Origin of the sequence: Rhodococcus parequi (genome assembly GCF_046042785.1) — a bacterium.
GTDB classification, from domain to species: Bacteria; Actinomycetota; Actinomycetes; order Mycobacteriales; family Mycobacteriaceae; genus Prescottella; species Prescottella parequi.
Genome location: NZ_JBDLNV010000011.1, coordinates 1 through 57,671, shown reverse-complemented (window position 1 = coordinate 57,671; position 57,671 = coordinate 1). Strand labels below are relative to the sequence as shown.

Genomic DNA, 57,671 nt, shown 5'->3' with positions numbered 1-57,671 from the left:
CAGGCTCACCCCCACCTGTGCGTGACCACGCGCCGCCGCGAGCGCGTCCGCGACCACGCGGCCCGCCGCCCGCATCCCCTGGATCTCCGATTCGGTCTTGAGTTCGACCACTGCACACCTCCGGTTTCGAATAACTATACCGGTATTACTATATGCATCATGGTGCGCGTGCCGTTGACGGCGGAGGAACTCGAACGTGGGCAGAGGCTCGGTGAGCTGCTGCGATCCGCGCGAGGCGAGACGAGCATGGTGGAGGTGGCGCAGAGCGCCGGGATCTCCGTGGAGACGCTGCGCAAGATCGAGACCGGACGCATCGCGACGCCGGCGTTCTTCACGATCACCGCCGTCGCGCGCGTCCTCGACATCTCCCTCGACGACATCGCCGCCGCCATCGACCCCGACGCGGTCAGTCTCGATCAGGCGCCTCGGCGCGCATCTTGATCCGCGCGAGGCGACGATCCCAACCGGACGCGATCCGCTCGAGCTGAGCGGCGGCCTCGCTCAGTCGCGCACCGACCGCGACGAACCGCACCTCCCGGCCGTCCCGCTCGGGACTGACCAGACCGACGTCCTGCAGCACCGCGAGATGCTTGGCGATCGCCTGCCTCGACACGGGCAACTCTCGGGCCAGCGCCGACGCCGACGCCGGGGATCGCCCAAGTCGCAGCAGGATGTCCCAGCGGGTGTCGTCGGCGAGCGCCGCGAACACCACGGGAGCGGTGGCGATCTCACCCGACGGCATCGACGGCCTCCAGATGCTCCTTCGCGAGCGCCATCTCGATCGCCCAGCCCGCCACGTTGCCGTCGTACTTCTCGCGGCGCTCCAGTTCGGAACCCGGCAGCGACGCGAACCCCGTCTCGACGACCGTCAGTAACACCCGACCGGGCGAGATCTCCGCAATGGTGAACTCCACCAACGTCGACGGGCCGTCCGCGGCCTCGGGATCCGCGAGCCAGCGGAACGCCGCGTAGCGGGGCTCGTCCAGCTGCACGGTCGCGAAGGCGAACTCCCCGTGCGCCGGGTCGTGCACGACGTCCAGCTCGCCGCGGCGTTCGATCCGGTGCTCCACGATCCTCTCCTCGTTGATGTACCAGCCGGGTTCGCTGATCAGCTTCCACACCCGCGACGCCGGGGCGTCGATCTCCGTCGTCCGTTCGATCCGGTCCAGCGCGTCCATCGGTCTCATCCCTCCGGTTCGGCGAATACCTGCAACTCCAGAGTTGCATCCACGGGGGTTTATTGCAACCCCTAGGTTGCATTTTTGCGATGCGCTCGCGGCCGTGACCTGCGCGTCCGCTATGCCCGGTACGTGCCCGCGCCCCACCGCTTCTCACAGGTAGGACCCAGCTAGCTGCGGTATTCTCGCGTCCGGCCACCCGACGGCTGCGCGGCGCCACGCCCCTCCGTCCAGCAACGCGGAAGGGGCGATGTGAGCGAGATTCTGCAACTGTCAGACGGGACCACGGCGTCCCCGGCAACGACCACGACGACGCAGCCGGTTGCCACCCGCGGCCGGCGACTCCGAGTCACCGCGGCGGACTTCGTCGCCGCAGGATCGTTCCTCGCGCTCGCGGTGTTCGTCCTCGGACGCCAGTGGAAGCACCTCGGCGACGGCTATCTGATCCGCAGCGGCCAGGACCAGACGATGTGGGAGTGGTTCTTCGCGGTCACCGCGCACTCTCTCGCGAACTTCGAGAATCCGCTGTCGAGCACGCTGCAGAACTATCCACTCGGCGTGAATCTGATGGCCAACACCGCGATGTTCGGTGTCAGCATCCCGCTCGCGCCGATCACCCTGATCTTCGGCCCCACCGTGACGTTCACGCTCGCTCTCACACTCGGCCTCGCCGGCACCGCGACCGCCTGGTACTGGGTGCTGTCGCGGCACGTCGTGCAGTCCAGGTTCGCGGCCGCGGTCGGCGGCGTCTTCTGCGGCTTCGCGCCGGCGATGATCTCCCACACCAACGGCCACCCGAACTTCGTCGCACTGTTCCTGCTGCCGTTCATCGCGCTACTGGTCATCCGCCTCGCCACTGGTGAACGCCCGATCCGCAACGGCGTGATGCTCGGCCTCGCGGTCGCGTACCAGATCTTCCTCGGCGAAGAGCCGCTGTTGATCTATTCGATCGCGTTCGTCGTCTTCGGGATCGCCTACGGCGCCGCTCGCCCCGGTGCGGCCCTCGCCGCGGCCAAGCGCGGCGTCAAGGGCATGTGTGTGGCCGGTGCCGTCGCGCTCGCGATCGTCGCGGTCCCGCTGTGGTGGCAGTTCCTGGGACCGCAGAGCTACCACTCGATCGAGCACGGCCCGGTCGGCAACGACGTCAACGCCTTCACCCGCTTCCCCACCCAGTCCCTCGCCGGCGATCCCGGCTCCGCAGCCGGACTGTCGATGAACGCGACCGAGGAGAACGCCTTCTTCGGCTGGCCGTTGCTGCTGCTCGTCGCGATGACGGCGGTGTGGCTGTGGCGGGTTCAGATGGCCCGTGCCGCCGCGGCGACCGTCGCGGTGATGGGCGTCCTGTCGCTCGGCGTGGAACTGACCATCGCGCACACCGACACCGGGATCACGCTGCCGTGGGCCTGGTTCGCGAAACTGCCGCTGCTCGAATCGGTGCTCGAGTCCCGCTTCGCGATGGGCTGCATCCCGGCGATCGCGATCCTCCTCGCGCTCGGCACCGACCGGGCCATCGCCGCGGGACGCGTCGGCCAACGCTCGACGACTCTGCTGTGGCTGGGTTGGCTCGCCGTCTCGCTGCTGCCACTCGCCCCGGCGCCGCTCGAGGTCGCGCACCGCGCGCCGGTGCCGGCGTTCTTCGCCGACGGCACCTGGCGCTCGTACGTGTCCGACGGCTCCGTCGTCACCGTCCCCCTCCCCCGCCCCGAGGACGCCAAGGCCCTGCAGTGGCAGGTCGGGCAGAAGCTCGGCTACCCCATCGCCGGCGGCTACTTCGTCGGCCCCGCCGGGCCCGAGGACAAGGGCAAGTACGGCCCCGACGACCGCCCCACCGCGCTACTCCTCGCCAAGGCGCAGGGCACCGGCGTGGTGCCCCCTATCGACGACACCACCCGCGCCGCCGCGCTCGCCGACCTCCGGTTCTGGAACGCGGACGTCGTGGTGCTGCCGCCGGGAAAGAGCCAGCAGGCTCTGCACACCACCATCGAACGACTCCTCGGCGTCGACGGCCGCTGGGTGGACGGCGTCTGGGTCTGGGACGTGCGGAATCTGACGTGACCGACTCGCTCACCTAGAGTCGAGTCTCGTGCCAGACGACGTGACAGCCCCCGCCCAGGTCGACTCGAGCGCCAAGGCGAGCGGGGTTCGAACCGCCCGTCTCGTCGCGATCGTCACCGGACTGCTCGGCGCGATCCTTGCGATCGCCACCCCGTTCCTGCCCGTCCAGCAGGACGCGGCGTCGATCAGCTGGCCCCAGAACGGCAGCCTCACCAGCGTCGAGGCGCCGCTCGTCTCGTACACCCCCCAGCAACTACACGTGAGCATCCCGTGCACCGCCGTCGGGCAGCTGCCCGCGACCGGCGGTGCGCTCGTCGCGACAGCCCCGACGTCCGCCGGACGCGCCGAGGCCGACGGCCTCGTCGTCAAGGTGGACGCCGCGTCGGGCAGCGAACCCGCCCGCCTGCGGGCGATCCTGCGCGACACCGCGCTGCTGTCGGTGCCCGTCGACGACCTGCAAGGCTGCACCGAGATCGTCGTCACGTCGGACCCGCAGGGCACCACCGCCGCGGTCGCCGGCCTCCCCGACCAGGAGGCGATCGTCGTCGACGGGGACGTCCGTCCGCAGATGGTGGGCATCTTCACCGACCTGCAGGGCACCCCGCCCGCCGGGCTGGACGTCCGCGCCGACCTCGACTCCCGGTTCTCGTCGAGCCCCACCCTGATCAAGCTGGTCGCGATGATCGGCGCGGTGCTCGCCACGATCGTCTCGCTGGGCGCGCTGCACCGCCTCGACAGCGTCGACGGGCGCCGCACCCGCCGCTTCCTGCCGGCCCGCTGGTGGCGGTTCACCGGCATCGACGCGGTCGTGATCGGCGGCCTGCTGGTGTGGCACGTCATCGGTGCCAACACGTCCGACGACGGCTACCTGCTCAACATGGCCCGCGTCTCCGAGCACGCCGGCTACATGGCCAACTACTTCCGCTGGTTCGGCGTCCCCGAGGCGCCGTTCGGCTGGTACTACGACGTGCTCGTGCTGTTCACGAAGGTGAGCACCTCCAGCATGTGGATGCGCCTGCCCGCGCTGATCGCCGGAATCCTCTGCTGGATGATCATCAGCCGCGAGGTGATCCCCCGCCTCGGCCGGGCGGTGCGCCGCAACACGATCGCACTGTGGACCGCCGGCCTGGTGTTCCTGGCGTTCTGGCTGCCGTTCAACAACGGCCTGCGGCCCGAACCGATCATCGCGCTCGGCGCGCTGCTCACCTGGTGCTCGATCGAACGCGCGATCGCGACCGGACGCATGCTGCCCGCCGCCGTTGCGGTGCTCACCGCCGCGTTCTCCCTCGCCGCCGGGCCGTCCGGGCTGATCGCGATCGCCGCGCTGATCGCCGGCGCCCGGTCGATCGTGCAGATCGCGGTCCGGCGGGCCCCGAAGGTCGGGGTGTTCGGCCAGATCGCGCCGATTCTCGCGTCCGGCACCGTCGTGCTGGTCGCCGTGTTCGCCGACCAGACCCTCGCCTCGGTACGCGAGGCGACGCGCGTCCGAACCGCCATCGGCCCCAACGTCGCCTGGTTCGACGAGCGGGTGCGCTGGGACGCCCTGCTCAACATCTCGCCCGACGGCTCGCTGGCCCGCCGCTTCGCGGTCTTCGCGATGCTGCTGTGCCTGATCGTGTGCATCCTGATGCTGCTGCGCCGCGGCGGAAAGATCCCCGGCACCGCGGGCGGACCGTCGCGCCGCATCCTCGGCATCATCTTCGCGTCGCTGCTGCTGATGAGCTTCACCCCGACCAAGTGGACCCACCACTTCGGCGTGTACGCGGGCCTGGCCGGGTCCGTCGCCGCCCTCGCGGCCGTCGCGGTCGCCGGCGCCAGCCTGCGTTCCAAGCGCAACCGCACACTGTTCGCCGCGGCCGTGCTGTTCGTCCTCACGATGTCGTTCGCCGGACCCAACGGCTGGTGGTACGTGTCCAGCTACGGCGTGCCGTGGTGGGACAAGCCGCCGTCCATCGGCGGCAAGGGCTTCTCCACCGCACTCCTCGGGCTGACGGTGCTCGCGCTGCTGCTCGCCGCCTGGTACCACATCCGCGAACCGTACGAGCGCGCCGAGGACGGCAGGGACGACACGGCCGCAGCGCCGAACGGCAACGGCCGGCTCGCTCGCATCCGCCGCTGGTCGCCCGCCCCGCTCACGCTGGCCGCGGCCGCCGTCGTGCTGTTCGAGGTGCTCTCGCTCCTCAAGGGCGCGGTCGCGCAGTACCCGTCGTATTCGATCGCCCACGCCAACCTGCGGTCGGCGGCCGGTAACTCGTGTGCGCTCGCCGACTACGTCCTCGTCGAGGACGACACCAACAACTCGGTGCTCCGACTGCTGGACCAGCCCACCGATCTCGCGGGCGCCGGCGCGTTCGGGGCCACCGAAGCGACCGGCTTCACCGCGGACGGTGTCGCCCGCGACCTGACCGCCGACAAGGAGACCGTCGCGACCGGCGGCGCCAACTCGGTCGACGCCGACTCCGACTCGGGCCAGAGCACCACCGGGACCGGTGCCGGCACGGGCGGCGGCACCGAGGCGTCCACCGGCATCAACGGCAGCACCGTGTCCCTGCCGTTCGGGCTGCAGTCGGCCACCACCCCGGTGCTCGGCAGCTACCAGTCCGGCGCCCAGGAGTCCGCCGAACTGGTCACCGGCTGGTACGGCCTCCCCGAGCGCAGCGACGACGCCCCGATCCTGACGATCGCAGCAGCCGGACGCATCCACTCCGTCGACCCCGACGGCATCGTCACCGACGGCCAGCTGCTGGACGTCGAGTACGGCACCCGGCAGGCCGACGGCAGCATCGAGGCCCTCGGCCGCATCGCGCCCATCGACATCGGGCCCGCACCGTCGTGGCGGAACCTGCGCGTGCCGCTCGACCAGCTGCCCGCCGGCGCGAACGCCGTCCGGCTCGTCGCGTCCGACACCGGCCTCGCCCCCGACCAGTGGCTGGCCGTCACCCCGCCGCGCGTGCCGCACATGAAGACGCTGCAGACCGTCGTCGGCAGCACCGCCCCGGTGCTGATCGACTGGTCGGTGGGCCTGGCCTTCCCGTGCCAGCGGCCCTTCGACCACCAGGACGGCGTCGCCGAGGCCCCCGAGTACCGCATCCTCCCCGACCGTGTCGGCGCCCAGGCGACCAATGCCTGGCAGGACGCGATCGGTGGCGGCCCGCTGGGCTGGACGTCGCTGCTGCTGACGGCCGAGACCATCCCGACCTACCTCGACGGCGACTGGCGCCGGGACTGGGGCTCCCTCGAACGGTTCACCCCGATCGTCGGATCGGCGCAGCCCGCGCAGGTGGACGTCGAGCAGGTCACGCGCTCCGGACTGTGGTCCCCCGGCCCCATCCGGGAGACGCCACCCGCTTGACCAGCCTGTGAAGTAACTGAGAGCCGGTGACCTCGTTCGGATAACGAAAACATCTCGCCTACGATCGACAAACGTGCCCGACGTTGTGACAGTCCCCGCTCCCGGACCCGAAGCCAGTGCTCCGCCACCGGCTCCCCGACCCCGAAAAGCGGACCTCCGCAACGCTCGGCTGATCGCCGTCGTCACCGGCCTGATCGGCCTGCTACTGGCGCTCGCGACACCGTTCCTGCCGGTCAGCCAGACCGCGGCGACCGTGTCGTGGCCCGAAAACGGCGTCGCCGCCAACACCGAGGCGCCGCTGATGTCGCAGGTGCCGGTCTCGCTGTCCGCGACGATCCCCTGCCGGGCCGTCGCCGACCTGCCCGAGGCCGGCGGCATCCTGCTCGCCACCGCGCCCGCCCAGGGTGAGGACGCGCCCGTCAACGCGATGTTCGTGCGCGTGTCCAGCGAGTCCGTCGACGTCCTCAACCGCAACGTCGTCATCGCGACCGCGTCGCGCGACGACGTCGAATCCGGCTGCACCGAGATCTCGATCGCATCCGACGTGAACGGCACCACCGCCGAGTTCGTCGGCCTCACCGACGACGACGGCAAGCCCCTCGTCGGCGAGATGCCGTTCGACTACCGGCCGCAGGTCGTCGGCATCTTCACCGACCTCGCCGGTAAGACCGTGCCCGGTCTGCAGTTCACGATGGACGTCGACTCCCGGTTCTCGTCCAGCCCGACGCCGGTCAAGCTGATCGCGATGATCGGCGCGATCCTCGCGACCCTGGTCTCGCTGGTCGCGCTGCACCGCCTCGACGGCGCGGACGGCCGTCGGGCCCGCCGCTTCCTGCCGGCCCGCTGGTGGAAGGTCACCGCGGTCGACGGCGTCGTCGTCGGCACCCTCGTCGGCTGGCATTTCTTCGGCGCCAACACCGCCGACGACGGTTACCTGCTCACGATGGCCCGCGCATCCGAGCACTCGGGCTACATGGCCAACTACTTCCGCTGGTTCGGTGTCCCCGAGGCCCCGTTCGGCTGGTACTACGACGTCCTCGCCCTCATGGCGAAGATCTCGACCGCGAGCCCGTGGATGCGCCTGCCCGCGCTGCTCGCCGCGATCCTGTGCTGGATGGTCATCAGCCGCGAGGTGCTGCCCCGCCTCGGCCGCGCGGTGCGCCACAACCGGGTGGCCCTGTGGACCGGCGGACTCGTCTTCCTCGCGTTCTGGCTGCCCTACAACAACGGCCTGCGCCCCGAGCCGATCGTCGCCGTCGGCGCGCTGCTGACGTGGTGCTCGATCGAACGCGCCATCGGCACCCGACGCCTGCTACCCGCCGCCGTCGCCGCCCTCATCGGCGCGTTCACGCTGGCCGCGGCACCGACCGGTCTGATGTGTATCGCCGCGCTGCTGGCCGGCCTGCGCCCGATCACCCGGCTCATCGTCCGGCGCCGCCACCAGGTCGGCACCTTCTCGCAGCTGCTGCCGCTCGCCGCGGCGGGAACACTGGTGCTGGTCGCCGTCTTCGCCGACCAGACGTACGCCACCGTCATGGAGGCCACCCGAGTCCGCACGATCATCGGCCCGAACCTCGAGTGGTTCCAGGACTACCAGCGCTACTACTTCCTGTTCGTCCAGACCACCGATGGCTCGCTCGCCCGCCGCTTCGCGTTCCTGACGATGCTGCTGTGCCTGTTCACGGTGCTGTTCGTGTTCCTGCGCCGCAAGCGGATCCCCGGTGTCGCCGCCGGTCCGTCGTGGCGACTGATGGGCATCGTCTTCGGAACGATGTTCTTCATGATGTTCAACCCCACGAAGTGGACCCACCACTTCGGGGCGTACGCGGGCATCGCCGGCTCCCTGGCCGCCCTGACCGCCGTCGTCGTGTCGGCGAGCGCACTCCGGTCGCGCCGCAACCGGAGCATGTTCCTCGCCGGACTGCTGTTCGTGCTGGCGCTGTCGTTCTCCGGCATCAACGGCTACTGGTACGTCTCCAGCTACGGCGTGCCGTGGTTCGACAAGACCGTCCAGCTCAGCGGACGCGAATCCAGCACCCTGTTCCTGGCACTGTTCGGCCTGTCCGTCGCGCTGGTCGCATGGCAGTACCTGCGCGAGGGCTACGCGCCGCCGCCGGAGAAGCCCGGCACCGCCAAGGGCCGACGGATCCGCAAGTTCGCGGCCGCACCGCTCACCGTCATCGCCGGCGCCATGGTGCTGTTCGAGGTGCTGTCGATGCTCAAGGGCGCCGTGTCGCAGTATCCGGCGTACTCGCTGGGCCGCTCCAACGTCGAAGCCCTCGCGGGCAAGACCTGCGGGCTCGCCGAGGACGTGCTGGTCGAATCGGATCCCAACGCCGGCGCCCTCACCCCGGTCGCCGACCCCGCCAAGCCGCTCGCCGACCCCGCCGATCCCCTGGCCGGCAACAAGCCCGTCGGCTTCACCCCCAACGGTGTGCCCGACGACCTGACCGCCGACTACGTCGAGGTCAAGGCCGGCATGGGCAACACCGACAGCCAGAGCATCGGCCCCAGCTTCGAGACCGGCTCCGGCTCCGGCACCACCGGCGGCGTCGGCGCACTCGGCGTCAACGGCAGCACCGTCAAACTGCCGTTCGGGCTCGACCCGGCCCGCACGCCCATCCTCGGCAGCTACCAGGACGGCATCCAGCAGTCGGCCTCGGTCGTCTCCAGCTGGTACCAGCTCCCCGAACGCAGCGACGACTCCCCGCTCGTGGTGCTGTCGGCCGCCGGCCGCATCTGGTCCGTCGACCAGATCAGCGGGCAGACCAACTACGGCCAGTCCCTCGTCGTCGAGTACGGCAAGCGTCGAGCCGACGGCAGCGTCGACGTCCAGGGCACCTACGTCCCCCGCGACATCGGCCCCGCGCCGTCGTGGCGCAACCTGCGGGTCCCGATCGACGAACTGCCCGCCGACACCGACGTCGTGCGGATCAACGCCAGCGACCCGAACCTCACCGGCGACCAGTGGCTCGCGTTCACGCCGCCGCGCGTGCCGAAGCTCGAGTCGCTCGGCACCGTCGTCGGCACCGAGAAGCCCGTCCTGCTGGACTGGGCCGTCGGACTGCAGTTCCCGTGCCAGCGCCCGTTCGACCACCTCTACGGCGTCGCCGAGATGCCCGAGTACCGGATCCTGCCGGACCGGCCCCTCGCGGTCAGCTCCACCGACACCTGGCAGTCCCTCGAGAACGGCGGCCCGCTCGGCTGGACCGAGATGCTCGCCAGCGCCACCACCGTCCCGACCTACCTGAACCACGACTGGGGACGTGACTGGGGATCGCTCGAACGGTACGACCGGCACTTCCCCGACGCCCCACCCGCCACCGTCGAGACCCAGCAGGTCACCCGATCCGGCTTCTGGTCGCCGGGCACCATGCGGGTGTACGAGCCGTAGGCTGGTTGGTTCTCAGCTGAAGGGTCCCTTCATGCGTTCCCAGCGTATGAAGGGACCCTTCAGCTTTATCCACAGCCGCACATTCATCCACAGGCGGGCGCATCCGCGTCGCTCGTCAGCTCTGCCCAACCGGACCGTCCGCCAAGCTGTGCGCATGGGACGACGACATTGGAGCGCGGACGCACTTCGCGAGCTCCGCCGCTTCGCGGTCAGCGGCATCGTGCGGGTGCGAGACCTTCTCGAAGCCGGGATGTCCGGTTCGGCGATCAGCTTTCGATGCAGGCCCGAGGGGCCGTGGCAACGAATTTTGCCCGGCCTCGTGCTCATGCACAACGGCGTACCGAGTCAGCGCGAGCGGCGCACCGCAGCGTTGCTCTACTGCGGAACCGGCTCGATGCTGACCGGGCGCGCGGCGCTGGCCGAACACGGATACCGATCATCCGAATCGTTCTCCGACGTGCATGTGCTCCTTGCCCATTCGCGGCGGATGCAGTCGACCGGCTTCCTCGTCGTGGAGCGGACGACCCGGCTGCCGACACCGGTGGATCGGAGTGGACTCGCCTGCAGCCCGCTACCCCGAGCGCTGCTCGACGCCTCCAGACGATGCACCACAACCTCTGCAGCACGGGCGCTACTTGCGGAGGCAGTGCAGCGGGGCGATGTCTCGCCCGCAACGCTCGCAGACGAACTCGAATCGGGCAGCAATCGTGGATCGGCACTACCCAGGAAGATTCTGCGCGAGGTCAGCGCCGACATCCATTCCGTGGCCGAGGCCGGCGCCCGACAGTTGTGGCTCCGAAGCGGGCTTCCGCCGATGCACTTCAACCGCGAGATCGAGACTACGACGGGCACATTCGTGGCACGACCCGACGGTTGGATCGACGACGTCGCCCTCGCGTGGGAAATCGACTCGCTCGACTGGCATCTGTCACCCGACGAGTACGACGCCACCGTCTCGCGGCGGGCGCGCATGCAGAGTGCGGGCATCATCGTGCTCGCCGTCATCCCACGGCAGTTGCGGGACTCCCCGGAACGCGCGCTGGCAGACCTGCGCGCGCACTACGAACTGGCGCGGTCCAGACCGCGGCCACCGCTCCGCATGCGGCCGAAGACGGCCCACTGAAGAGCTGAAGGGACCATTCATGCGCTGCGAGCGCACAAAGGGTCCCTTCAGCTTGGAGACGCGGGGGTCAGAACGGAAGCAGATGATGCTTGCGCGGGTTCTTGAAGACCTTCTTGTCACGGAGCAGGGTGAGCGCCTTGCGGATCTCGAGGCGGGTGGTCGACGGCTCGATGACGGCGTCGATGTAGCCGCGCTCGGCCGCGATGTACGGCGTCGCGACGTGCTCGTTGTAGAAGTTGATGAGCTGCGCACGGACGGCGGGGGCGTTGTCGCCGGCGGCCTCGATCTGCTTGCGGCCGATGAGGTTCACCGCGCCCTCGGCACCCATGACCGCGATGCGGGCGGTGGGCCAGGCGAGGTTGACGTCGGCGCCGAGCTGCTTGGAGCCCATCACCGCGTACGCGCCGCCGTACGCCTTGCGCACCACGACGGTGACCTTCGGCACGGTCGCCTCGACGTACGCGAACAGGAAACGCCCGCCGCGCTTGATGACGCCGACCTTCTCCTGCTCCACACCGACCAGGAAGCCGGGAGTGTCGACGACGAACACCAGCGGAATGTCGTACGCGTTGCACACCCGCACGAAGTGCGCGCCCTTGTCGGATGCCGCGGCGTCGAGCGCACCCGACAGCTGCATCGGCTGGTTCGCGACCACGCCGACCGGGCGGCCGTCGACACGCGCGAAGCCGGTGATGAGGTTCTGCGCGGACTGGCCCCGAACCTCGAGGAACTCACCGTCGTCGAAGATGTTGATGAGGATGTCGTGCATGTCGTAGCCGGCGTTGTCGGCATCGGGCATGAACGCATCGAGCGACCGGTCGTCCTCGGTGATCTCCGGTTCGAGGCCGGGGTTGATGATCGGAGGCTTCTCGGTGCAGCTCGACGGCATGTAGCTGAGGTACTGGCGCGCGTACTCGAACGCCGCCTTCTCGTCGGCCGCGACGTGGTGGATGTTGCCGTACTCGGCCTGGTGCCGGGCACCACCCAGCTCGTCGAGGCTCACGTCCTCGCCGGTGACGGACTTGATGACGTCCGGGCCGGTGACGAACATGTACGACTCTTCGGTCGCGATCACGATGTCGGTGTTGATCGGCGCGTACACGGCGCCGCCGGCGCACTTGCCGAGGATGATCGAGATCTGCGGGCACATGCCCGACAGCGGCTCCTGGCGTCGGCCCATCTCGGCGTACCACGCGAGCGAGGTCACGGCGTCCTGAATGCGGGCGCCGGCGGACTCGTTGATGCCGACGACCGGGCAGCCGATCTTGATGGCGAAGTCGTTGACGGCGGCGACCTTGCGGCCGAAGATCTCGCCGGCCGCGCCGCCGAAGACCGTCTGGTCGTGCGCGAACACCGCGACCGGACGCCCGTCGACCAGGCCGTGGCCGGTGACGACGCCGTCGCCGTACGGGTTGGAAGCCTCACCGGGCTGCCGCGCCAGCTGCCCCATCTCGACGAACGTGCCCGGGTCGAGCAGCATGTCGATCCGCTCACGCGGCGTCGGCAGGCCCTTGTCCTTGCGCTTCTGAATCGCCTTGGGGTTACCCGGGGCCTTCGACAGCTCGAGCTTTTCGTGCAGTTCCGCAAGCTTTTCTGCGGTGGTGGTGCTCACTCAGTTGCTCCGCTTCTCGATCTCGGCCAGCTTGTTCGACAGGTCCGCGCCGACCTTGGAGATATAGGGCTCGTCGACGATCTGGATGTGGTCGCCACCGATGTAGACGACCTCCAGGTTCTTCGCCACGTCACCCCAGCCGCCGTCGGGCTGACGAGTCCCGAACGAGGGCTCGAGGTTGATCGCGTCCTCGTGGTAGCTGTCCGCCATGTACAGCACGACGTCGCCGTCGTACTGCTGCGGATCCGCCGTCTGGATGGCGCGGTTGTCGAGCCACGACGTCCGCTGGTGCTCGATGATGCCGCCGGGGATCTTCGCGCCGCTGAGCTTGAGCAGGTCCATCAGGATCCCGATCTGCTCCTCGTCGCTGCCCGCCTCGGCGAGCCGATCGAACGGCAGGGGTGCATCGACACCGTACGTCTTCTTCGCGAACTTCGCGTACCGCTGCCAGCGGGCCCGGATCTCGTCCGGGGTGTCCTCGACCTTCTCACCGGCCATGACGGTGTCGATCAGGCCGACGACGCGGACGTCGGCGCCCTGCTCGCGCAACTGGCGGGCCACCGCGTAGGCGAGCACGCCGCCGAGCGACCACCCGGCCAGCACGTACGGGCCGTCGCCCTGGATCTCGCGCAGCAGCGGAACGTACGCGGCGGCACGCTCGTCGATCGGGCCCTCGACCCGCTCGAGACCGAACATCGGCGTGTGCGGCGGCAGACGCTTGAGCAGCGGCTCGTACGCCACCGTCGACCCACCCGCCGGATGGAACACGAACACCGGCACCGCGTTCGAGCCGTCGGTCCGCGGACGCAGCGTCCGGACCAGCCCGTCGATCTTCAGACCGTCCTCGAGATGCTGACGCACCGTCTCGGCGAGCTGCTCGATCGTCTCCGCGTCGAGGACGTCGTCGACGGTGATCTCGCCGCCGGACCGCTCGGTGAGACGCGCCGCCAGTTTCTCCGCGTTCTCGTCGTCGAGGATCGGCAGCGTGCCGAAGATGCCCGGCGCCGACTTGCCGGTCACCACGGCCCACGACGCGAACGTCAGACGCTCGGCCGCGTCACGCGGCGGCACGTCGACCTCGCCGGACCGGGCGGGGTCCTCTTCCACCGACGCGGCGGCCGGAGCCGCGACGGCCTCGACCGTCTCGCCGGCGTCCTTGTCCGCCTGCTGCTGCGCGGCCATGGCCGCGACCTCCTCGCGGTTCTCCACCGCGTAGCGCAGGTACTTCGCGACGTCGTGCAGGCTCGCATCCTTCACCGCGGCCAGCTGCAGCTGCGGGATGTCGAACTCGTACTCCACGCGGTTCTTGATCCGGACCGCCATCAGCGAATCCAGACCCAGCTCGATCAGCGGGATCTCGCCCGGCAGATCCTCCGGCGCGTAGCCCATCGACTCGGCGACGATGATCGTCAGCCGATCGTCGAGCGACTGCGAGCTCTCCGGATCCCACCGGTCCCCGAAGGTCTCCGCGGACTCGGTCGAAACCTCGTCCGACACCGCGGGCTTCGCTGCGACGGCGGCGGCCACCGGCTCGGGCAGCGCCTCACCGGACGACACGACGGCGTCGTACACGAGCGCGAACCCGGTGGCGGACTTGCCGTGCACCTGCACCGACGCACCACCGAGGTGCGGGACGAGCGTCGTGGTCAGCGTCCCGGCGGACGGCACGTCGCCGTGCGCGACGGCGCCGGTCAGCGCGACATCCGTGAACAGCTGCGACGCGGCAGCGGTGACGAGTGCACCGAGGTCGGTGACGGCGGACGCCTGCACCTCCCACGCGTGCCGGCCGTCGGGCAGCGCGACGTGCGCACCCGGAGCCCGGGTGTTGCCCGCCGACGACACCCGCGCGTCGATCCAGTGCCGCTTGCGCAGGAACGCGGTCCGCGGCAGGTCGGCGAAGGCGCCGGACGGCAGCAGCGACGGCAGGTCGACGGCATGCCCGTGGACGTACAGGTGCGCGAGGGCGGTGAGCACGCCGAGCGGCTCGTCCTCCTTGCGCTTGAGCGTCTGGATCAGCTGCGTGTCGGCGATTCCCGCCGCCCATGCGGTCGCGGCGACCGACATCAGCGTCACCGGGTTCGGCGCCAGCTCGACGAACGTGGTGTGTCCGGCGTCGACCGCGGCCTTGACGGCGTTGGTGAAGTAGACGCTGTGGCGCAGACCCTTGGTCCAGTACTCGACCGGGTGGATCGCGGCGTGGCCCGCCGGATAGAACGCGTCCTGATCGACGGACGAGTACTGCCCGACCTTCAGCGTGTACGGCTCGATGCCGGCCAGTTCGGCCGCCAGCTCACCGAGCAGCGGATCGACCTGCGACGTGTGGCTCGCGCCCTTGGTCTGCAGGACGCGGGCCAGCTTCTCCTCGGCCTCGGCGCGCGCGACGATCGCGTTCACCTCGGGCTCGGGCCCACCGATGACGGTGTGGGTGGGGGCCGCGTAGACGCACACCTCGAGGTTCGGGAAGTCCGGCAGGACACTCTCGATCTCCTCGGCGCTGTACTCGACGAGCGCCATGAGGCGGATGTCGTCGCCCTCGAGCATGCCCTCCGCTTCGCCCATCAGGCGCGATCGCGAGCAGATGACGCGGACGGCGTCCTCGAGCGACAGTCCACCCGAGACGTACGCGGCGGCGGCCTCACCCATCGAGTGCCCGACCAGCGCGGCGGGCTCGGCGCCGTGGTGGCGCAGGGTCTTGGCGAGCGCGACCTGGATGGTGAAGATGCCGACCTGCGACGTCTCGACGTCGTAGTCGAGCGAGTCGTCGAGGAACTTCTCCTTCATGGAGTAGCCGACCTCGTCCTCGATCAGCGCGTCGACCTCGTCGACGGCCGCGCGGAACACCGAGTTCTCGATGTACAGCTGCTTCGCCATCTTGCGGTGCTGCGAGCCGTAGCCCGAGAACACCCAGACCGGTCCCTTCGCAGCGGGCGCGTCCGCGGTCAGCACACCCGGGGCGGGCTTGCCGGCGGCGACGGCGCGAAGGCCGGTGACGGCCTCGGCGCGGTTCGTGGCGATCACGACGGCGCGGGAGCGGCCGTGGTTGCGCTTGGCGAGGGTGCGCGCGACGTCGGCGAGCGGCGTCCGGCTGCCCTCCTCGGTCTCGAGCCAGTTGGCGAGGTCCTCGGCCGCGCGACGGCGCCGCGACGGCATCGACGCGGACACGGCCAGCAGAACCGCGGTCTCGGCGACCTCGACGGCGTCCGACGCCGCGTCGAGCCCGACCGACTCCGCGGCCTCGGCGAGCATCCGCTCGGCCTCGGCCTCGATGGTGGTGTTCTCGTTGTCGAGATCGACCGGCTCCGCGACGACCTCGTCGACCTTCGCGGGGCCCGTGTACTCACGGACCACGACGTGCGCGTTGGTGCCACCGAAGCCGAAACCGGACACGCCCGCGACAGCCTGCCCGGTGTAGCGCGGCCACGCCGTCGCCTCCGGGACGACCTGTAGGTGCGCCTTGTCGAACTGGATGTACGGGTTGGGGCCCGCGTAGTTGAGCGACGCCGGGATGACGTCCTCCTGCATCGCCAGCACGACCTTGATCAGGCCCGCGGCGCCCGCGGCGGCCTCGAGGTGACCGAAGTTCGTCTTGGCCGAGCCGAGGAGCGCCGGCTTGTCGTCGTCACGGCCGCGGCCGACGACGCGTCCGAGCGCGTCCGCCTCGATCGGGTCGCCGAGGATCGTGCCGGTGCCGTGCGCCTCGATGTAGTCGACGCCGGACGGTGCTATGCCCGCGTCGCGGTAGGCGTGGCGCAGGCAGTCGGCCTGCGCGTCCGGGTTGGGCGCGAGGAGGCCGTTGGAGCGGCCGTCCTGGTTGACGGCGGATCCGGCGACGACCGCGAGGATCGTGTCGCCGTCACGCTCGGCGTCCTCGAGACGCTTGAGTACGACGAGGCCGCCGCCCTCGGCGCGGACGATGCCGCTCGCGTCGGACGAGAAGGCCTTGATCTTGCCGTCCTCGGTGAGGACACCGCCCTCGTCGAAGCCGAGGGTCGCGGGCGGCGCGAGCAGCATGTTCACACCGCCGGCCAGCGCGATCTCGGACTCGCCCGAGCGGAGGCTGCGCACCGCCTGGTGCACCGCGACCAGCGACGACGAGCACGCCGTGTCGAGCGCGATCGACGGTCCACGGAAGTCGTAGAAGTACGAGACGCGGTTCGCGACGATCGCCGTCGACGTACCGGTCAGCGCGTACGGGTGCGCCGACGCCGGATCGCTCACCGCGAGCAGCTGGTAGTCGTTGGCCGACGAGCCGAGGAACACACCGACCTCGCGGCCCTTGAGCGCGCTCGCCGGAATGTGCGCGTGCTCGAGCGCCTCCCACGTCAGCTCCAGCGCCAGACGCTGCTGCGGGTCCACGTTCTGGACCTCGAGCGGCGACATCGCGAAGAACTCGGCGTCGAAGCCCTGCACGTCGTCGAGGTAACCACCCTTGGTGGCGGCCTTCTCGACGGCGGCCGCGACGTACGGGTCGGCGGTGAACTCCGCCCAGCGGCCCTCGGGAAGCTCGGTGACCGCGTCGCGGCCCTCGATCAGCAGCTTCCACATCTCCTGCGGCGTGTGCCCGGTGCCCGGGAACCGCGACGCCAGGCCGACGATCGCGATGTCGTGCGACTGCCCGGCGGAGAAGCCGCCGCGGTAGTAGGCGGCGTCGTCACCGTCCGCGGGCAGGTCAGGCTCACCCTCGATGATGCGGGTGGCCAACGAGGCGATGGTCGGATGCTGGTACACGACCGTGGCGGAGAGCGTGACGCCCACGAGATCCTCGATCTCCCCCGACAACGCGACCGCGTCGCGGGAGGAGAGTCCGAACTCCTCCAACGGTCGATCGTCGGATATCGCCGCCGCCGGTTGCCCGGTGGCCTCAGCGATCCAGTTGCGCATCCACTCGCGCAGCTGCGCGACCGTCATCTCGTGTTCAGCCATCAACTCACCAAGCTATCCGTCAGAAAAGGATCTAGTCGGAAACGGCGTCCGGGAACGCGGTCTGGATGTGGCCGCCACGCAGCGTCCCCTCGACGTACGCCGCCTTGCACGCGCGGCGGGCCAGCTTGCCGCTGGACGTGCGAGGAATCGATCCGGCCGGAACCAGCAGCACATCACGCGCGGTGACACCGTGCCGCGCCGAGATGGCGCCGCGAACGGCGTCCGCGATCGGCTGCGGATCGGCCTTGCCGGCGCCCGGCGCGCGCTCCGCGACGACGACCAGCTGCTCGGAGGCGTCGTCCTGGTCGAAGACCAGCCCGGAGTGCGAGTTCTCGAACACCTGCTGCGGCAGCTGGTTCGCCGGAACCGCGAACGCGGCGACGAAACCGGGACGGAGTGCCGAGCTGGCCTCCTGCGCCGAGTACTCGAGATCCTGCGGGTAGTGGTTGCGGCCGTCGACGATCACCAGGTCCTTGACGCGGCCGGTGATGTACAGCTCGCCGTCGACGAACACGCCGTAGTCGCCGGTGCGCAGCCAGTTGGCGTCGTCCGGTGCGCCCTCGGCGTGCGAGTTCGCGGGCAGGCGCTGGAGCAGCTTGTTGTGGAACGTCTCGGCGGTCTCCTGCTCGCGACCCCAGTAGCCCTGGCCGATGTTGTCGCCGTGCAGCCAGATCTCGCCGACGTAGCCGTCGGGACGCTCGGCGGCGGACTCGGTATCGACGATCGTGGCCCACTGGCTACGCGAGACGGCGCCACACGCCACCTGCGCGACCGCACCGGGGGCGTCCTGGTCGACCTGGACCATGCGGCCCGCGTTGAGCTCGTTGCGGTCGACGTACATGACCTTGGCCTCGTCCGACGGGTGCGTGGTCGAGACGAACAGCGTGGCCTCCGCCATGCCGTACGACGGCTTGATCGCCGTCTTGGGCAGGCCGTACGGCGCGAACGCGTCATTGAACTTGCGCATCGACGACACCGTGACCGGCTCGCTGCCGTTGATCAGGCCGATGACGTTGCTCAGGTCGAGGTGCTCGCCCTCCTTCGGCAGGCCGCGGATCGCAGCGTGCTCGAAGGCGAAGTTGGGGGCCGCGGCGTACGTTCCGGCGCCGTCGGCGATCGCGGCGAGTTCCTTGATCCAGCGGTACGGGCGCTGGACGAACGCGCGCGGGCTCATGATGGTGATGTACTGGCCGCCCAGCGCGGGCAGGATCACCGTCAGCAGGCCCATGTCGTGGTAGAGCGGCAGCCAGGTGACGCCGCGCGAGTGTTCGCTGAGGCCGAGCGAGTCGACCATCTGGAGCACGTTGGTGGCGACACCGCGGTGCGTGATCTCGACACCGGCCGGCGTGCGGGTGGAGCCCGACGTGTACTGCAGGTACGCGATGTCGTCGAGCTCGATCGCGGGACGGACCCACGTGTCGCCGACGCTGTCCGGGATCGCGTCGACCGCGATGATCCGGGGACGCTTCGCGGCGGGCAGCGAACGGAAGAACTGACGGACACCCGCCGCCGACGACGTCGCGGTGAGGATCGCGGTCGGCTCGCAGTCACCGAGGACCGCGTGCAGACGGTCGGTGTGACCGGGCTCGTCCGGATCGAACAGCGGAACCGCGATCCGACCGGCGTGGATGGCCGCGAAGAAGGAGGTGACGTAGTCGAGGCCCTGCGGTGCGAGGATCGCGACACGGTCGCCGTACTCGGTGACCTGCTGCAGGCGGGCCGCGACGGCACGAAGACGCAGACCGAACTGGCCCCAGGTCAACTCGTGCGCTTCGCCGTCACGCTCGCGCGAGTAGTCGACATAGCGGTACACCAGGTCGCCCGCGTTGTTACGCGTGTGCTCGTCGACGTAGTCGATCAGCGTGTGCCCCGGCGTGAGCCGGATGTGGCCGTGTTCGTCGAGGTAGTCGTCGAACATCGCGTTCATTCCTTCTCCTGTCGAAGCGATCACACAACCATCAACCGACATGGTTGCGCCCCAGACTTCCTTCGCCGCGCGGATTCATCGTTAGTTCTCTGTTTCGTCGGTCGTGGCCTGCTTCATGTCGTCGCTCATGGCTACCCTTTCCCGTTGTAGCCACTCGCAACCTTCGGGACGTAGACGACACGCCTACGAGTCGGTCCATCGACTCGAAACCAGCAACATGTTACAGATGCGCATCGCCTACTCGCCCCGGAGCAATGGGATCACCGGCGCGAATGCTTCCATCTGAGTCGGAAAGACGCCCACATATGACATCGACGTCTTCTCGCGCACGTTACGAATCTGGTCCGCGATCTCCTCGTGCGTACCGATCGCCAGGTACGGCGAGTTCAGGAGCTCCTCGACCGACAACGCGGTGTCGACCTCGATGTTCGGCGGGAATCCCTGGTCGAGAGCGGCCAGCGCCATCTCGGCGGCCTGCTCGCGATCGTCGGTGACCATGATCGTGGTCACGGTCCAGTTCAGTTCGATGTCGTCGAACCGCACACCGGCCGCGTCCCGGATCCGCTCGACCCGCTCGATGGTCTGCTCCATCGTGATGCCCGACAGCAGGAGTCGGCCGTCCTTGCTGGTCGGCGTGGCCACCGAGATGATGTCGGCGTACTTGGCCGCCAGGGCCAGCATCTTGGGGCCGCCGCCGCCGACCGCGATCGGCGGGCGCGGGCCCTGCCGGGGCCGGGGGCTGCCCTTGAGTCCGCTGATCCGGTAGTGCTCGCCCTCGAAGTTGCACTCCTGGCCACGCAGCAGCGTGTCCAGAATCTGCAGGGACTCCTCGAGTTTCGCAATTCGGACAGCCGGGCGCTCGTATTCGATGCCGCCCTTGTCGAACTCTTCCTTCATCCAACCCGCGCCGATGCCGAGTTCCAGACGGCCACCCGAGAGGACGTCGATCGTCGCGGCATCCTTCGCGAGCACCGCGGGGTGCCGGAAGCCGTTCGCGAGAACGGCGGTTCCCAGACGGATCTTGTCGGTCGCGACTGCGAGGGCCCCCAGCGCCGCGATCGGGCCCACCTGGTTGCCCAGGTGATCCGGGATCATGAAGCTGTCGTAGCCCAGCTCCTCGGCCTTCTGCGCGAGCTTGACGAATCGACGAGCACCACCCTCTTCGGCATTACCCTCGCCGCCGGCCGCGAAGCGGAACTTACGCGGTGCGCGGACGTCCGAGACGTCGGTGGAACCCATCAAAGCCTTCTTCCTCGTTCACGCATGCAGCCCCGGCCCGTCCAGGCACAACCAATCAAGCATAGGGATTCACCCCCGTTACCCGTGATCGGGTCGCGAGGACGGACATTACCGCTCGCGAGGTTACTGAGGAGTCGGTTCGGACTACTACGTTCGGCAGATCACTCGTGCGCAGGTGCGGGCGCCTCGTCGATCTTGTCGGCAGCCCAGTTCGCGATCCACTCCGTCGCGGTGGTTCCGTTGCCGTCGACCACGAATGTGTTGTACATCGCATGGATCGGGTTGTTGTAGTACTCGGTCAACCGAGACGCGCTGCTGAGCCAATTCCCGACCTTGAGCGCCTCCGCGGGGGCGTCGCAGATTCCGTCGCTGGGAGCACAGATCTGGACCGCGCGATCCGCCAGCGCGCCGAAGCCACCCGGTCGCACGCCCGTCATGGTGATGCCCGGCAGCTTCAGGCCCGCGAGCGACAGTTCCGCACCGACACCGGCGACCGGCGGACCGATCGTGGGTGCCGCGGCGGGGTCACGCCTGCCGTCGGCGATCACACCGACGCCCAGCACCAGGTCGGGCGACACCGGGCCGTCGCCGGCGCCGATCCGCGCCGCGACGTCTCCCGCGATCACCGCGCCCTGCGAGAAGCCGGTCAACAGATACGTCGTGAGCGGGCACTCCGCGTGCCGGCGCTCGATGAGGTCGATCGTCGCCGCTGTCCCGGCCGCACGCGAATTGTTGTACGACTCCTGGCCGTCCGGCGGCAGCGCGACCGGATTGGAGAACTGCGCGACGTACGGGACCGTGTAGACGTCGGCGCGCTGGGGCGAGAACCGCTCCTGCAGCGGCCTGGTCACGTTGAGCATGAGCGACGCGGGGTTGGCCGTCGGGTTGTGCGGGTCGTCGCCGACGTTGGACTCCCACGTTCCGGGCACCGAGATCACCTGGACGTCGGGACAGTCCGCCGGCTGCGCTGCCGGTGGTGTCGGACCCGGTGGCGTCGGCGGCGCCGGCTCGGGCACTCGCCCGGCCAGCAGGTACCAGCCCGCCACGATGACGAGCACCAGGATCGTCGCGAGTACTGCGACGAGCCCGAAGCGCTTCCGCCCCCGATTCTTCCCGTTCTTCCGCGTTCCGCGGCCGCTCACACTCACGCGCGGCTACCGGCAGTACTCGGCCTGGGCGACCTGGATGTAGATCCCCGCGTTCTTGCCGGCCTGCTCGGGCGTGATTTCCTGGCCCGACGCGATCGCCTCGCTGCCGACCGCGGCGGTCACGAACGTGGAGATCTCCTCGTTGGAGCTGCCCTGCTCCTTCGCGGCACAGATGTAGTCGGCGGTCGAGACAGCGATCTGACCGTCGCCGGCGGGCGTGATGCCCTCCTTCTCCAGACCGTCGAGGAACGCCTGACCGCGGGGATCGATCGGCACCTCGGTGGGACCGGGGAAGCCGCTCGGCACGGACTGCTGCTGCTCGACCGGCTCGCTCGTGGCCTGGCTGCCGCCCCCGGAGGGTGCGGGCGCGGCGGCGTCACCCGTCGTCTTGCTCGAGGTCGACTTGGTGGTGGACGCCGCCGCGGCGGACGTGGTCGACGGGTCCCCGGTAGCCGACGAGTCGTCGCCGCCGCAGGCAACCAGCAGTCCACCGGCGGCGACTACGAGCGCGCTCATCGCAACGGTGCGAGCGAGCGCGGAACGGGTACGGGAGAAGTGCGACATGTCAGTCCTCGAGTTTGCTGTGTCGAAACGATCTCTTGAAACAGGCTACATACGACGCGGGGCGGCGCCCGGATCCGCTGATCCGGTCACCGCCCCGCGCGTGGTCGGACCATCGTCAGGCGATGGTCGTCTTTCCGTCCTTGATGGTGATGACGCCGTGCTGGAACTTCTGCTGCACGCCACCCGGAACGTCGGACTGGTCACCGATCGGGAAACCCAGTCGACCGTTCTCGTAGTTCTCCTTCGCCCAGGCCTCGAAGATCGGGCCGTTCTTGACCGACCAGGCGCCGCTCGCGGGGCTCCAGTAGATGTTGCCGTTCTGGAAACGGTTGAAGGCACCGTTGTCCTTGACGGGCACCTCGCTGGTCAGCGGAAGGCCGAGCCAGCCGCCCTCCCAGCCCAGTTCGCCGTACTTCTTCATGATCAGGCCCCGGACCGCCTGCGCGCCGGTGGGCTGGGTCCAGTACATGGTGCCGATCTCGAAGCCCTGGACCAGGCCGTCCTTGCCCTGCAGCTTGGTCTGGTCGGCGTTCGGGTAGCCGAGCGGACCCGTCTCGTAGCCCTGCTTGACCCACTCGTCCTTGATCGGGCCGCTCACCGCGTGGGCGCCGGTCTGCGGCGTCCAGTAGATCGAGCCCTTCTGGAAGTGGTTGAACCGGCCACGGCCGTCGGGGGTGCCGTACTCCTGCGTGGTCGGGAACCCGAGCGCGCCGGACGGGCCGTTCGCGCCCTGGTAGGCGCCGCCGATACGTCCCGCGACGGGCTGCGCGCCGGTGCCGCCGGAGAAGAAGATGCGTCCGAAGCGGAAGTCCTGCGCGACACCGCCGGAGACCGGGTACTCACCGGTGAGGCAGTCGCCGATCCAGTTGTTGCCGTTCGCGACCGGGGCGATCGCACCGCCCACGCCGCAGCCCGGCTTGTCGGCCTCGACACCGAGCGCGGTGGCGAGCTGGGGCCACAGCTGGTGCAGCTCGAACTCCCAGTACGGCCACGAGTGCGTGCCCGACGGGCGGTAGTTGACCGTCGCGGGGATGTTCAGCTTGCGCAGCTTGGTGGTGAACGTCTGCGACGTCAGGCGCGACAGGATCTCGAGACCCATGCCCGCGTAGTTGGTGCTGATGCCCGGGATGCCGGAAGGCTGGTCGTACGGGCCGGTGGTGCCGCTACCGCTCGAGACGTAGAGGCTCATGCCCTTGAGCTTGTCGGCCAGCAGGTACGGATCGTGCGCGGCCCACGCGTCGTTGGTCGGGTTACCCCACATGGCGTCGGCGTCGTAGCCACCGGCGTCGCTCATCGCGTACGAGATGGCCTGCGGCATACCGAGCGTGGTGGTCGTGAGAATGCCCGACAGCGAACCGGCGAACTTGAAGAAGCCCGGGTTGCGTGCCGACAGCATCATCGCGGAGGTGCCGCCCATCGAGAGGCCGACGACGCCACGCGTCTGCGTGGTGCGCCACTGGCTCTCGAGGATCGGGGGAAGCTCCTTGGTGAGGAACGTCTCCCACTGGTAGTTGTGGCCGTTGTTCTGGTCGAGCCAGTCGGCGTAGAAGCTGGACTGACCGCCGATCGGGAGCACGACGTTGACGTTCTTGTCCGCGTAGAAGGCCTCGGCGTCGGTGTCGAGCGTCCAGCCGTTCTCGTCGTCCCGCGCACGCATGCCGTCGAGCATGTAGACGGCGGGGAACGTGGCGTTGGGCTTGGCGTTCCAGTCGCGGGCGAGCAGCAACTGCACCTGGATCGGGACACCCATCGACGGCGAGTTGACCCACACCGCGACGCGACGGTCGGTGAGCCAGTCGACCTTGCTGATGGCCCCCGGAGCACCCGCCTGCACGGTGGCGTCGCCACCCGGGGTGCCGAGGGACTGTGCACCGGCGGTACCGACCGAGGTGATGCCCGCCGCGATCGGCATGACAAGCGCGGCCGCGGCGACGCTGAGCGCCCTCCTTCGCCACCTACCCTCGGTGCCGGCGCGGTACGACGACCGCTCGAGACCTGATCGCATGGGGACAACTCTCCTTCGTCGTGGCGGGCGCCCCTCGGGGCCGAGAACGTCGCTTCCTTACTACACGGCGGAAGGGGCGATCCGGGGTTGCCTCGCTGGGGCGGTAAGTGAATTTTTCGTTCGGGGCCGGGCGCAGTCACCTGCGCCCGAACGCGGGACGCCTTCCCCCGCACGGATTGTGCGGGGGAAGGCGTCCCACGTCACGTCATGGGGTGTCACCACGCGTTCAGCGTGTTCAGGATCTGGCCGCGGGCCTTCCACAGTTCCTCGGACCAGTAGCTCCACGCATGGGTGCCGTGCGCCGGGAAGCTGTAGGTCGCGGGGATCTTCAGGGTGGCCAGCTTGAGCTGGAAGGCGCGGGTGTTGGCCAGCGACAGCGCCTCCAGGCCCATCGCGTTCGCGGCGTTGTAGTAGTCGATCGCCTTCTTCGGGTTGTCGTACTTACCCGGAAGGCCGCTCGCGGCCGAGATGTACATCGACAGGCCCTCGAGCTTGGGCGCGAAGACGAACGGGTCGTTGCGCAGCCAGTTCGGACTCCACGGCGGGCCCCACATGGAGTCGACGTTGTAGCGGCCGGCGTCGAGCATCGCGATACGGATGGCCTCACGCATGCCGGGCGCCGAGATGTGCAGGTAACCCGACAGCGATCCGGCGAACTTGAACTGGTCGCGGTGGTAGGCAGCGAGAGTCAGGGCTGCCGAGCCGCCCATCGACAGTCCGAGGACGCCGTTGTTGGTGCGCGAGACGCCACGGGTCTCGAGGTACGCGGGAAGCTCCTTGGTCAGGAAGGTCTCCCACTTGTAGGTGATCTTCTGACCGTTGAAGTTGCTGGGCGCGTACCAGTCCGTGTAGAAGCTCGACTGTCCGCCGACCGGCATCACGAGCGTGAGGTTGTCGAGACGGTACTGGTCGAGCGCATTGGTCTCGAAGGTCCAGGCGTTCGCGTCGTCGCGCGCCCGCAGGCCGTCGAGCAGGTAGAGGGCGGCGTCGCCGCCGCGTGCGGCCCACTGGATCTGGACCTTGATCGGACCCATGCTCGAGTCGACGAAGACTTCCTCGTAGCCGCCGGCCGGGGCACGGTGCGCGACAGGCGCCGCCGTCGCGACGGCCGTGCCGGCGATTCCGGCAACCACCGGCAGTACCAGCGCCGCGGCGGACACTCCGAGCAGGCGCTGCTTGAGGCGTCCGGTAAGCCTGTGTCGATCAAAACGCATGGATACTGCTCTCTCTTCGTCTTCGTCCGCGGCACCGCTCCAGGAGCGTGCCGACCCGATTCCGTCGGGGAAGCAGGGCCGCATCACCCCGTAGGGAGATAACGATCCTGTTTCAGGTCACACTGCGCTCGGAGGACTTTATGTCACGCGGTGCACATAGACAAATGCCCTCGAAACGACAACGGCGGCATCCGATGCCGCCGTCTCGCCGCTGGATGATCATCGACTCCGGTTGGGCCTGCGTTACACAAAAGAGACAAATCCGCAGGTCCGACACGACGGCCGGAGACGATCAGGGCTGCGGAACCTCGAGGCCGCACCGCTGGATCTCGTAGGCCGGAACCCGGTCGATCCGGTAGTCGGCGAACTCGAAGGATCGGCGCAGATTCTGCTTGAACCGCGGCCAGGTCAACTCCGACCGGTACGACGCGAGCAGGTCCTGCGTCGCCGGACAGGTCAGCGCCACCCGGGCGTCGGCCACCCATCGCTCGTCCATGAACGGCGGGATCCACGGGTGCAGTCCGACCATCCCGGCGTCGGCGACGATCCAGTCCGGCGCGAGGTCCTTGTCGTGGCCGATGCGCCCGTCCTCGATCCGATCGGTATGCGCGGCAATCGGATTCGCCAGCCCGATGTTGTCGAGGACCCGCACGTCCAGGGACGTGTTCATCGAGGCCATGCCGAGCATCGGGAAGAAGACGGTGTGCGGGGCGCCGCCCTCCGGCGGGACACCCGGCGGCGGAACGACGTACATGAAGTCGTGGTTGCCCGCGGAGATGACGACACCGCCGTTCGGGCTGGCCGCGATCGACTCGGCGATGGCCCGGACCCGCGGGAAGTCGAGGTAGTCCTCGGCGCGGATGGGATGCGCGTGACCGGTTTCGAGGGAGTAGAACGCACGCTCGTCGACGATTCCGTTGCGGCCGACGACGGTGCCGTTCGGCATGCCGTCCGAATTCGCCGCCCATGCCGCCCATCCGATGACGCCCACCCACGTCACCAGCGAGACGACGGCGGCGATCGTCGCGCGCCGGTCTCCACGGTCGCGGCGGCTCGGGAACCGGACCGGCACGACGGCGACGGGCAGCAGCAGGCAGAACAGCGCGGGCAGCAGCGTGCGGCCGTGCATGAAGTCGCCGCCGACGCGAATGGAGTACGCCGCCGACACGATCCCGCTACCGAGCATGAAGGCCACTGCCCCGCCGGGACTGCGGAGCCAGGTTCGGAATCGATGCACGCGGGAGGCGTCGGCCACGACGGGCACCTCGGCGGGGGGCGGGCGACGCAGGAGCCAGAGCACCAGTCCGGCGATACAGAGGAGGAGGATCGGGACCCACAGCTTGTAGGGGTCGACCAGATTCTGCAGGTAGTCGAAGCCCTTGCCCCACTTGGAGCCGCCGGCCTCCTTCGTCACCGCGGTGTTCGGGTAGGGCAGCCCGTAGTAGCCCATGCGGAAGATCTGGTACGCCACCGGCACCGCGCCCGCGACCGCGATCACGGCGACCCTGAGCCGCCAGTCGATTCCGGTGGCCAGCAGCATCATCCCGAGCGCGGCGGCACCGAGCAGCGCCATCTCCGGTCGGACCAACGGCGCCAGGCCGGCGACGAAAGCCAGCACCAGGACCGACGCCGTCGACGGCGTGGCCGCCTGCGCCCACCGCAACAGCAGCAGCGACAGCAGCGCGATCCAGAAGATGACCAGGCAGGTCTCCAGGCCGGACGTCGCGAAGTCGCGGGCCGGGACCAGCGCGATGTACACCAGCGCGCCGGCCGGCAGCAACACGGTGCCGCCCGAGATCCTGCCCGCGTAGAGGCGTTTCGCCGTGACCATCGCGAGTACGACGGCTGCGGTCGAGAGCACGAGTGCGATACCGAGCACCACGTACTCGAGGCGGATCCCGGTGATCCATCCGACCGCGTAGACGAGGTACGTCCACAGCGTGCTGGTGTTGGCCTCCACCCGCTCGCCCGCGTTGAACACGGGACCGTTGCCTGCGAGCAGGTTGCGGACCGTGCGCAGCACGATCAGCCCGTCGTCGGCAATCCACCGTCGCTGCCACGCTCCCCACACGAAGAGGAGCGCCGTCAGCGCGACACCGCCGACGAAGACCGCACGCGAGATCCGCTCCCCCAGGGGGCGCGGCTCGGTGTCGGTCTCGTCGGCGGCAGAAGTCGGCTCAGACGAGGTAGACAGCGACACCTACTACTCCGATCCAGGCAATCGCGAGGAACTGGAGCACCCGGTCGCCCAGTGCAATCTCTTCCGGTTCGCCCGCCTCGCCACCGTCGACGTCGACCGCGTACCGGAGGATCGCGATCGTGAAGGGCACCATCGAGATGGCGAACCAGTTGGTGTCGTTGGCGCGATCCTGCTCGAACGCCCACAGGCCGTAGCAGATGACGACCGCGGTCGCGGACAACGTCCACACGAACCGCAGGTAGGTGCCGGTGTAGTACTCCAGCGACTTGCGGATCTTCGCACCGGTGCGCTCCGCGAGCTGCAGCTCGGCGTACCGCTTGCCGGCCGCCATGAACAGCGAACCGAACGCCATGATCAGCAGGAACCACTGCGACAGCGGGATCTCCGCGGCGACGCCACCGGCGATCGCGCGCAGCAGGAAGCCCGACGAGACGATGCAGATGTCGAGCACGGCCTGGTGTTTGAGACCGAAGCAGTACGCCAGCTGGATCGCGATGTACACGGACATGACCACGGCCAGCTGCCAGTTCGCGACGAACGACAGCAGGATCGAGCCGGCGAGCAGCACGACCGCCATGGCGTAGGCCATGTTGACCGGCAGCACCCCGGCCGCGATGGGCCGGTAGCGCTTGGTCGGGTGCGCACGGTCGGCCTCGACATCCATCGCGTCGTTGACGAGGTAGATGCCGGACGCGGCCATGCAGAACACGACGAACGCGAGCGCGACCGGCAACAGCACGTCGGCTTCGGTGACGGACCCGGCCGCGAGGGGTGCGGCGAGGACGAGCACGTTCTTGACCCACTGACGCGGGCGGACGGCTTTGACGATGCCGCCGGCCAGGGTCTTCGGGGGCCCTGTGACGACTGCAGGCTCCTCGCTCATTTCACTCCAAACTTCTGCTCGGCCCGCAGCACGGCAGCCGCGGACACGGCGCCGAGTGCCGACCCCGCGAGCACGTCGGTCGGGTAGTGCACTCCGAGAACGAGGCGTGAGAGCAGCATCGGCGGGACCAGTACCGCAGGCAAGGGTAGCCCGGTGAGCCGGCCGAGCAGCACTGCCGCCGCCGTCGTGGAGGTGGCGTGCGACGACGGGAAGCTCAGCTTGCTCGGCGTCGACACGTTGACCTGGACGGACGGGTCGTTCGGGCGGGGGCGGCGGACGACGCGCTTGATGACGATCGATGCCGCGTGCGCACCGAGGGCGCCGACGGCGACACCGGCCCAGCGGCGGCGGCGCGGCTTGTCCAGCGCGGCGCCGACACCGGCGACGGCGACCCAGCCGAGGGCGTGCTCACCGAAGTGCGACAGGCCGCGGGCCGCCTTGACGACCGCGGGCTTGGCGCCGATGGTGCCCTGCACCGTCTGCAGGATCCGAACCTCAGATGCCGAAGACACGTTCCCACCTCTCCTTGCTGGTCAGCTCCGGCACGGCAGCCTTGTACTCGCGCTTGAGTTCGGGGAAACGCTCGGCGAGTTCGCGACGCAGGCGCAGGGACTCCTTGAACAGGCGGGCTGCGATCCGCGGGTCACGCTTGCGATAGACGACGCCGCGGCCGTCCGCGGTGGTGACGGTGACACCGTCGACCTGCGACAGCAGGAACCAGCGGGCGTCCAGCGTCGGCACGTTGAGCTGCGGGGTTTCGAGGTGCTCGGGCTTGGACTTCTTGAGGCTGTGGACCACACCCTTGGCCAGGCGGGTGGCGATGGCCACCTTGTTGGTCGGCAGGCTGACGTTGCCGACGTCCTCGCGGGACGGCAGCGGCAGGCTGGTCGACGACGGCAGCACGACCGCGTCCGGGTACTCCTTGCGCAGCGCGTGGACGGTGCCCAGCGCGGTCGGCAGCAGTTCGGCGACGTGCTCGGGTCCGGCCAGGAAGTCCGCGATCGCGAGGTTCTGGATCGCGACCGTCGAGTACTCGAGGCACAGCAGGTGCTTGACGGTGGCCTTGACCGTGTCGGCGATCAGGGAGGTGACGCCGTGCTTGTCGGGCTGGTGCAGCGCGGCCACGACGAGGCGGTTGCGCAGGTGGAAGTACGCCTGCCAGTCGATGGCGTCGTCCTTGTCGGTCCACGCCATGTGCCAGATCGCGGCACCCGGCATGGTCACCGTCGGGTAGCCGGCCGCCCGGGCGCGCAGGCCGTACTCCGCGTCGTCCCACTTGATGAACAGCGGCAGCGGCTGCCCGATCTCCTCGGCGACCTGCCGCGGGATCATGCACATCCACCAGCCGTTGTAGTCGACGTCGATGCGGCGGTGCAGCAGCTTGGACTTGCGCAGCGGCTTCTTGGAGAAGTCGTGGTCGTACTCGACGTTCGGGGCCGCGGTCCACATGAAGTTCTCGCGCTTGATCACCTCACCCATCACGTGGAGGTGACTGCGGTCCTGCAGGTTGAGCATCTGGCCGCCGACGAGCACCGGGCTCTTGGCGAACCGTGACATCGCGAGGGCGCGCAGGATCGAGTCCGGCTCGATCTCGATGTCGTCGTCCATGAACAGGATCTGCTCACAGTCCGTGTTCTTCAGCGCCTCGTACATGATGCGGCTGTAGCCACCGGAACCACCGAGGTTGCCCTGGTCGTGCATCGCGAGCTTGTCGCCGAGCGCGGCGGCGGCCTCGTCGAAGCCCGGCTCGTCGCGAACCTTGCGGGTGCCCTGGTCGGGGATGATGACGTGCTTGACGACGTCCATCACCAGCGGATCCGAGGCCAGTGCCGTCAGCGCCTTGACGCAGTCGGTGGGCCGGTTGAACGTCGGGATACCGACCGCGACGTTCGCCTCGCCGGGGGCGTCGATCGGCGCGTACCAGCCGGCGCTCAGCAGTTCCACGTCGGCGTCGGTGGTGATGTCGAACCAGATCCAGCCGCCGTCCTCGAACGGGCCGAGGTCGATCGAGAACTCGAGAGTTCCATCGTGGAACTCCTTGCCCTCCACATGGATTCGCGATCCGTCGGCCTTGGAGCGGTAGACGTCGACCCGGCAGTGCCCGGACAGCTCGAGCCGCAGCACGACCGACTCGAGGATGCTCCACCGCCGCCAGTAGCTGGCGGGGAAGGCGTTGAAGTAGCTGCAGAACGACACCTCGGACTCGGCGCCGATCGACACCGAGGTGCGCGAGGTGGCGTGCGCGCGATGGGGGTTGGTCACGGCCTCGTCGGTGTAGAGGCTGCGGACGTCGAGCGGCTCACCGGCGCGGGGCAGCAGCACCCGCTGGAGGAGCGCGCTCACGCGAGGTCTCCGGCCAGCGGGGCACCGGACTCGAGGTGCGGGCGCAGCGTGTTGTCGAACATCGACAGCGCGCTCGCGATCGCCATGTGCATGTCGAGGTACTGGTACGTGCCCAGACGCCCGCCGAAGAGCACCTTCGCGTCGGCGGCCTCGGCCTTGGCGCGCACCCGGTAGGCCTCGAGCTTGGCCCGGTCCTCGGGGGTGTTGATCGGGTAGTACGGCTCGTCGCCGGTCTCCGCGAACCGGGAGAACTCGCGCATGATGACCGTCTTGTCCTTGGGGTAGTCCCGCTCCGGGTGGAAGTGGCGGAACTCGTGGATCCGGGTGAACGGGACGTCGGCGTCGTTGTAGTTCATCACCGGGGTGCCCTGGTAGTCGCCGCAGTCGGTCAGGACCTCGGTCTCGAAGTCGAGGGTGCGCCAGCCCAGCTCGCCGTCGGCGTAGTCGAAGTAGCGATCCAGCGGGCCGGTGTACACGACGGGGGCGTCGGGGCTCGCGGCACGGATGTCGTCGCGGACGTCGAACCAGTCGGTGTCCAGCCGGACCTCGATCTTGTCGTCCTTCGCCATGTTCTCGAGCCACGCGGTGTAGCCCTCGACGGGCAGGCCCTCGTAGGTGTCGTTGAAGTAGCGGTTGTCGAAGGTGTACCGCACGGGCAGGCGGGTGATGTTGCCGGCGGGCAGGTTCTTGGGGTCGGTCTGCCACTGCTTGGCGGTGTAGTCGCGCACGAACGCCTCGTACAGCGGGCGGCCGATCAGCGAGATCGCCTTCTCCTCGAGGTTCGACGCGTCCTTGGTGTCGATCTCGGCGGACTGCTCGGCGATGAGCGCCCGTGCCTCGTTCGGCGAGTAGTAGCGGCCGAAGAACTGCGAGACCAGACCGAGGCCCATCGGGAACTGGTAGGCCTGCCCCTTGTGCATAGCGAAGACGCGGTGCTGGTAGCCGGTGAAGTCGGTGAACTGGTTCACGTAGTCCCACACGCGCTTGTTCGACGTGTGGAACAGGTGGGCACCGTACTTGTGGATCTCGATGCCGGTCTCGGGCTCGGCCTCCGAGTACGCGTTGCCACCGAGGTGGTGCCGGCGCTCGACGACGAGCACTCGCTTGCCGAGCTGCGTCGCGGCCCTTTCGGCGATCGTCAGTCCGAAGAATCCTGATCCGACGATGATGAGGTCGTACTGACCTGCGGACGGCTGGGGCGCGTTTTGGGCAGTCACGGAAAACAGGGTAGGCGACTCCGTTGCCCGTGCGCCTGTCCGGTGGTGCGAACCACCGAAAAGGCACACGGGGTCTGCAGCGCCTACAGGTCGTTCAGCGCGAACGCCAACATGGCGTCCCGCACGAACTCCGCGGTCCCCCGCCCGTGCCGGTCGTAGTGCTTCGCGAACCGCGGATCGGAGACGTACATCTCCCCCAGGCCCGCGAAGGCGTCGGCCGTGGGCCGGCGGCCCTGCCAGCCCGCCGCGACCCAGTCGTAGTGCCGGCGGGCGATGTCCTGCGCCTCGGGCGAGTCGGCCGCGAGTCCCGCGGCGTGCGCGCGCCCGAACTCGGCGGCGATGTCCAGTTGGTCCTGCTGGAAGCCGGCTTTGTCGGCGTCCGACAGCGATCTCCACCAGCTGTCGCTGCGGTCGTAGGCGTCCCTCCCCCACCGCTCGACCACTTCCTCCTCGTAGCGCGTGTGGTCGAATCCGTCGAACATCTCCTCGGCCATCAGTGACTCACCTCTCCTCATCTTGTCCAGCGTGGTGCGCACCGATGCGATCCGGCGCCGCAACCGCTCCTGCTCTTCCTCGAGCAGTTCGAGGTGCGTGGCGAGCGCGGACTCCGGGTCCGTGTCGCCGGCCAGCACCTCGGCGATCGCCGTCAGGCCCAACCCCAGCTCGCGGAGCAGCAGGATCCGCTGCAACCGCACGAGCGCCGCCTGGTCGTAGTGGCGGTCGCCCCCGGTCCCGATGCGGCTGGGCGTGAGCAGGCCGACACTGTCGTAGTGCCGCAGCGTCCGACTCGTGGTCCCGGCGATCCGCGCGAGCTGCTGGATCGACCACTCTCCGGTCGGGTTCACGTCGCCTCCTCGGTGCGTCGGTACACCCAGCCTGCAGGTTGACGCTGCGTCAAGGTCAAGAGGAATTCGCACGCGCGACGAAAAAAGGGGCAGGGCCACCGCACTGCGCGGTGGCCCTGCCCGATCCCGGGTCTTGCCGGTTCCTACCCGGCGGCGACGTCCGTTTCCACCGGCACCGGCTGCACGACGACGCTCGAGTCGACGACCTGGGTGCCGAGCGTGGGCGTCCACACGATGGTGCCGCCCGCGTAGGTCCGGAACTTGCCTGATTCGTCGACCAGCATCAGCTCGGGTCCGGTCGGTTCACCCAGCGTTCCGGCCGGGCCGCCGAGTTCCCGATACTTGGCGTCGATGGGCGACTCCTCCGCCACGGCGGCATTTTCCTCCGCGGGAGCGGCGATCGGTTCGGCGATCGCGTCACCCGCCGCAGCAGCGAAGGGAAGGGGTGCGGCCGAGCCCGGCGGCAGCGGTGGCAACGGGGGCAGCGGCGGCAGGAGCGACTCCACCGATCCCGGGGTGATCTCGGGCAGCGGCGGCAACTCCGGCAGCGGCAGCGACTCGAGCGAGCCCGGCGGGAGCGGCAGGCCCGGGATGGGCCCGGGTGCGCCGGGACCGCCGACGGTGAACCAGTCCGACTTGAGACCGAGCTTCCACCGGGCCTCGTCGCCCGACCCTTCGACGGTGCGCGCCGTCCCGACGACCTTGACGCGGGTGACGCGGCCGCCGTCGGCGCCGAGATTGTTGCGGCCGATGACGTCGAAGGAGATCAGCTCGCCGACGCCGTACGCGTTCGCGATGGCGCCGGCGGTGACCGTCTGCTGCCAGTTGCGGTTCGGCGAGACGGCGTCGCCCTCGTCGATCACGGCCGGGAAGACGCCACCGGCGGTGAAACCGCCCGACGACGACGAGAACTCGGCCGCCATGATCTGGTTGCCACGTTTGAGGACGGTGCCGGCCGTGGTGCGGACGGCCTCGGTGGTCCGCCAGTCCTCGTTGGACGATCCGCGGTACACCTGGCAGGACTGGGTGTCGCAGGTCTGTGCGTAGCCGTAGCGGCGCTCGGCTGCGGAGTACGAGCGGGCCGCGATGGCCTGCGCCCGCAGCGCCTCCTTGCCGCCGGAATCGGCCCACGACGGGATCGACTCGGCGGGAACGACACTGTAGAGATAGTCCTCCATCAGCACCCGGTTGACCGTCCGCCAGGCGCCGTTGCCGTCGCGGGTGGCATTCATCGCGCCGCGATACGGGACGTTGCCGTCGCACAGGCGCAGGTGTTCGTTGGCCGGGCGGTTCGCGCCGAGATTGACCGGGTCGACCCACGGGTGGTTGGTGGACCCGCGCCAGACCTCGCGGCCGGTGCAGCCGTCGGTGACGGTGACGTCCGCGCCGCCGCCCGTCGGGACGAGGTGCGCGGCCGAGTTCGGTCCGAAATAGCGGCCGGCCACGTTGAGTCCGGCCGGCGAGTAGACGTCGAGCCGCTTGTCGTCGCGTCCGATCAGACGCACCGCGACGAAGGGATCGGCCACCTGACCGAGCTGGGTGTTGCCGTAGTAGTGCCCGACGATGCGTTCCGCCGTCCACCCGAAGTTCTTCGCGTAGCCGTAGGCGCCGTACTGGCCCATGCCGCGCCCGTGCCCGTAGCCGTGCCCGTACAGCGTGATGGGCGTATCGGCCGCGACGACCGGGGCGATCTCCGAATCGGGACCGCGGTCGACGACGGTCAGCCCGACCGCGGCTCCGACGGCGAGGGCCGGCGCCAGTCCGAGGGCGGCGAGCCGTGCCAGGGAGCGCGACGGGCGCCCGCCGAGACGTCGGCGACGCAGGACTCGATCTGCGGAAATGCGAAGGCGGGGGGTCGCCATAGGCTCGCTCCTCATCACTGGGTTCTGGGGTCGTGCGGGCCTGTGCGGAGTCCGGAGCGGGCGATGGAACGGGAGCGAAGCAGCCCCGACCTGCACAGTCATCAAAAGGCTCAAGCTAAGGTTGAGCGTTAAGGATGTTGCGACTAGTGTGGCAACTGTGACTGCTGTTGGCAACATCCGCCACTGAAGTAACTGCAGTCACATCAGTAACATCTGCATCACAAGTTGCAGACATCCTCGGATGAACTGTGGACTTCGTCCCGGGGGAGCCCCCAGGATTCAGTCCGAAACCGAACCGCCCGGAATCGGCCGGCCGAGAGGTCGCTCGCAGCGCACGAAGACACCCCGCGCATTACCACGAGGAGATTCGCCTTGCCGCACCGTCGACCGAAGAACTCGATAGTCCTGGCCGCAGTCGCAGCAGTCGCCGTCGCCACCCCCTTCGCTGTTCAGGCGCTGAACAGCGAGCCTTCGGACGTCCTCTCGGCAAGCGATTCGGCCCCGACGATCGAGACGCAGATTGCGGAGGTCGTTCTCGCGTCCGTTCCGGACATCGTCATCCCGCTCAAGGAACTGACGGGCCTGGACCTGCCCGACCTCCGCCTCGGTGACCTTCCGCTCCCACACGAGATCCCCCTACCGGGCGGCGGGACGCTCACGCTTCCGTCGCTGACCCCGCTGGCACCGCCGGCGGCCCCGGGCGAGACCACCCCCGGCGACATCGCCGCCCCGGTTCCGGGCGAGGTCTCCCCGGAGACCCTCGGTGCGACGGTCAAGGAAGTCACGCAGGACACCCCGTTCTCGATGGTCGGCGTCACCGCCGCAGATCTCGAGTCGTCGGTGACCCAGTTGCGCGCGAAGCTCTCGGACGGCTCGTGGGGCGAGTGGATCACCCCCGACCTCGTCGACGGCAGCAGCGGCAAGCAGGGCACCGAACCGGTCTTCGTCGGCGAGACGAACGCCGTGCAGATCCTGGTGACGCCGAAGGAGGGCACGGCGGACGCTGCGGGCACCGCCGACGCGACCGATCCGGCGCACCGCGCTCCGGAGGTTCCGGCCGCCGAAACTCCTGCACCCCAGGCAGATTCCGACGCCACCCAGCCGCTCGGCTACACCCCGGCCGCCGTGTCGAAGCCGCTGCGGCAGGCGACGCTGACCGCGAACGACGTCGCGGCGGTGCTCATCAATCCCGGTAGCGGGCCGCAGGACGCCAACCTCGCCGACATCGCCACGCCGACCTCGGTGAACGGTGTCAAGATCATCTCGCGCAGCGCGTGGGGCGCGAACGAGGGCATCCGCTGCCAGAACCCGACCTACGACGACTCCACCGGTGGCGCGACCGTGCACCACACGGCCGAGACCAACAACTACACGCGTGAGCAGTCCGCGGGCATCGTGCGCGGCATCTACGCCTACCACGCGCAGTCGCTCGGCTGGTGCGACATCGGCTACAACGTACTGGTCGACCGCTTCGGTCAGATCTTCGAGGGTCGCTTCGGCGGACTCGACCGTCCCGTCCAGGGTGCGCACGCCGGTGGCTTCAACGAGAACACCGTCGGTATCGCCATGATGGGTAACTTCGTGAACGAGCCAGCGCCCGCGGCGACGATCGAGTCCGTCGGCAAGTACCTGGGCTGGCGTCTCAAGCTCGCGAACCTGAACCCCAAGGGCCAGGTCACGATGTACTCCGAGGGCACGCAGTACTCGAAGTACCCGCTGGGCCAGCGCGTCGTGTTGCCGACGATCTTCGCCCACCGCGATGTCGGCTACACCGAGTGCCCGGGTAGCGCCGCGTACGCCCAGATGGACCAGATCCGGAACATCGCCGCGGCGAACTACGGCGGCAACACCGGCGGTGGTGGCGGAACTCCTCCGACCAACCCCAGCAACGGTGGCGGCAACAACGGCGGCGCCAACCCGGCCGGGTCGCTCGATCTCAATGCCCAGATCCCCGCGGTGGTGAACGGCATCCTGTCGATCGCCGACTCCAACCCGATCGCGCGCCAGTGGCTGGCGATGGGCGGCAACCGCAGCATGGTGGGTGACGCGATCACCGGCCTGCTGACCACGGCGACCGGCCAGGTGTACGCGTTCTTCCAGAACGGCGGAATCTTCAGCTCACCCCTCGGTGGCGTGGTCACGATGATCGGCAAGATCTTCGAGCAGTGGACCGCGGCCGGCGGAGTGATGGGTGACATCGGCCTGCCGATCAGCGACGAGTACTCGGTGGACGGCGGCAAGCGTTCCGACTTCGAGCGCGGCTCGATGATCTTCGACGAGGCGACCGGCCAGGTCACCACGATCATGAACGACGTGGCCGCTCCCGCGGCCTCCGCTCCGGCCCCGGCCGGCGAGGTCTCCGAGGCTCCGGTCGCGATCAACTGACCGTCCGACGAAAAGGGCCTGCCCTCCACGGTTTCGTGGAGGGCAGGCCCATTTCCGTGCCTTCTCGGGGCCGGGAGCTCAGCTCTTCCAAAGCCTTTCGAGCACCCTTGCGACGCCGTCCTCCGAGTTGGTCGCGGTGACCTCGTCGGCCGCGGCCTTCGCCTCGGGGTGCGCGTTCTCGACCGCGACGCCGTGGCCTGCCATCGCGAGCATCGGAATGTCGTTGGGCATGTCGCCGAACGCGACGATGTGGTCGTCGGGAATGACGAGGTGCTGCGCCATGAGTCTGAGGCCGGACGCCTTCGTCACCCCCGGCGCCGACACCTCGATGAGCCCGTTGTTGGTCGAGTAGGTCAGATCGGCCCGCTCCCCCACCAGCGGGCGGAGCTTGGCAGCCATGTCGGCACTGCTCGCGCCGGGCTGCCGGATGAGCATCTTCACGGCGGGTGCGGACAGCAGATCCTCGGGCGCCATCTCCGTGTGCTCGGGATTGAGCCAGGCATGTTCGTAGCCGGGCGCGCTGACGAACTGGGCGGTGGCCGTGTCGTGCGCGGTGGCACCGATGCGTTCGGCCGCCAGCCCGGCCCGGGGAAGCTCGTAGTCGACGAGGTCGGCGAGCCATGCGAGGGTCTCCACCGACAGCGTCGACGCACTGATGACCCGGTCGGCAGCGGCGTCGTAGAGCACCGCGCCGTTCGCACACACCGCGAGGGGCGCGAACCCGAGGCCGTCGACGACAGGGGCGAGCCAGCGGGGCGGCCGTCCGGTGGCGAGGACGAAGGGCGTCCCGGATTCGACGACGGTCTGCACGGCCGCCCGGGTCCGGGCGGTCACGCGTTCTTCGTCGTCGATCAGGGTGCCGTCGACATCGCTGGCGACGAGGCTGGGCAGTTGGGTGGGCACCGGGCCATTCTGCCCCTAACGGGCGACAATCGGCCCCTCCCCGCATGCCGGTGAGCGCTAATTCACCGGCAGACTCCGGCGCTAGGCCCCGCCGGCGTCCTTGGCACGGCGCGCCGCGGCCTTGGCCTCGGCCTCCTCGGCGTCCATCTTGTTCGCTTCCTCGAGCGTCGGGGCGCCGCCGCCGAGCCGGGCCGGCACCCAGTACTCACCGGCCGGGTGCTCGTAGTTCGCCTGCACGCCGCGCAGCAGTTCCTCCATGCGGGTGTGCAACAGCGCCGTCATCTCCGACGCCGGTTCGAACGGCGCGACCGGCTCGCCGACGGCAATCGAGATGGGGGTGTTCGTCCGGCCCAGACGCTTCGGGAAGCCCTTCGTCCACACCCGCTGCGAACCCCAGATCACCATCGGCACGATGGGGGTACCGGACTCGAGTGCCATGCGTGCCGCGCCGGACTTGAACTCCTTGAGTTCGAAGCTGCGGCTGATCGTCGCCTCCGGGAACACACCGACGAGTTCGCCGTCCCGCAGTGCCTGCACGGCTGCGCGATACGAGTCGGCGCCGGCGGCCCGGTCGACGGGAATGTGCTTCATGGCCCGCATCATCGGGCCCGAGACCTTGTTGACGAAGACATCGTTCTTCGCCATGAAGCGGATGTACCGCTTGACGGCGCGGGCGGGCAGGCCCGCATAGGTGAAGTCCATGTAGCCGGTGTGGTTGATCGCCACCACCGCACCCCCGGCCGCGGGGATGTGCTCCTCGCCGGTGACGGTGAATTTCAGTCCCTGGCCTGCGAACACTGTGCGGGCGACGCCGATGATCGTTCGGTAGAAGGGTTCCACAGTGTGCAGCGTAGTCGGCTCGGTGTGGCCGGGCGTATTTCGAGTCCCCGGCCGGCGCGACACGGTCCCCCGCCCGTGGTGCGGCGAGGGACCGTGGTTCCGGTCAGCGAATCAGGACCCGAACATCGGTGCGCCGCCGCCGAGCGACCCGGCGCTGCCGGTACCGCCGTCGCCCCCGCCGGTGTCCGACCCGGTCACCTGGACCGTCTGGGGCGCCGACGCGGACCCGATCACTCCGGGGCCCCCGGAGTAGACGGCCTTGACGTCGCGCACCCCCGACGTCGGGAAGGCGTAGGTCAACACCGCAGTGCCTCCCGACACCGTCTGCGGCGTCCCGATCGGCGTCGCCCCGTCGTAGAACTGCACCGTGCCCGGCAGCGTCGCGGCCCCCGAGACCTGTGCCGACAGTTGCACCGGCAGACCGACCGTCGCCGACGTGGGTGCGGAAAGCGTCGTCGAGGTCGCGACGTCGTCGGGTGTCGGAGCGGTCACGACGACCGTGCTCGCTTGCGAGCTCGAACCGACGAAGCCGCTGCCGGCGGTGAACACCGCGACGACGCTGTGCGTGCCCACCGTCGGGAAGGTGTGCTGCAGGCTCGCGATGCCGCCGGACACCGGGACCGGGCCCCCGATGTCGGCGCCGTTGTCGCGGAACTGGACCGTGCCGGCAGCATTCGACGGCGTGACGGTGGCGGACAGCAGCACCGAGGTGTCGGTCTTGGCGTCGCTCGGCGCGGTGAGTGTCGTCGTGGTCTGGACGTTCGCCGCGGTCACCGAGACCGTCCGTGGCTGCGACGTGGAGGTCGCGAACGTCGGTGTGCCGGTGAACACCGCCGTGATATTGCGCGAGCCGGCGGCCGGGAAGCTGTACGTCAGGCCGGCCTGCCCGCCCGAAACCTGGACCGGGGCTCCGATGTTGGTTCCGTTGTCCTTGAACTGGACGGAACCGGTTGCGGTCGACGGCGTCACGTCGGCAGTCAGTGTCACCGGTGTTCCGGCGACCGCGGTGGCCGGGGCGGTCACGGTCGTCGACGTGACGACCGGCTCGACCGAGACGGCGAGGTTCGACATCGGGTTGAAGGCCTGATAGCTCGAGAACGCGTAGATGTCGAAGCCCATTCCGGTGGAGCGCGGTCCGGGTTGCGCGGCGTCCGCGACCTTGTAGGTGAACGTGAGCGTCGGGTTCTTGCTGCCGTTGCCCTGCCCGGGGATGAGCCCCAGCGCAAGCGTGGCGTCCGTCCACTTGATCGTCACGGAACCGTTGGTCGGATTCTGTACGGCCGAGCCGTCGTACAGGGACGGGCCGTTCAGGTTCGCCCCGGCGCCCCGCCACACGTTGCCACTGACGCCCTGCAACACATACCCGGCGGGCGGGTAGTCCGTGAGGTTCTCCAGATACCGGTCCACACTGAGGAACCCGGACGACGTCTTGAACGTGATGGTCGAGGTGACGATCTCACCGGGGTGCGCGACCGCGGGGCTCACCGTCTTGGTGGCGATGATGTTGTCGGTCGTGACGGTCTGTGACACCGGTGCGGCCGAGGCGCTTCCGGCTCCCCACAGGACCTGCCCGGCCGCCATCACGCTCGCGGCCATTGCCCCCGCCACGACCGTCGACACCAGCCGTCGAGTGATGGATCGGGTCACTAGCACTCCTCTCGTCGCAGGAGAGTGCAGCTCCGGGGGTTGACGCACGCCGGAACCGCGCTCAGGAGAACACGTTTGCCGAACTCGGCCGACGTCCTCCCGACTGCGAACGCCCGCCGCGCCTCACCCCGACGCCCCGACGAGTGATGTGCGCCCACACTGTATCGACGTGAGTCCAGACGAGGTGGGAAAACAGTTCGATCCGGCACAACACGCACGAGACCCCCGACCTGATGGTCGGGGGTCTCGTCGGCTATCGGCTCGGGTCGTCGTCGATCAGGACCCGAATCCCGAACGGCCCACGCCGCTCAGCGATCCGAAGATGTTGCCGAGCGAACCTGTACTGCCCGTCCCCTCACCGTCGCCGCCGTTGTCGGCCGGCGACACCTGGACGGACTGCGCCGGCGAAATCGACGTCTTCGCGCCCTCGCCACCGGAGTAGCGCGCCGTGATCGCGTGCGCACCCTCCGCGGTGAAGGTGTGCTGGACCGTCGCAACACCGTCGACGAGGTCGACGTTGCCACTGATCGGGGTGTCACCGTCGAAGAACTGCACGGTGCCCGGCAGATTCGTTCCGCCCGTCACCGACGCCGACAGCGTCACCGGCAGGCCCACCGTGGCCGTCGACGACACGGTCACGGCCGTCGTGGTGACGACGTCGTCGGGGGTCGGGACGGACACCTGGACCGTCTGCGGGGCCGACGACGTGTTCGTGAAGCCCGTGGCACCGGTGAACGTGGCACCAACGGTGTGCGGTCCAGCTGCCGCGAAGGTGTGCGGCCGGCTCGCCATCCCGTTCGAAACCGTCACGGGGCCACCGATGTTGTTGCCGTCGACCGTGAACTGCACAGTGCCGGCCGCGTTCGCCGGCGTCACCGCCGCGGTGAAGGTGATCGCGGACCCGGTCTGTGCGTCCGACGGCGCCGACAGCGTCAGCGACGTCTGGACCACCGGTGCGCTGACCGTCACCGTCTGCGCCGACGACGTCGAGCTCTTGAAGCCGGTGTTTCCGGTGAAGACCGCGGTGATGCTGTGGCTGCCCGCTGCCGTGAACGAGGTCTGCGCGGTCGCCGTACCGTTCGCGACGGCCACCGGTCCACCGATGTTGGTGGCGCCGTCCTTGAACTGCACCGAGCCGGCGGCGTTGGACGGATCCAGATTCGCCGTCAGCGTGATCTGCTGGCCGGTCTGCGCGGTCGGCGGGACGGTGAGCGTGGTGGTGGTCGTGACATCCTGGGGAACAGGCGCGCTCACGAAGATCGAACGAGGCTGGGATACCGAATTCGCGAAGCCCTTCCCGCCTACGAACTCGGCTGTGATGCTGCGACTTCCGAGCTGAGTGAACGTATACGACAGCTGTGCCGTGCCGCCACTGACCGTCGCCGGCGTACCGATCGGTGATCCATTCTCCTTGAACTGCACGGTTCCCGCCGCCTGCGCTGGATCGAGCCACGCCGTCAATGTGGTGGGGGCACCCTGTACTGCGGATGGCGGCGCCTGCAGAGTCGTAGCCGTGTCGAGCGTCGGGAGCTCGGTCACCTGAAGCGACGTCGTGCCTGACACGGAGCCGGCGTACTGTCCGGTGCCGGTGAAGACCGCCGAGATGTCATGGCTGCCGACTGCGTCGAAGGCGTGGGGTAACTGCGCCTGCCCGTTCGAGACCGGCACGGGCACACCGATATCCACACCGCCGTCGCGGAACTGAACGTTTCCCGTGGCGGACGCAGGCGTCACGGCGGCCTTCAGCGTCGCGGTGTCACCCTCGGTGACGGGCTCGATAGCCGGTACGGAGGTCGTCGTGGTGAACGGCGCTACCGAGAGGGCCAGGCTGTTGAGCGGCTTCCAGGACTGCTCAGTACTGAACGAATAGACGTTGAACGTCATTCCGGCCTGTCGAGCGCCGATCGACGCGTCTTCGCGAACCTTGTAGGTAAATGTGAGGTCCGCACCCTTGTCCAGCAGCACCAATTTGCAGGCGGCACCAGCACAGTCGCCCCCACTGAGCCATTTGAGCTTTACAGCACCCGACGCGTCCTGCGTGGGCGTGCCGTCGTACTGGCCGCCCTTGTTCCAGTCACCCAGCGTCGGACCGCTCCGCCAGACCCGCGCAGTCACCGACTGCAGCACGTAGTCCGCCGGGGCGTAGTCGGTGTAGTCCTGCATATACCGGTCGGTGCCGCTCGCATCGAGTCGAACCTTCACCTCGACGGTCTGGCCGGGCAACGCGGCGGCCGGCGTAACTGTCTTGGTGGCGGTGATGTTGCTGGTCGTCACGGTCTGCGAACTGGACGCAGCCGAGGCCATGCCCGACCCTAGGACCGCTTGGCCGACGCCGACAGCCGCGACGGCGACCACGCCGACCATCACTCGCGAGACGGCGGATCGCAACGACGATCGCGTCATATCTGTTTCCCTTCGGGGTCACGGGCGGCGAATCACCTACCGCTGGTGGAGGAACCGATAGAGCTGAAGACGGGCCACCAACTCTCACCCCGAGAAGAGTCGGTGGCCCGCGTCGAGATCAGGAGCCGAAGTTGAGGCTGCCGAGCGAGCCGGTGCCGCCGGGTCCGGGCACTGGATCCGTCACGTTCACGGTCTGCTCGGTCGCGACCGATCCGTTCACGCCGGAACCGCCGGAATAGACCGCGGCGATGTTGTGCGGACCTGCAACGGTGAACGTGTGGCTCAACACGGCCACGCCGGAGGTGTTCACAGTGACCGCGTCTCCGATCGGTGCGTTGTTGTCGAAGAACTGGACCGTTCCGGGGAACGCGGTCGCGCCGGAGACCTGTGCCGACAGGTTTACGGCAGCACCGGCCACAGCACTCGAGGAAGACGTCATGACCGTAGTGGTGTCCTGATCGTTCGGCCCGGGGACGGTGACTGCGACGTTCTTCGCGGCACCGCTCGAGTCCGCGTACGGGCCCGACCCGAGGAAGCGCGCACTGATCGAACGGGTTCCCTGGTTGTTGAAGATGTGATCGAGCGTGGCTACCCCGTTGGTTACCGTGACGGGAGAACCGATGTTGGCCCCGTTCTCCTTGAACTGGACCGTTCCGTTCGCGTCAGCTGGATTCACGGATGCGGTCAGCGGGACAGTTGCACCCACCTTGGCAACCGGCTGAACGGTGACGGTAGTGGTGGTCGCGACCGACGGTTGCGTCACCGTGAGATTCAGGCCCGTCATGGGGTTCCAGGTCTGGGTGCCGACGAATGCATAGATGTTCATCGACATGCCGGCTTGACGCGGGCCCACTGCTGCATCGTTTCGCACCTTGTAGACGAAGGTCAGATCGACCCCCTTGTCGACAAGGACCAACTTGCATGCAGCACCGACGCAGTCGCCGTGACCGAGCCATGACAACTTGACTGCACCGTTCGCGTCCTGAGTCGGCGTGTTGTCGAACTGCCCGCCCTGGTTCCAGTCACCCAATAGCGGACCACTGCGCCATGCCCGCGAAGTCACGGATCGCAACTCGTATCCGACCGGGGCGATGTCGGTGAACTCCCGGAGGTAGCGATCGGTGCCCTTTGCGTCGATTCGGATCTTGACGGTCACGTCGTCACCGCGGTATGCGGTCGCCGGGGTCACCGTCTTGGTAGCGGTGATGTTGTCGTTCGTCACCGTCTGCGTTGCGGTGTCACGCGGCGATGGGTCTGCCGACGCGATGGTCTGACCTACCGTTGCTTGGCCGAAGCCGACAGCAGCGAGAAGCACGGTACTTGCCGTAGCTCGCGTGACGATGCCACGAATCGATGATCGGGCCATCTCTTACTTCCTTCCGATGCACTGTGCGGTGTAGATCAGCGAATCTGCCGCATTGCCAGTGGTTTACAAGTCACAACCGCCGCCCCCGCGACACCCATCGAGTCTCCCTGTGCAGTGGTAGGGGATGAGCGCCAACAGGGTATCGGACGATCGTCCAGTTTCGGGGCGAAATCGGGCGATTCCGCCGCCGACAACGCCGAGCGAGAACCTATCGACGTCGCAACGAGCGACACGAGACAACCGGGTCCGCCTTCGAATTGAAGACTTGCTTTGCGCTGACCGAGCAGGCCTCGAGGGACATCCCGCTGGTACGTGCACTCGACATGCGGTTTCGGAAACCCACCGGACAATTCCATATCCGGATCGAATCTGGGTTATCCGTCATCGGAGCCGATCGTGACCCCCGTTCTGGATCGCCAGGGGTCACGATCAGCTCATTCGAGGCTCGTCAGAAAACGAACTCCAATCCGCTCAGGCTGCCCAAGGATCCGAGATCCAGCGACCCGGTACCACCCGTGCCTCCCCCGGACTGCGCGACATCGAGGGTCTGCGTCGCCGACGTCGAACCCGCCACACCCGTGCCACCCGAGTACACCGCATGGATCAGACGCGGCCCGCTCTGCGTGAACGTATGCGTGAGCTCAGCAACCCCGTCGACCACCGGAACCGGAGCACCGATCTCGACACCACCGTCGAAGAACTGCACCGTTCCCGGCAACGACGGCGCACCGATTACCTGCGCCCTCAACACATACGGCGCACCGGCCGTCGGCGACTGCGTCGACGCGATCACCACCGACGACACCACATCCGACGGATTCGGAGCCGACACCACCACCGGACGGTCGACCGACGTCGACCCCACGAAACCGGCATCAGCGGTGTACACCGCGGAGACCTGGCGCGTCCCCACCGACGTGAAAACGTGGTCGATCGAAGCGGACCCGTTCACCAGAACCACCGGCGACCCGATCGAGCTGCCGTTCTCACGGAACTGCACCGAACCCGTCGGCACCGCCGAACCCGACTGCGCCTGCACCGACACCGACAACGTCGTCTCCACACCCGTCGTCGCCGACGCCGGGACACCGACCAGTGTCGACGTCGCGACATCGACCGGAGCCGGATCCGTCACTGTCACGGTCTGTGCCGATGCCGTCGAACCAGCGAAACCGGTTGTGCCGGAATACCCGGCCGACACCGCGAACGAACCGGACGCAGCGAAGGTGTACGGGATACTCGCCTGGCCACTACCGTCCAGAGGGACTGGAGCACCCACATCGGTGCCGGCCACCGTGAACTGAACTGTGCCGCCCGTCGGAACCGGTGAGACCGCCACCGACAACGTCATCTGCTGACCCGTCACGGCAGTCGCGGGCGCGGTCACCGTCGTGGTGGTGTCCGTGTCGAGGGCCACCGGAGGGGTCACCGTGACGTTCTGCGCCTGCGCTGCAGAGTTCGTGAACCCGGCAGCGCCGGTGAACTCTGCAATCACCGCGAACGAACCGGCAGCATTGAACGTGTACGGCAACGACGCCGCGCCACCGGCCACCGTCACTGGCGCGCCGACAGCAGCGCCGTTTACCTTGAACTGCACCGAACCCTGCGCATCCGCCGGTGTCACCTGAGCCGACAGTGCCACAGCCTCGCCGGTCTCAGCCGTGGCCGGAATCGTCAGCGACAGCGACGTCGTCACGTCTGGGTCAGTAACCGTGATCGACCCCGGCGAAGTCGCCGACACATCAGCGAAACCAGGCCCACCCGTGAACGACGCCTCGATACTGTGTGCACCCAGCCCCGTGAACGTGTGCGGAAGCGTCGCAACACCATTCACCACCGGAACCGGAGAACCGATCGGGGCACCGTTGTCGGTGAACTGAACAGTGCCGACAGCACTCGACGGATTGACTGTCGCCGTCAGATCCACTGACGCACCCGCCGTCGCCGAGTCAGGGACCTGGACCGACAGCGACGTCGTCACATCCGAATCTGACACCGTCACGGACTGCGCACTAGCCGATGAGTTCGTGAAGCCGGCAGCACCGGCAAACTCAGCCGTCACCGCGAACGAACCAGCAGAATTGAACGTGTACGGCAACGAAGCCATACCACCGGACACAGGAACAGGGGAACCAACGGCGGCGCCGTTCACCTTGAACTGCACCGACCCCTGCGCCGCGACCGGGGCGACCGTTGCAGAGAGGCTCACCGGTTCACCCGTCTCCGCAGTGCCCGGCGCTGTCAGCGACAGCGAGGTCTCCACATCGGGATCAGTTACCGTCACACTCTGCGCAACAGCCGAAGAGTTGATGAAGCCCGCTCCGGCAATAAAATCGGCACCGACACTGTGTGCACCCGGCGTCGCGAACGTGTGCGACAGAGTTGCAACACCATTCACCACGGCAACCGGAGATCCGATCAGGGCACCGTTATCCGTGAACTGTACTGCGCCCTCCGCCCCGGAAGGTGACACTGTCGCCGTCAGATCCACCGACGAACCAGTCGTCGCCGCGCCCGATGCCTGGACCGTCAGCGACGTAGTCACATCCGGATCGGTCACCGTTACGGACTGCGCATTCGCAGTGGACGACGCGAACCCGGCGCCACCGACGAACTCCGCGGTGATGTTGTGCGCGCCCGTGGTCGTGAACGTGTGCGGCAGTGTCGCCTGGCCGCCCGCAACCGTTACCGGCGAACCGATGGCCGTGCCGTTGTCCTTGAATTGCACCGTGCCGGCAGCATTCGACGGGGCCACAGACGCCGACAGGGTCACCTCCGTACCCGTCACCGCCGTCCCCGGGACCGACACCGTCGTACCCGTCGTCACCGGGGCGTTCACCTGCACGTTCTGCGCCGGAGACTGCGACGAGTTCGCGATCGCCGTGCCCGGGAACTTCGCCGTCAGACTTCGCGCACCCGCTGTCGTCGGCGTCCATGCGTAGGTTCCCACGCCCGAGCCGTTGATCTGGCCCTCACCGAGCTTCGTCGCACCGTCGTAGAACTCGACAGTGTTGCCCTGCGCGGCGCCGGAGACCGTCGCGGTCAGCGTCACCGACTGCCCCGTCAGGATCGGCGTCGGCACCGCGGCCAGGGTTGTCGTGGTGGCGTCCTTCGACACCGTGATCGTCGGTCCCTTGTTCTGATAGGTGCCGTCTGCGCCCGAACTCCCCGACATATGGGCGGTCGTCATCAGTGCCGTATCACGCGCGCAATCTGCGCCGACAACGTAAGACACCTCTAGCGTCCACGACTTCGGATTGAGCAATCCGCCTTTTGCATACACCGGCCACTGCGTAACACTGCCCTCGATTCGAACGAAGTCCGGGCCGGTACTTTCCGGACTACGCGCCGAACCGTTGACCTTTGCAGATCCCGGAACGTACGTCAGACACGTCGGATGGACATCTTTAACCGCATACAGATACTCGAGACTCGAGCGCTGGAACACCGTCTTCGACGTGATCGTCTCCCCGACGGCCGGGGACACATTGCTGATCGTCCGCGTGAAATACCGGCCACTGGCATCCCACTCTGCGGTACCCGGCGCCGCAGTCGCGGATCCGACACCCACCGTCGCCGCAAATCCCGCAGCCATTGCGAATACACTCACTCCGCCGAGTATTCGGCGTAATCCCCTGCCAACCATGCACTTCCCTCTCGACGACGACGGTCGGTCGTCAGCTCAATGGATCAGGTTTCGACCTGGGACACTGCGCCGATGAGTACCGAGCCGGGGCGCGCTGCAGGGCCCACGCCACCCCCTGCAGCCAATCCGCAGCCCGACTCCGCGTCTGAAATGCGAGTCGAACTCTATCGGACAAACGTCCAAGTCGAGGACGATTGGCCAGAAACGACTGTGGCCCTCCGCACAGGAGCGCGCAGGGCCACACCCGATTTCACCTCAGGAGTCAGAACCCGAAGCGGAGTCCGCTCAGGCTGCCGAGGAGTCCGAGGTCCAGCGATTGATGTGGTGACGTCGCGGAACGACCACAAGCGGGGCCACGTCCGGATGGACGGAGCCCCGCCTGGGCCGTCAGTTACTGCTTACGAACCGAAATTCAGGTTGCCAAGCAGGCCGCCCAGAATTCCGCTCAGGCTGCCCAAGCTGCCGCTCGAGCTGCCACCGGAGACCTGGATCGTCTGCGAACCCGAGGTCGAGTCCGCGACGCCCTGGCCGCCACTGAACACAGCGTGGATGCTGTGGGCACCCGCCGTGGTGAAGGTGTGGTTCAGAACCGCGACGCCGTCGACAACCTGCACCGCGCCCCCGATCGGGGTGGCCCCGTCGAAGAACTGGACCGTACCGCTGACCGGAGCATTACCGGCGCCGGTCACCTGAACCGACAGCTGCACCGCTGCACCCTTGGCCGCGTTGGCCGGCACCGTCAGGACGGTGGCCGTCTCGACATCGGCCGGCGTCGGGACCGTAACCACGACCTGCTTGGCCGCGGCGGTGGAGCCCGTGAATCCGCTTGCGCCGCCGAACGTCGCGGTGATGTCGTGCGTGCCGACGGTGGTGAAGGTGTGCGACAGCGTGGCGACGCCATCGATCACCTCAGCAGTGCCGAGCGAGGTTGCGCCGTCGAAGAACTCGACGTTGCCGCCACTCGGAACGACCTCCGAGGTCGTGGAGTTGTACACGGTCGCGTACAGGTTCTCGACCTCACCGGTCTTGGCGTTGCCCGGCACGGCCAGCATCGTCGTGGTGACGACGTCGATCGGGGTCGGGTCCGAGACCGTCACGGTCTGCGCCGACGCCGTCGAGTTCGCGAAGCCGGTGGCACCGGTGAACGCGGCGGTCACCGACTTCGTGCCGGCCGAAGTGAATGCGTGCGACAGCGTCGCAGTGCCACCGGACACCGTGACCGGCGAACCGACGGGGTTGCCGTCGACCGAGAACTGCACCGCGCCCTGAGCATTGGCCGGAGTCACCGTCGCAGTGAGATCGACATCGTCACCGGTCTCGGCGGTAGCCGGAACCTGCAGTCCCAGAGTGGTCTCCACATCCGACGGAGTCGGATCCGACACCGTGACCGTCTGCGCTGAGGCGGTCGAAGTGGTGAACCCGGCAGTACCCGAGTACACAGCCGAAACATCGTATGCGCCGGAAGCATTGAACGTGTACGGCGCCGTTGCGCTACCCGATGCATCGACGTTCACCGGGGCACCGACATCGTTGCCGCCGACCTTGAACTGCACCGTACCGCCGGTCGGGACCGGAGCCACCGCGGCCGACAACGTCACCGAAGTCCCGGTCTCGGCCGTGGCGGGCACCGAGACCGTCGTCGTGGTCTGAGTGTCCGGAACAGCGGGGTCCGTGACCGTCACGGTCTGAGCCGAAGCGGTCGACCCGGCGAATCCTGCACCGCCACTGTAGGTCGCGGTGATGCTGTGCGAACCTGCCGTCGTGAAGGCATGCGACAGGGTCGCGGTACCGTTCGACACCGTCACGGCGTCACCGATATCCGTGCCGTTGTCCTGGAACTGCACCGTGCCGATCGCGCCGACCGGAAGCACGTTCGCCGTCAGATCCACGGCGGTGCCCGTCTCCACGTTCTGCGGAACCGTCAGCGAGGTCGAGGTGACGACGTTCGGATCCGTCACAGTGACGTTTTGCGTCTGCGTCGCGGTGGAGCCGGCGAATCCCGCGTCACCCGTGAACACGGCGCCGATCGCCTGAAGCCCGGCGGCCGAGAACGTGTGCTGCAGCGTCGCAACACCGTTCGACACAGTCACCGGCGAACCGATGTCGGCGCCGTTGGCGGTGAACTGGACCGTGCCGGTCGCGTTCGTGGGCGCGACGTCGGCCGTGAGGGTGATCGAGGAGCCCGTCGCGGCAGTGGCCGGAGCCGACACCGTCGTTGTCGTCTCCACATCAGGGACCACCGGATCGGTGACCGTCACGGTCTGGGCACCGGCGACCGAACCCGTGAAGCCGGGTGCGCCGGTGAACTCGGCGGTGATGCTGTGCGAACCGGCCGCCGCGAACGGGTGGGACAGCGTCGCTGCACCGGCCGCCACGGTCACGGGGGAACCGATGTTGTTGCCGTTGTCCTTGAACTGGACCGAACCCTGCGCGTTCGAGGGTGTCACGTTGGCAGTCAGGTCGACAGCCGTGCCGGTCTCGGCATTCTGCGGAACCGTCAGCCCCAGCGTGGTCTCGACGTCGACCGGAGTCGGATCGGAGACCGTCACGGTCGAGGCTGCCGACGTCGATCCGGTGAAGCTACCGGTCGCGGTGAACACCGCAGTCACCGAGTGCGAACCGGCCGCGGTGAAGGTGTGGTTCAAGCTGGCAGCGCCGCCGGACACCGTCACCGGAGAACCGAGGTCGGTGCCGTTGTCCTGGAACTGGACCGAGCCTGTCGCATTGCTGGGCGTGACGGTGGCCGTCAGCGTGACCGACTCACCGGTCTCCGCCGTGGCCGGAGCATTCAGGGTTGTGGTGGTCGACTCCTGCGCGGCAACGACATTGATCGTCGCCAGCGGGCCGGCGCCGGCGTTGAGGGCCGCGGACTTGTTGTCCCGCGGAGTGCATCGGGTGGGTGCCCACTGCGTCCCCAGGAAACTAGCCCTGGCCAGCGAGGTGCTGAAGGACTCTTGAGCACCGTGATTGGCTGCGTTGCCCTTGATGCGGACGCGAGGCGTGACGACGCCCGCGTTCAAGGCCTTGACCGTGACGTCGACGGCGGGCAGGCGGAACCACGTTTCGCCACTCCCGTTGGTCGAACCATCGAGATTCTTCTTGGACTTCGGTACTCGAATACCGCCCTCTGAGTTCTGACTGGTGCTGGGGCCATTGCCGATGGTCTGGTTATTTCCGGACAGTCGAATCACACGCCCGTTCGCATCAGGCTGACCGGAGTCGTTCACCAGCAGAACATTTGGGGCCACGTTGTCGAGACCGACCGCTGTGCCAGGCACCACCGCGCCGCTTACCCACTCGGTGTTGTCCGGGAGCTCGTAGTCGTACTTCAGTCGGGACAGGTTCGTCGTGGTCGCACCGGACTGCTTGTCCGGGTAGGACGATGCATTCGGCTGGATCCGGTAGGTGAAGGTTTCGCCGGGCGCTACCTGAGTGGGCGCGTCGACAGTCATCGACGCGCCGACGTTCTGATCCTGATCGCCGATGAGACTGCCGGCAACACACGCACTCGTGAAGTTTGTCGTGGTGGTCACCGCATTGGCCGGGGCACCGACCAACATCACACCTGCCACGAGCGCTGCGCCTGTTACAGGTGCGGCACAGCGCCTGATTATCGAATTCTGCATGCACACTTCCTTCTGAGAAGCTGCGGATGGGGGGAGGGAATCCGCATAGGTCGGTACACCATAACGACGCGGTTACGCCCTCGTATCCCTTTTTGAAATCAAACGTCCAAATGTTGCTGACAGTTAGCCATGGTCCGATGAAAGCTACTGTCCAGTAGGAAGCCGGGGCGCACCCGCGCCCCAGATTTATCGAGCTGTCGTTCCGACAAGCCTCTCACCTCCACCGATGTTGCTGGACAGGAGTCCAGTAACATGGAATCTTCGGGGTTTACATAGCGCGCCAGATCTTTCACCCCGGAATTAACCCTCCCCCGTCCGAAGCGGCCGATCCGGCCCGAAGTTCGATCCCGGCGGCCGAGCGTCAGCCCTTGCCACACTGTCGGCAGGCCTCGAGTTTCGCGCGAATGTGTAGAACAAACAGTTACTCGGTTCAGTTCGGGAATCCGCATTTCTGAATTTGATTTCAATTTCGGGCCGTCGTCGAATTCCTCGGGTCCACCGCTCCGCGAGCCGACCCGGTACCGTCCGGGGCGTGTCCACCGAACGTCAGCGCACCTATACCTGGAACGACCCGGCCCCGATCGCGGAGGCCAATCGGCACCTCAGCGGTCTCGAGTTCGTCCGCGGACTCGTCGACGGCACGGTCCCGCACCACCCGACGGCGTCGACGCTCGGGTTCCGCGTCACCGACGCGCGCGAGGGGTTCGTGGAGATCACGGCGGAACCGCAGGAGTGGCACTACAACGCGGTCGGCAGTGTGCACGGTGGCGTCATCGCCACGATGATCGACACCGCGATGGGATTCTCCGTGTCGAGCACGCTGCCCGCCGGCGTCGGCTACACCACCCTCGACATCACCGTCCGCTACATCCGCGGAATCAAGGGTGACGGCGGATCGATTCGGGTGCACGGCTTTTCGGAGCACACCGGCCGCACCACCGCAACCGCGCGCGCCGAGGTCCGCGACGACCGGGATCGGCTGCTGGCCACCGCTTCGACCACCTGCCTGATCCTGCGCTGACTACCCGCCTCCGAAAAGCTGAAGGGACCCTTCATGCGCTCGCAGCGCATGAAGGGACCCTTCATGCGCTCGCAGCGCATGAAGGGACCCTTCAGCTGTAGACGCTGAAGGGACCCTTCAGCTGTAGACGGAAAACTACGGCGCGGTCAGCACCTCACGCCCGACGAAGGGCACGAGCGCAGCCGGGACACGCACGGAACCGTCTGCCTGCTGGTGGTTTTCGAGGATCGCGACGAGCCAACGTGTGGTGGCGAGGGTGCCGTTGAGGGTCGCGGCGGTCTGCGGCTTGCCGTTCTCGTCGCGGTATCGAACGCTCAGGCGGCGCGCCTGGTACGTGGTGCAGTTCGACGTCGAGGTCAACTCGCGGTACGCCTGCTGCGTGGGAACCCATGCCTCGCAGTCGAACTTGCGGGCGGCCGACGAACCCAGGTCGCCGCCGGCGACGTCGATGACGCGGTACGGGAGCCCCATCGCGTCCAGCATGTCGCGCTCCCACGCGAGCAGACGCTGGTGCTCGGCGTCGGCATCCTCGGGCCTGCAGTAGGTGAACATCTCCACCTTGTCGAACTGGTGGACGCGGATGATGCCGCGGGTGTCCTTGCCGTAGCTGCCGGCCTCGCGGCGGAAGCACGACGACCAGCCGGCGTACCGCTTGGGGCCGTTCGACAGGTCCAGGATCTCGCCCGAGTGGTAGCCCGCGAGCGGTACCTCGGAGGTGCCGACGAGGTACAGGTCGTCGTCGGCGAGGTGGTAGACCTCGTCCGAGTGCTGACCGAGGAACCCGGTGCCCTGCATGACCTCGGGGCGCACCAGCACCGGCGGGATCATCATCGTGAACCCGTTGGCCATCGCCTTCTGTGCCGCGAGCTGCAGCATGCCCAGCTGGAGCATCGCACCGAAGCCGGTGAGGAAGTAGAACCGCGAGCCCGACACCTTGGCGCCGCGCTCCATGTCGATCAGCCCCAGCGACTCACCCAGCTCGAGGTGGTCCTTGGGCTCGAAGTCGAACGTCGGGATCTCGCCGACGGTCTCGAGCGTGACGAAGTCGTCCTCGCCGCCGGCCGGGGCGCCGTCCTGCACGATGTTGGAAATCGCGCGGTGCGCCGCGTCCAGCTCGGCCTGCGCCTCATGCTGCGCGACCTCGGCGTCCTTCACCTTCTGCGCCAGTTCCTTGGAACCCGCGAGCAGCGCCGGGCGCTCCTCGGGCGACGCCTGCCCCACCTTCTTGCCGAACGCCTTCTGCTCGGCGCGCAGCGTGTCGCCCGCCAGGATGGCGGCACGGCGGGATGCGTCGGCCTCGAGCAGCGCATCGACCAGACCGGGGTCTTCGCCGCGGGTGCGCTGCGAGGTGCGGACGGCGTCAGGATTCTCGCGAAGGAACTTGAGGTCAATCACGACCACAAACCCTACTTGGTTACGCCGCGCTCACTCCGGGTGCTTCCCCAATATCCGCAGATAATCCTCGCGTCCGAACATGCGTGCGGCATCGAGCGCCGACGGTTGCCCGGACTCCGCGTCCGCCCCGGCGGCGACCAGCGCGGCCACCACGTCGTCCTCGCCCTTGAACACCGCGCCGGCCAACGGCGTCTGCCCGCGGTCGTTGGGGCGGTTCACGTCGGCGCCGCGCTCGACGAGGGCACGCACCGCGGCGGCGTGCCCGTGGTAGGCCGCGAGCATCACCAGCGTGTCGCCGCTGCCGTTGGTGAGATTCACCGGGACACCGGCGTCGACGTACTGCGCCAGCGTGGCCGCGTCGCCGCTGCGGGCCATGTCGAACAGACGACCCGCCAACTCCTGCACGTCCGCGGGGTCCCCGCCGTCCTGCCGATCGGGAGATTCCTCACTCATGCCGCACGAACCTACGCGGAAACTTCGGCAACCGCGCCCGATGCGGGCATTATGTAGGCGATGTCCGACGAGCAGCCACAGCCGACTCCAGGCCCGGAGCGGGGCCGACACCTGTCCGCCCCCGTGACCAGGCGGGCTCTCGCGTTCGTCGCGATCGGCGCGATCCTGGCCGCGATCGCCACGATCTTCCTGGCCGGCGGGTTCGACCGCGGCGAGAATCTTCCGACGCACACCAGCACCGTGGGGCCGCAGCCCACCGGCGCCGTCGCCGGCGACGCGTTCGGCTCCGCCACCAAGGGTGACTGCCTCACATGGTCCGAGGCCGACGCGAGCGATCTCGAGCAGGTGGACTGCGCGCAGCCGCACCAGTTCGAGGTGGCCACCGACATCGACCTCAGCCTGTATCCCGGCGTCGAGTTCGGACCCGGCGCCAAGTTCCCCGGCGTCCTGCGCTTCTCCGAGCTCCGCGACGAGCAGTGTGCGCCGGCCGTCTCCACCTACCTGAACGGGCGGTTCGACCCCAAGGGCAAGTTCAGCGTCGGACTGATCAACCCCGGCGAGGCCGGATGGTCGGCGGGCGAACGGACCATCCGCTGCGGCCTGCAGTTCTCCGGGGTCACCGGGACGCTGCTGCCGTTCCAGGGGATGGTGGCGCAGCAGGATCAGTCGAAGGTGTGGGACGTGGGCACCTGCGTCGGCATCAACCAGAACGTGCCCTCCGATCCCGTCGGCTGCGCCCAGCCGCACGCGTTCGAGGTGGTCGGCGTCATCGACCTGGCCAGCCAGTTCCCCGGCGGCATGCCGTCCGTCGAGGATCAGGACCGGTTCCTCGAAAAGGCGTGTACCGACGCCAGCACCGGCTACCTGGGTTCGCCCGACGTGCTGCGCGACAAGACGCTGACGCTGTTCTGGGACAACCTGGACCTCGACAGCTGGCTCGTGGGCAGCCGCAAGATCAACTGCTCGATCGGCCAGGAGGTCGACGGCAGCGGTTTCGCCACCATAGTCGGCAGCGCCAAGGGCGAGATCCTGATCAACGGGCAGGCCCCCGTCCCGCCTCCGGCCGCCCCCGACGGCCGCTCGATGCCCACCCCGCTGCCCGGTGCGGCACCGCTGCCCTCGACCGGTGGCTGAGATGACCGTGACCATGACGGGCGCCCGATTCGAGGAGCTGGTCTCGGAGGCGCTCGACCTCATCCCGCCGGAGCTGGCCCGCGCGATCGACAACGTCGTCGTGCTGGTCGAGCCCCGCAACGACGAGGAGCCGTCCCTGCTCGGGCTCTACCAGGGCATCGCGCTCACCGAGCGGGACAGCCACTACGGCGGCGCGCTGCCCGACACGATCACGATCTACCGCGACGCGATCCTCGACGTGTGCGAGACGGACGACGACGTCGTGCACGAGGTCATGGTGACGGTGATCCACGAGGTGGCGCACTACTTCGGCATCGACGAGGACCGGCTCCACGAACTCGGCTGGGGCTGACCCGCCTCCCCGATCGGATTTTTCGTCGGTTTCACATGGAACCGACCGGCCTCCTCCGGCGTCCAACCAATCGAGGAACAAGCCTGCCGCTGGTTCCGGTTGCCGCCGCCCCGAGCCGAGGAGTGCACCGCCATGTCGGACCACGTGTATGTCGACCCCGATGTCCTTCTCGCCGCGGCCGGCGAGATCGAGGCGCTCGTCGCTCGTCTGCAGACCTCCCTGGCCGTCCACTCCCCCGCTCTCGATGTCGCGCCGTCGGGCGCCGAGGAGGTGTCGGTGCTGGCCGCCGGCTATTTCAACCGACTGTCGGGCAGCTTCGGTACCGCCGTCGGCCGCGGCATCGAGGAGCTGACCGCGGCCGCCGCGATGCTCCGCGCGCAGGCCGCCGCCTACCGGGAAGAGGACCGGACGCTCGGCACCTCGCTCATCGCCGGCATGTGACGCCGCGCATCAACCGACCGTCGATCTCGAGGAGAAACGCAGCATGACCATCGGTGTCACCGGCGTCGTCTGGATGCCGCGCGGGGCAACGGTCAACTCGACCGCACTCTCGGCCGGGGCCGGACCGGTGCCGCTCGGCGCGGCGAGTCCGGCCTGGGCGGCGCTGTCGGCGAGCCTCGCCGACGCGGGCGCCACCCTCAACCGGGTGATGACGGAACTGCGCGCGGGCTGGGAGGGAGTGGCGGCCGACGCCGCACTCGGCCGCCTCGCACCGTTCACGGCGTGGATCGAGCACACCACGGCGCTCGCCGCGGAGACGTCGACCAAGGCGTCCACGCAGGTCGGGTCGTACACCACCGCGGCACTGACCATGCCCAGCCTGCCCGAGATCACCGCGGTCAAGACCGCGAAGACGGCGGCGTACAGCACGGGCGGCGTGCTCAACGGATCCGCAGCCGCGACCGAGGCCGCCGACCGTGCGATGGACTTCCGGGCGGGGATGGTGATGGAGGCGTACGAGGCGGCGTCGAGCATCGTCGCGACGCCTGAGACGTTCACCCAGCCGCCACCGCTCACCAGCGGCGGTACCGCCGGGCTCGACGCCCGGGACGCGGGCGAGGTGGCTCGGCGCCGGCTCGAGGACGACTTCCGCACCGATCCGGTCGGCACGGTGGCGGCGGTCGCCACCGCGTTCGCGCAGAGCCCGGGCGCCGCGACGGCGGCCTCGCAGCTCGGCTCGGCCGCCGGCGCCGTCTCCTCTGCCACTTCGGCCGCCGCGAACATCGGAGGCGCGGTTCTCGGCGGTCTCGGTGGAGGCGCGCCCGCGTTGCTTGGCGCCGCCCCGAACGGCACCACCGGAGACGCGCGTCCGGCTGGACCCCGGCCCGGCGCATCCGGCGCCGTTTCCGGCGTGTCCGGCCCCGCCGCCTCCCGAGCCGCCGGAGTGGGAGGCGGGGCCGCCCTGCCCGACGGCTG

The 57,671-nt window shown here is 68.4% G+C and carries 38 protein-coding genes (1 of these 38 running past the window's edge); 11 read left to right on the top strand and 27 right to left on the bottom strand.

What is annotated here, in order from left to right:
* On the bottom strand, positions 1-111 hold the beginning of the coding sequence (map, locus tag ABEU20_RS24345; protein ID WP_420166964.1) for a type I methionyl aminopeptidase. The gene continues 660 nt to the left of window position 1, outside the view; only the first 111 of its 771 coding nucleotides appear in the window; the start codon lies at positions 109-111; its stop codon lies beyond the left edge, outside the window.
* Between the two features lie 48 nt (positions 112-159).
* Between map and ABEU20_RS24340 the strand changes: the two genes are divergently transcribed.
* Positions 160-441, top strand: a complete 282-nt coding sequence (locus tag ABEU20_RS24340; RefSeq protein ID WP_420166963.1) for a helix-turn-helix domain-containing protein — start codon at positions 160-162, stop codon at positions 439-441.
* On the opposite strand, the gene ABEU20_RS24335 is transcribed toward ABEU20_RS24340, so the two are convergent.
* Positions 407-742: an ArsR/SmtB family transcription factor gene (locus tag ABEU20_RS24335; protein ID WP_420166962.1), complete on the bottom strand. Its 336-nt coding sequence runs from the start codon at positions 740-742 to the stop codon at positions 407-409. The genes ABEU20_RS24340 and ABEU20_RS24335 overlap by 35 nt on opposite strands.
* Positions 729-1,178, bottom strand: a complete 450-nt coding sequence (locus ABEU20_RS24330; RefSeq protein WP_420166961.1) for an SRPBCC family protein — start codon at positions 1,176-1,178, stop codon at positions 729-731. The genes ABEU20_RS24335 and ABEU20_RS24330 overlap by 14 nt, the downstream gene beginning before the upstream one ends.
* Before the next feature lie 252 nt (positions 1,179-1,430).
* On the opposite strand from ABEU20_RS24330, the gene ABEU20_RS24325 reads away from it, so the two are divergent.
* The 4 genes from ABEU20_RS24325 to ABEU20_RS24310 all read left to right on the top strand — a co-directional run bounded on the left by ABEU20_RS24325 (position 1,431) and on the right by ABEU20_RS24310 (position 11,102).
* On the top strand, positions 1,431-3,233 hold the full coding sequence (locus tag ABEU20_RS24325) for a glycosyl transferase (protein WP_420166960.1): 1,803 nt from the start codon (positions 1,431-1,433) through the stop codon (positions 3,231-3,233).
* 28 nt (positions 3,234-3,261) lie between these two features.
* Positions 3,262-6,585, top strand: a complete 3,324-nt coding sequence (locus ABEU20_RS24320; protein WP_420166959.1) for an arabinosyltransferase domain-containing protein — start codon at positions 3,262-3,264, stop codon at positions 6,583-6,585.
* Between the two features lie 73 nt (positions 6,586-6,658).
* Positions 6,659-9,979: an arabinosyltransferase domain-containing protein gene (locus ABEU20_RS24315; RefSeq protein ID WP_420166958.1), complete on the top strand. Its 3,321-nt coding sequence runs from the start codon at positions 6,659-6,661 to the stop codon at positions 9,977-9,979.
* 154 nt (positions 9,980-10,133) lie between these two features.
* A complete protein-coding gene (locus ABEU20_RS24310; protein WP_420166957.1) occupies positions 10,134-11,102 on the top strand; it encodes a hypothetical protein in 969 nt (322 codons plus the stop codon).
* A gap of 67 nt (positions 11,103-11,169) precedes the next feature.
* Here the strand turns inward: ABEU20_RS24310 and ABEU20_RS24305 are convergent, their stop codons facing one another.
* The 15 genes from ABEU20_RS24305 to ABEU20_RS24235 all read right to left on the bottom strand — a co-directional run bounded on the left by ABEU20_RS24305 (position 11,170) and on the right by ABEU20_RS24235 (position 35,084).
* Positions 11,170-12,714: an acyl-CoA carboxylase subunit beta gene (locus tag ABEU20_RS24305; RefSeq protein WP_420166956.1), complete on the bottom strand. Its 1,545-nt coding sequence runs from the start codon at positions 12,712-12,714 to the stop codon at positions 11,170-11,172.
* Entirely contained in the window at positions 12,715-17,637 is a 4,923-nt protein-coding gene (pks13, locus tag ABEU20_RS24300) for a polyketide synthase Pks13 (RefSeq protein ID WP_420166955.1), read from the bottom strand.
* Between the two features lie 31 nt (positions 17,638-17,668).
* Positions 17,669-19,564: a long-chain-fatty-acid--AMP ligase FadD32 gene (gene fadD32, locus ABEU20_RS24295; protein ID WP_420166954.1), complete on the bottom strand. Its 1,896-nt coding sequence runs from the start codon at positions 19,562-19,564 to the stop codon at positions 17,669-17,671.
* Positions 19,565-19,801: 237 nt separating this feature from the next.
* Positions 19,802-20,803, bottom strand: coding sequence for an LLM class F420-dependent oxidoreductase (locus tag ABEU20_RS24290; RefSeq protein ID WP_420166953.1), 1,002 nt, complete (start codon positions 20,801-20,803; stop codon positions 19,802-19,804).
* Positions 20,804-20,964: 161 nt separating this feature from the next.
* Positions 20,965-21,951 (bottom strand): cutinase family protein, encoded by a 987-nt coding sequence (locus ABEU20_RS24285; protein ID WP_420166952.1) that lies wholly within the window; start codon positions 21,949-21,951, stop codon positions 20,965-20,967.
* A 6-nt stretch (positions 21,952-21,957) separates the two neighbouring features.
* Positions 21,958-22,515, bottom strand: coding sequence for a DUF732 domain-containing protein (locus tag ABEU20_RS24280; RefSeq protein ID WP_420166951.1), 558 nt, complete (start codon positions 22,513-22,515; stop codon positions 21,958-21,960).
* 115 nt (positions 22,516-22,630) lie between these two features.
* A complete protein-coding gene (locus ABEU20_RS24275) occupies positions 22,631-24,520 on the bottom strand; it encodes an alpha/beta hydrolase-fold protein (protein WP_420166950.1) in 1,890 nt (629 codons plus the stop codon).
* 215 nt (positions 24,521-24,735) lie between these two features.
* On the bottom strand, positions 24,736-25,734 hold the full coding sequence (locus ABEU20_RS24270) for an alpha/beta hydrolase (RefSeq protein ID WP_420166949.1): 999 nt from the start codon (positions 25,732-25,734) through the stop codon (positions 24,736-24,738).
* A 292-nt stretch (positions 25,735-26,026) separates the two neighbouring features.
* Positions 26,027-27,934 (bottom strand): flagellar motor control protein ZomB, encoded by a 1,908-nt coding sequence (zomB, locus tag ABEU20_RS24265; RefSeq protein WP_420166948.1) that lies wholly within the window; start codon positions 27,932-27,934, stop codon positions 26,027-26,029.
* Positions 27,912-28,817, bottom strand: a complete 906-nt coding sequence (locus ABEU20_RS24260) for a decaprenyl-phosphate phosphoribosyltransferase (RefSeq protein WP_420166947.1) — start codon at positions 28,815-28,817, stop codon at positions 27,912-27,914. Before ABEU20_RS24260 ends, zomB begins: the two co-directional genes overlap by 23 nt.
* The gene (locus tag ABEU20_RS24255) at positions 28,814-29,329 is read right to left on the bottom strand and encodes a phosphatase PAP2 family protein (protein ID WP_420166946.1); all 516 of its coding nucleotides are present in this window, start codon (positions 29,327-29,329) and stop codon (positions 28,814-28,816) included. The genes ABEU20_RS24260 and ABEU20_RS24255 overlap by 4 nt, the downstream gene beginning before the upstream one ends.
* Complete coding sequence (locus ABEU20_RS24250; RefSeq protein WP_420166945.1) at positions 29,313-31,160, bottom strand: glycosyltransferase; 1,848 nt, start codon at positions 31,158-31,160, stop codon at positions 29,313-29,315. Before ABEU20_RS24250 ends, ABEU20_RS24255 begins: the two co-directional genes overlap by 17 nt.
* Positions 31,157-32,377 carry a UDP-galactopyranose mutase gene (glf, locus tag ABEU20_RS24245; RefSeq protein WP_420166944.1) on the bottom strand — a complete coding sequence of 407 codons (1,221 nt, stop codon included), beginning with the start codon at positions 32,375-32,377 and terminating at the stop codon, positions 31,157-31,159. The genes ABEU20_RS24250 and glf overlap by 4 nt, the downstream gene beginning before the upstream one ends.
* Before the next feature lie 83 nt (positions 32,378-32,460).
* A complete protein-coding gene (locus tag ABEU20_RS24240; protein ID WP_420166943.1) occupies positions 32,461-33,222 on the bottom strand; it encodes a MerR family transcriptional regulator in 762 nt (253 codons plus the stop codon).
* Positions 33,223-33,365: 143 nt separating this feature from the next.
* Entirely contained in the window at positions 33,366-35,084 is a 1,719-nt protein-coding gene (locus tag ABEU20_RS24235) for a SpoIID/LytB domain-containing protein (protein ID WP_420166942.1), read from the bottom strand.
* Positions 35,085-35,456: 372 nt separating this feature from the next.
* On the opposite strand from ABEU20_RS24235, the gene ABEU20_RS24230 reads away from it, so the two are divergent.
* The gene (locus ABEU20_RS24230) at positions 35,457-37,469 is read left to right on the top strand and encodes an N-acetylmuramoyl-L-alanine amidase (RefSeq protein ID WP_420166941.1); all 2,013 of its coding nucleotides are present in this window, start codon (positions 35,457-35,459) and stop codon (positions 37,467-37,469) included.
* A 78-nt stretch (positions 37,470-37,547) separates the two neighbouring features.
* On the opposite strand, the gene ABEU20_RS24225 is transcribed toward ABEU20_RS24230, so the two are convergent.
* From ABEU20_RS24225 to ABEU20_RS24195, 7 genes are all read right to left on the bottom strand, one after another.
* On the bottom strand, positions 37,548-38,372 hold the full coding sequence (locus ABEU20_RS24225; RefSeq protein WP_420166940.1) for an HAD family hydrolase: 825 nt from the start codon (positions 38,370-38,372) through the stop codon (positions 37,548-37,550).
* Between the two features lie 81 nt (positions 38,373-38,453).
* Positions 38,454-39,212, bottom strand: a complete 759-nt coding sequence (locus ABEU20_RS24220) for a lysophospholipid acyltransferase family protein (RefSeq protein ID WP_420166939.1) — start codon at positions 39,210-39,212, stop codon at positions 38,454-38,456.
* Between the two features lie 111 nt (positions 39,213-39,323).
* On the bottom strand, positions 39,324-40,859 hold the full coding sequence (locus ABEU20_RS24215) for an Ig-like domain-containing protein (RefSeq protein ID WP_420166938.1): 1,536 nt from the start codon (positions 40,857-40,859) through the stop codon (positions 39,324-39,326).
* A gap of 276 nt (positions 40,860-41,135) precedes the next feature.
* Positions 41,136-43,262 carry an Ig-like domain-containing protein gene (locus ABEU20_RS24210; RefSeq protein WP_420166937.1) on the bottom strand — a complete coding sequence of 709 codons (2,127 nt, stop codon included), beginning with the start codon at positions 43,260-43,262 and terminating at the stop codon, positions 41,136-41,138.
* 118 nt (positions 43,263-43,380) lie between these two features.
* Entirely contained in the window at positions 43,381-44,484 is a 1,104-nt protein-coding gene (locus ABEU20_RS24205) for an Ig-like domain-containing protein (protein WP_420166936.1), read from the bottom strand.
* Positions 44,485-45,076: 592 nt separating this feature from the next.
* Positions 45,077-47,818, bottom strand: coding sequence for a beta strand repeat-containing protein (locus tag ABEU20_RS24200; RefSeq protein ID WP_420166935.1), 2,742 nt, complete (start codon positions 47,816-47,818; stop codon positions 45,077-45,079).
* Positions 47,819-48,672: 854 nt separating this feature from the next.
* On the bottom strand, positions 48,673-51,846 hold the full coding sequence (locus ABEU20_RS24195) for a beta strand repeat-containing protein (RefSeq protein WP_420166934.1): 3,174 nt from the start codon (positions 51,844-51,846) through the stop codon (positions 48,673-48,675).
* A gap of 586 nt (positions 51,847-52,432) precedes the next feature.
* On the opposite strand from ABEU20_RS24195, the gene ABEU20_RS24190 reads away from it, so the two are divergent.
* A complete protein-coding gene (locus tag ABEU20_RS24190; RefSeq protein ID WP_420166933.1) occupies positions 52,433-52,921 on the top strand; it encodes a PaaI family thioesterase in 489 nt (162 codons plus the stop codon).
* A 135-nt stretch (positions 52,922-53,056) separates the two neighbouring features.
* On the opposite strand, the gene serS is transcribed toward ABEU20_RS24190, so the two are convergent.
* Together serS and ABEU20_RS24180 are read right to left on the bottom strand one after the other, a co-directional pair.
* Positions 53,057-54,316 carry a serine--tRNA ligase gene (serS, locus tag ABEU20_RS24185; protein WP_420166932.1) on the bottom strand — a complete coding sequence of 420 codons (1,260 nt, stop codon included), beginning with the start codon at positions 54,314-54,316 and terminating at the stop codon, positions 53,057-53,059.
* 30 nt (positions 54,317-54,346) lie between these two features.
* Positions 54,347-54,769 carry an ankyrin repeat domain-containing protein gene (locus tag ABEU20_RS24180; protein ID WP_420166931.1) on the bottom strand — a complete coding sequence of 141 codons (423 nt, stop codon included), beginning with the start codon at positions 54,767-54,769 and terminating at the stop codon, positions 54,347-54,349.
* 60 nt (positions 54,770-54,829) lie between these two features.
* On the opposite strand from ABEU20_RS24180, the gene ABEU20_RS24175 reads away from it, so the two are divergent.
* The 4 genes from ABEU20_RS24175 to ABEU20_RS24160 all read left to right on the top strand — a co-directional run.
* The gene (locus ABEU20_RS24175) at positions 54,830-55,903 is read left to right on the top strand and encodes a septum formation family protein (RefSeq protein ID WP_420166930.1); all 1,074 of its coding nucleotides are present in this window, start codon (positions 54,830-54,832) and stop codon (positions 55,901-55,903) included.
* Between the two features lies 1 nt (position 55,904).
* Positions 55,905-56,255, top strand: a complete 351-nt coding sequence (locus ABEU20_RS24170) for a metallopeptidase family protein (RefSeq protein WP_420166968.1) — start codon at positions 55,905-55,907, stop codon at positions 56,253-56,255.
* 132 nt (positions 56,256-56,387) lie between these two features.
* A complete protein-coding gene (locus ABEU20_RS24165; protein WP_420166929.1) occupies positions 56,388-56,696 on the top strand; it encodes a PE family protein in 309 nt (102 codons plus the stop codon).
* Between the two features lie 43 nt (positions 56,697-56,739).
* The coding region (locus tag ABEU20_RS24160; protein ID WP_420166928.1) for a PPE domain-containing protein at positions 56,740-57,671 on the top strand (932 nt) is incomplete at its 3' end.

Coding starts and splice junctions, on each gene's coding strand:
- ABEU20_RS24310 (WP_420166957.1), top strand. CDS start 10,134: ATGGGACGACGACATTGGAGCGCGGACGCACTTCGCGAGCTCCGCCGC.
- fadD32 (WP_420166954.1), bottom strand. CDS start 19,564: ATGAACGCGATGTTCGACGACTACCTCGACGAACACGGCCACATCCGG.
- pks13 (WP_420166955.1), bottom strand. CDS start 17,637: ATGGCTGAACACGAGATGACGGTCGCGCAGCTGCGCGAGTGGATGCGC.
- ABEU20_RS24340 (WP_420166963.1), top strand. CDS start 160: ATGGTGCGCGTGCCGTTGACGGCGGAGGAACTCGAACGTGGGCAGAGG.
- ABEU20_RS24235 (WP_420166942.1), bottom strand. CDS start 35,084: ATGGCGACCCCCCGCCTTCGCATTTCCGCAGATCGAGTCCTGCGTCGC.
- ABEU20_RS24280 (WP_420166951.1), bottom strand. CDS start 22,515: ATGTCGCACTTCTCCCGTACCCGTTCCGCGCTCGCTCGCACCGTTGCG.
- ABEU20_RS24330 (WP_420166961.1), bottom strand. CDS start 1,178: ATGGACGCGCTGGACCGGATCGAACGGACGACGGAGATCGACGCCCCG.
- ABEU20_RS24260 (WP_420166947.1), bottom strand. CDS start 28,817: ATGAGCGAGGAGCCTGCAGTCGTCACAGGGCCCCCGAAGACCCTGGCC.
- ABEU20_RS24275 (WP_420166950.1), bottom strand. CDS start 24,520: ATGCGATCAGGTCTCGAGCGGTCGTCGTACCGCGCCGGCACCGAGGGT.
- ABEU20_RS24210 (WP_420166937.1), bottom strand. CDS start 43,262: ATGACGCGATCGTCGTTGCGATCCGCCGTCTCGCGAGTGATGGTCGGC.
- ABEU20_RS24290 (WP_420166953.1), bottom strand. CDS start 20,803: ATGGGTTCCACCGACGTCTCGGACGTCCGCGCACCGCGTAAGTTCCGC.
- ABEU20_RS24165 (WP_420166929.1), top strand. CDS start 56,388: ATGTCGGACCACGTGTATGTCGACCCCGATGTCCTTCTCGCCGCGGCC.
- ABEU20_RS24170 (WP_420166968.1), top strand. CDS start 55,905: ATGACCGTGACCATGACGGGCGCCCGATTCGAGGAGCTGGTCTCGGAG.
- ABEU20_RS24335 (WP_420166962.1), bottom strand. CDS start 742: ATGCCGTCGGGTGAGATCGCCACCGCTCCCGTGGTGTTCGCGGCGCTC.
- ABEU20_RS24180 (WP_420166931.1), bottom strand. CDS start 54,769: ATGAGTGAGGAATCTCCCGATCGGCAGGACGGCGGGGACCCCGCGGAC.
- ABEU20_RS24270 (WP_420166949.1), bottom strand. CDS start 25,734: ATGCGTTTTGATCGACACAGGCTTACCGGACGCCTCAAGCAGCGCCTG.
- ABEU20_RS24175 (WP_420166930.1), top strand. CDS start 54,830: ATGTCCGACGAGCAGCCACAGCCGACTCCAGGCCCGGAGCGGGGCCGA.
- ABEU20_RS24200 (WP_420166935.1), bottom strand. CDS start 47,818: ATGACGACCGCCCATATGTCGGGGAGTTCGGGCGCAGACGGCACCTAT.